The following is a 55961-nucleotide window of genomic DNA, read 5'->3' on the forward strand; positions in this document are numbered from 1 at the left end:
CCGTGTCCATGCCCACCACCGTCGCTGACGGTCCGTTCGGCAACGTCACATCCCTGTTCCCGGACGGCTGGGAGCAGGCCATGGAGCCGCCCCCGGCTGCCGGAGAGGCGTGGGACGCCCCGGTGGACCTTGGGGAGTCCCGCACCCGGCCGCTCTTCCCGGTCGACACACTCCCCGGGTGGATCGGCGGCATGGTCGCCGCGGTCGCGGAGGAGACCCAGACCCCCGCCGACCTCGCTGGATGCCTGGCGCTCGCAGTCGTTGCGGCCGCCGCCGGCGGCAAGGCGACAGTCCGCATCCGGGGCCGGTGGACCGAGCCGGTGAACATCTACACCGTCGTCGCCCTCGACCCGGGCAACCGCAAGAGCGCCGTGTTCGACCTGATGACCAAGCCCCTGCTGACCGTGGAAGAGTCCCTGGTCGAGATCAGCAAGATCCGCATCACCGAGGCCGAGACCGCGCTCAAGCTGGCCAAGGCCACCGCCGACAAGGCCGCCCATCGAGCCACCAACGCCGAGCCCGACCAGCGCGAGGCCCTCACCCGCGAGGCCATCGCTCTCGCCCAGCAGGCCGCGGCCATCACTGTGCCCTGTGAGACCCAACTCATCGCCGACAACGCCACCCAGGAGTCCTTGGCCACGCTCCTCGCGGACCAGGGCGGCCGGATCGCCATCATGAGCCCCGAAGGCGGGATCTTCGACATCATCGCTGGCCTGTACTCCGGCAGCGCGAACATGGAGATTTTCCTCAAGGGCCACGCCGGAGACATGGTCCGCGTCAACCGCCAGGGACGCCCCTCCCAGCACGTCCAGCGCCCCGCCGTCACCATGGGCCTCGCCATCCAGCCCGAGGTCCTGGACGCCATCGCCAACGTCAAGGGCGCCGACGGACGCGGGCTGCTCGCCCGCTACCTCTACTCGGTCCCCGAGTCCCTGGTCGGCAGCCGCACCGTCGAACCCGAGCCGCTCCCCGACCACGTCGCCGACAACTACTCCGCCCGCCTCGCGGCCCTCGCCATGGCCCTTGTCGACCGCGACGAGCCCGCCGTCCTCACCCTCACCCCCGAGGCCAACGCGGTGATGCTCGCCTACCAGAAGGTCACCGAGGCCCGTCTCGGCAAGGGCGGCGCCCTGCGGTCGATCCTCAAGTGGGCCAGTAAGCGCGACGGAGCTGTCGCCCGCCTCGCCGGCCTGCTCCACCTCGCCGAACACCCCACCGACGGCTGGGACCGCCCGATCGAGGCCGGCACCCTCGCCGCCGCCACCCGGCTCGGCGACTACTTCACCGCCCACGCCCTGCACGTCTTCGACGCCATGGGCGCCGACCCCGGCCGCGACGCCGCCCGCACTCTCCTGGACCACCTGCGCGCCAACCCCATGCCCGCGTTCACCAAGCGGGACCTGTTCCGCGCCGTCCCCCGGGCCGACTTCCGCACCATCTCCGACCTCGGCCCCGCCCTGGACCTCCTGGAGGAACACGGCTGGCTCCGGCAGCAGACCCCGCCGCCCCGCTCCGCCCGGGGCGGCCGGCCGCCGTCCCCGCGCTACCACCTCCACCCCGCCCTCACGCGTTACCAGGGCTGAACCACCCGCATGAAGCCCCGGGGTGCTGACAGAACCCCGAAAACCACCACTGCACGCCACTGACCTGCGAGAACACCGCCGATCCCGGCTTTGACAAAACCTCCGAAAACTCTGACAGAACCTCCCCCGCTGGGGTTCTGTCACAGCCTCGCCCGCTGTGACAGAACCCCGCCCACCGAGGTTCTGTCGAGGTTTTTACCGGTTTTGTCAGAGCCGCGATCAAGAACAAACCGGCAGGTCAGAGGCACAGTCGCGAGGTTTAGAGAGTTCTGTCAGCCCCAGGCCCTCCCACCCGAGCACACCGCCGCAGGAGGACCCACCGATGACCACCGCCACGCCCGAGGCCCTGACCGTGCCCGAGGTCATGGCCGCGCTCCGCCTGAGCCGCAGCAAGGTCTACGACCTGATCCGCTCGAACACCCTGACCAGCTTCACCATCGGCCGCTGCCGCCGTGTGGCAGCCGACGACCTCACCACCTACATCCGCAACCAGACCAGGAGCAACGCCTGATGGCCAAGCGCGCCAACGGAGACGGCAGCATCACCTACCTGAAGAGCAAGGGCCTCTACCAGGGCCGGGTCTATGTGACCACGACCTCCGGCGTCCCCAAGCGGGTCGCCGTCTACGGCAAGACGCGAGAGGAGGTCCGCGAGAAGATGACCGCACTTCAGGCCCAGGACAACCAGGGGATCCCGACGCCGGACACCAACGTGAAGATGGCGGACTACCTGGCGTACTGGCTGGCCGCCGTCGTCAAGGTCAACCGCCGCCCCAAGACGTACCAGGGGTACGAGAGCGTGGTCCGGGTCCACCTGATCCCCGGCCTGGGAAACCGGAAGCTGAGGACCCTCCGAGCCACCGATGTGCGGACCTGGCTCGCCCGGGTAGCCACCACCTGCCAGTGCTGCGCGAACGGGTGGGACAAGGCCCGCAAGGAGCCGACGTGCTGCGCGGCGGGGGAGTGCTGCAACACTCGGCTCTCCCGTCGGATGGTGCAGTCGATCCACGCCGTCTTGCGGAACGCGATCGAGAACGCCGTCCGCGAGGAGCTGATCCTGCGGAACGTCGCCAAGCTGGTCCAGGTGCCGACGCCCGACTACGGCACCGGGAAGGGCCTCACGGTCCCGCAGGCGCGGCTCCTGCTGAAGGCAGCGAGCGCGGACCGGTTTCACGCGCTATACGTACTGGCGCTGGCTATGGGGATGCGGCGCGGTGAGCTGCTCGGGCTCCACTGGTCGGCGATCGACCTGGAGCGCGGGACGCTGATCGTGTCGAGCAACCTCCAGCGCGTGGACGGGGCCCTTCAGCTCGGGCCGACCAAGACGGCTTCCTCGCTCCGGACGCTGCCCCTCCCGCCGCTGGTAGCGGCGGCCCTCCGGGAGCACCAGGAGCGGCAGGCCCAGGAGCGCGCGACGGCCGGCGACCGGTGGAAGGACACCGGGCTCGTGTTCACCAGCCGGGTGGGCACCGCGATCGAGCCGGACAACCTGCGGCGGAGCTGGTACCCGCTCCGTGATCGGCTCGGCCTAACGCTCCGGTTCCACGACCTCCGGCACACGTGCGTGACGCTGCTGCTCGACCTCGGGGTGCCACCACACATCGTCCGGCAGATCGCCGGGCACAGCGACATCGGCGTGACGATGAAGGTCTACGCCCACGCCTCGCTGGACGAACAGCGGAAGGCGCTCGGATCGCTCAGCGAGCGGCTTGCCTGAGCCGTTGGCATACCGGTTGGCATACCGGGCATGAAAAAGCCCCCGATGAGTGATCTCATCGGGGGCTTTTTGCTGCTCAAACGCTGTGGCCAGGGCCGGGGTCGAACCGGCGACCTTCCGCTTTTCAGGCGGACGCTCGTACCAACTGAGCTACCTGGCCGTACTGCATCGTCTCTTGCGAGACGGGCGATCCCGACGGGACTTGAACCCGCGACCTCCACCTTGACAGGGTGGCGAGCTAACCAACTGCTCCACGGGACCTGGTGCGGAGAATCCGCTCAGGCCTTGCGGCACTGCACTGTACTACGGTAACGCGTGCCCCCAACGGGATTCGAACCCGTGCTACCGCCTTGAAAGGGCGGCGTCCTGGGCCACTAGACGATGAGGGCTTGCGGCCCCCCTCTGCTGTTATCCAGCGTTCGGGGACGTCGAGAAGCATATGGGATGCCGGGCGGGAACACCAAAACGGTTTCCGGCCGCGCTGTCGGGTGTCGCGATCCGGGTGTCAGGACCAGCCCAGCTCGTGGAGCTCGTGGTCGTCGAAGCCGAAGTGGTGGGCGACCTCGTGGATCACCGTCGTCCGGACCTCGTCGGTGATCTGCTCGTGCGTCTCGCAGTACCGCAGGGTCGGGCCCATGTAGATGATGATCCGGTCCGGCAGCACCCCGGCGTACCACTCGCCGCGCTCGGTGAGCGGGGTGCCCTCGTACAGGCCGAGGAGGTCGGGGGAGGCGGGATCCGGCTCGTCCTCGACGAAGATCGCGACGTTGTCCATCATCGCCGCGAGCTTCGGGGGGATCTGGTCGAGGGCATCGGCGACCAGCGTCTCGAACTCGTCCCGGGTCATCTCCACCGCCTCATTGTCGGGTGTGCGGTGACGGTGTGCCAGGTGATCCACGCGGGTGATTCACTGGAGTGTGCGCTCGGACCGGACAAACGGGGTCGCGGCGCCGCCGCGGACCGCCGCCGGCGGACGTCCGCCGGTGCTGCGCGGCCAGGGGCCGACCGTGGCCGTGGTGGCGCTCGGCGGCGCCCTCGGGGCGTCCGCCCGCTACGGCGCGGCCCTCGCCTGGCCGACCGGTCCCGACGCCTTCCCGTGGACGACGCTGCTCGTCAACACCCTCGGCTGCGCGGTGATCGGGGTCTTCCTGGTGCTGGTCACCGAGGTGTGGGCGCCGCACCCGCTGCTCCGGCCGTTCTTCGGCACGGGTGTGCTGGGCGGGTTCACGACCTTCTCGACGGCCACGGTCGAGGTCCAGCGCCTGGTCGACCACGGCGCGCCCGCCCGTGGCCTGGCCTACCTGGCCGCCACGGTGCTGGCCGCGCTGACCTCGGTCTGGATCGCGGCCGGCCTGACCCGGCGGCTGCTCGGCCGGCGCGTCGTCGGATGACCGCGGAGCGCGCCGCCCGCCCGGGCCGCCACGACCACCAGGACCACAGGAGGACGGGATGAGCCGACTCGGGGGAACGGCCCTGCGCCTGACCGTGCTGGTCGGCGAGAGCCGGATGCACCGCTCCCGCCCGCTGTACACCGAGGTGGTGCACCGCGCGCACGCCGCCGGCCTGGCCGGGGCGAGCGTCTTCCGCGGCATCGAGGGCTTCGGCGCCTCCTCGGTGATCCACACCGCCCGGCTGCTCTCGCTCGGCGAGGACCTGCCGGTGGCGGTCGTGGTGGTGGACACCGCCGAGCGGATCCGGGCCTTCCTGCCCCGCCTGGAGGACCTCTCCGGGCTCGGCCCGGTGCTGCTGGAGGAGTGCGAGGTCGTCCGGTTCGGCCCGGCGGCGGACGGCGGGACCCCGGACGGCGACGACACCCCGGACGGCACCGGGCGGGAGGCCGGGCGGTGACCTGGCTGCTGGTGATCGCCGGTGCGGTGGTCGGCGCGCCGCTGCGCTACCTGACCGACCGGGCGGTCCAGACGCGACACGACTCGGTGTTCCCCTGGGGCACCTTCACGGTGAACGTCTCCGGCTGCCTGGTGCTCGGGCTGCTGACCGGCGCGGCGTCGCTCGGCGCGGTCGGCCGCGACGTCCAACTCCTGATCGGCACGGGCTTCTGCGGGGCGCTGACGACGTACTCCACGTTCTCGTACGAGACGCTGCGGCTGGCGCAGAGCGGCGCCCGGTTCATGGCGCTGGCGAACGTCGCGGGCAGCCTGACGGCCGGCCTCGGCGCGGCGTACGCGGGGACGGCGCTGGCGCACGCGTTCTGGGGCTGACGTCCGGACCGTCCCGGAGCCGCGGGGGCCCGCGGAGGTGCTGCGCGGCCCGAACGGGCGCACGGCCGTGTCCGGCGGGCCCCGCCGCGCGTTGGGCACCGGAGGGCGGTGGGCCCGGGTGGGCGGCGCGAGAGGTGGCTCGGGAGATGGCTGGGGTGACGGCCGCGGTGCGGCCGGGCGGGTCGAGGCGTCGGCGTGCGGTGGCGGGTGCCGCGCTGGCGGCACTGGCGGGGCTGGGGCTCAGCGGGTGCATGGCGGTCGGAGCGGGATCGGCCGAACTGCAGGGCAGCGACCGGAACTCCGGGCGGGGTGACCTGCCGGGCGACTCCGGCGCGCCCGGGTCCCGGGCGGCGGACGGCAGGCACGCCGCGCACGGCGGAGTGGTGCCGGCGGCGGTCGCGCGGCCGGGGGCGAAGCCCTCCGGTTCGGCGGCCGCGAGCAGCCGGCAGGGGCCCCCGGCCCCGGTCGAGCCGGCGCCCGCCCCCTCGGCGTCGCTGCCGGCCAACCGGAGCGTGGAGACCCCCGAGCCGCGGCCGACGGCCGGCCCCACCGGCAGCACCCCCTCGGCCACCCCCGTCCCGGAGCCGACCGGAAGCGGGCAGCCCACGCCCTCCGACCCCGGTCCGCTGCCCAGCCTGCCCGGTTCCTCGGGTTCCGGCGGGGGATCGGCCGACCATTAGCGGGCTGGCCAGCGCATTTGCCTCTGATCCCCAGGCTCCTCTATGGTGGTAGATCGTTCGTTTGATCCATTTGACTGGCGCCCTGATTCCCTTGAAACGGCGCCCTTGGCGCGTTCCGGCGATCCGTGGCTGACCGCATAGAGGCGGTTGTGAAACAGAACCCCGGACTTTGGCGCGTGCCACTTCCGGAAGGTTTTGCATGTCTCTCGTTGACGACGCCCGCTTCGCCATGCCCGCGAACGGTCTCGACGCCGCCGACACCACCGACACCGCCGAGCTGCTCGACTCGGTCGAGCCCGCCGAGGCGGACACCGACACCGACACCGACGCCGCGGTCTCCGAGCCCACCGTGACCTTCGGCGACCTGGGCCTGCCGGACGAGGTCGTCCGCGCCCTCGCCAAGCGGGACGTCACCACGCCGTTCCCGATCCAGGCCGCGACCATCCCGGACGCGCTGGCCGGCAAGGACGTGCTCGGCCGCGGCCGCACCGGCTCCGGCAAGACCCTGAGCTTCGGCCTGCCGCTGCTGACCCGCCTCGCCGGCGGCGAGCGCACCCGCGCCAAGCACCCCCGCGGCCTGATCCTGGTGCCGACCCGCGAGCTGGCCATGCAGGTCGCCGACGCCCTGGAGCCGTTCGGCTCGGTGCTCGGCCTGCGCCTCAAGGTGGTCTGCGGCGGCACCTCGATGTCCAACCAGATCTACGCCCTGGAGCGCGGCGTCGACGTCCTCGTCGCCACCCCGGGCCGCCTGCGCGACCTGATCAACCGCGGCTCGGCCGTGATGGACGATGTGCAGGTCGCCGTCCTCGACGAGGCCGACCAGATGGCCGACATGGGCTTCCTGCCCGAGGTCACCGAGATCCTCGACCTGGTGCCGGCCGGCGGCCAGCGACTGCTGTTCTCCGCCACGCTGGAGAACGAGATCGACACCCTGGTCAAGCGCTACCTGAACAACCCGGTCACCCACGAGGTCGACCCGTCCGCCGGCGCGGTCACCACCATGACCCACCACATCCTCGTGGTGAAGCCCAAGGACAAGGCGCCGATCACCAACGCGATCGCCGCCCGCAAGGGCCGCACCATCATCTTCGTCCGCACCCAGATGGGTGCCGACCGCGTCGCCGAGCAGCTGGTCGAGGCCGGCGTGAAGGCGGACGCGCTGCACGGCGGCATGACTCAGGGCGCCCGGACCCGCGTGCTCGGCGACTTCAAGGACGGCTACGTCAACGTGGTCGTCGCCACCGACGTCGCCGCCCGCGGCATCCACGTCGACGGCATCGACCTGGTGCTCAACGTCGACCCGGCCGGCGACCACAAGGACTACCTGCACCGCTCGGGCCGCACCGCCCGCGCCGGCCGCTCCGGCACCGTCGTCACCCTGGTGCTGCCGCACCAGCGCCGCACCGTCTTCCGCCTGATGGAGGACGCCGGCGTCGACGCCTCGCGCCACATCCTCGACCACGCCTTCGACGCCGAGGTCGCCAAGATCACCGGCGCCCGCTCGCTCGTCGAGGTGCAGGCCGAGTCGGCCGCCGGCATCGCCGGTGCCGCCGAGCGCGAGGTCGCCGACATGACCCGCCAGCTGGAGCGCGCGCAGCGCCGTGCCACCGAGCTCCGCGAGGAGGCCGACCGCCTCGCCACCCGTGCGGCGCGCGAGCGGGCCGCACTGGGCATCGAGGACGAGCCCGCGGCCGAGAGCGGCGAGGCCGCCGAGGGTGCGGAGGCCGTCGAGGCTCCCGCCGCCGAGGCCCCGGCCGCCCCGGTCGAGTCCGAGCGCGCGCCGTCGTACCGCGAGGCCCGCACCGAGCGCCCGGCGTTCTCCCGGGACCGCGACCGCGAGCGCCCCTCCTTCGGGCGTGACCGCGACCGTGACGACCGCGGTGGCCGTTCGTTCAACCGTGACGACCGTGGCGGCCGCTCCTTCGGCGACCGTGACCGTGGCGAGCGCGGCGGCTTCAACCGCGAGGACCGTGGCGGCTTCAACCGCGACGACCGCGGTGGCCGTTCGTTCAACCGTGACGACCGCGGTGGCCGCTCCTTCGGCGACCGTGACCGTGGCGACAGCAGCCGTCCGTTCGCCCGCCGCGACGACCACCGCTCCGGCGGCCGTCCGCAGGGCTTCGGCCGTGACGACCGCGGTGGCCGCTCCTTCGGCGACCGTGACCGTGGCGAGCGCGGCGGCTTCAACCGTGACGACCGCAAGCCGCGCTGGAAGAACTGACGCTCCGGCGTCCCCGGTACGGGCCCGCTCCACTTCGGTGGGGCGGGCCCGTCCGCGTTCCCGGGGCACCCAGGACGGGTGTTGTTCTCGAATTGAGAATAATCGGTGGCGGACGGCCCCGGACGGCGCGTAGCGTCGCCGTCATGAGTCGAATGCACCAGGTGGCGGTCGAGAACGAGGGGATCGCCGAGCGGGGGGCCTACCGGACGCGGAGCGGCGCGGTGGTGGAGATCGGGCCGGTGCTGGCCGCGGCCAGGGCGGGGACGGTCTCGTACGGGCCGGACGAGCCGCCCGGCCCCGGGGCGGGGCCCTTCACGGGGGCGGTCGAGGTCACCGCCGAGGGCAGCGTCCAGGCCGGCGAGCGGTTGGTGGCGGGCGGCGGCGAGCACGTCGCGGTGCTGAACTTCGCCTCGGCGCGCAATCCGGGCGGCGGCTACCTGCGCGGCGCCAAGGCGCAGGAGGAGGACCTCTGCCGCAGCGCGCTGCTCTACCGGTGCCTGCTGGAGGCCCCGGACTACTACGAGGCGCACCGGGCCTCCGCCGACCTGCGGTACAGCCACCGGGTGATCTGGTCGCCGCACGTGCCGGTGATCCGCGGGTCGGGCGGGCTGCTGGCGGAGCCCTACGCGCTGTCCTTCCTGACCTCGCCCGCACCGAACGCGGGCCAGCTGGCGCTGCGCTCCGGCGGCCGACCGGTGGACGTGGCCGGGGTGCTCGCCGAACGGGCCGTCCGGGTGCTCGCCGCGGCGGCCCGGCACGGCGTCCGCGAGCTGGTGCTCGGGGCCTGGGGCTGCGGGGTGTTCCGCAACGACCCGGCGGTGGTGGCGGACGCCTTCGCCGCGGCCCTGGAGAGCCACGGCGCGGCCTTCGACCGGGTGGTCTTCGCGGTCTGGGACCGTTCACCGGTGTCGGCGAACCGGGCGGCCTTCGAGGCCCGCTTCCCGGCGGTCTGAGCGACACCCCCGGGCGTCGCAGCCACACCGCGGCCTGACCGCAGCCGGATCGCGCGGGCCCCGGGCCGGTCAGCCGCTGCGGCGGGTGGCCAGCACCGAGGCGGCGGCGACCACGGCGGTCACGGCGAGGACGGAGGGCCAGGCGCCGATCTTCTTCGCCAGCGGGTGGGAGCCGCCGAACGCCGCCACGTACAGCCCGGTCAGCGCCGCCGCGGTGGCCGGGCCGGCCTGGCGGTTCCACTGGACGGCCGCGGTGGCCCCGGCGGCGGCGAGCACCGCCCCGCCGAGCTCCCGGCGCCCGCTCCACCGGGCGGTGCCGTACCCGCCGATCAGACCGGCCGCCGCCACCGCCGTGCTCGGGACACCCGCCATTGCCGCACTCCTCTCAGGGGACTCTCCTCCCGACCATAACCCGGCCCGCCGGGCCCTCCCGGACGGGGGGCGGCGGCCCGCGGTCCGACCCCGGTACGGCCGAAATCCCGCCCGCGGACGGCCGAGTTGATCCATACTCGCGCCCGTGACCACTGCCACCGGGACCACCGTCGTCGAGAACGAGGCCGAACTGCGGGTCGGCCCGCTGGAACTCTTCTTCGACCTCGTCTTCGTCTTCACCGTCACCCAGCTGACCGCCAGCCTGGTGCACCACCTGACCCCGGGCGGGCTGGTGCGGGTGCTGGTGATGCTGGCGGTCATCTGGTGGATGTACGACGCGTTCATCTGGCTCACCAACGCGCTGCCGCCGTCCACCCACCCGCGGCGGGCCTTCCTGCTGCTCGGCATGACGGGCTTCCTGGTGGTCTCGCTCGCGGTGCCGCACGCCTTCGACGGCAGCGGGGCCGCGTTCGGCTGGGCCTACCTGCTGGTGATCGCCGTGCACACCGGGATGTTCGCCTCGGCCGGGGTGGCCCGTGGGGCGGTGCTGCGGATGGGCGGCCTGAACCTGGTCATCGCGGCCCTGGTGGTGGTCGGCGGCTACCTGCAGGGCTCCGTCCAACTCGCCCTGTGGACGGCCTCGCTGGCGCTGCAGATCGCCAACCCGTACGTCGTCGACCTGCCGCAGTTCCACCTGCGGGCGGACCACTTCGTGGAGCGGCACGGGCTGGTGGTGATCGTGGCCTTCGGCGAGTCGGTGGTCGCCCTGGGTGCCGGCGCCGCGGGCCACGACGAGCTCACGGCCGGGCCGGTGGGCGCGGCGGTCTGTGCGCTGGCGGTCTGCATCGGCCTGTGGTGGGCCTATTTCGGCCATGACGACGACGAGCGGGCGGTCGCCGTGATGGCGGTGCTGGACGACGCCCGGCGCAACCGCCTGGCGATCCGCGTCCACAACCTCGGCCACTACGCGCTGCTGCTCGCGGTGATCCTCTTCGCGGCGGGCGCCGAGTCGGCCGTCGCGCACCCGACGGCGGCGCTGTCCCCCGCCCGGGCCGCCGTGCTGGCCGCCGGCCCGGCGCTCTTCCTGGTCGCCAACGCCGGGATCCGCCGCACCTTCGGGCTGCACCCGCTGCTGCCCCGGCTGGTGGCGGCCGCCCTGGTCGCGGCGACCGTCCCGCTCGGCACCGGGCGGTCGGCGCTCGCCCAACTCGGGGCGATCGCCGTCCTGATGGCCGCGGCCTTCGCCTGGGAGGAGCGGCACCGGATCGCCCGTGGCTGAGCCGGTGCCGCCCGGTGCCGTGCCCCGGCGGCTCAGCCCAACTTGGAGCGCAGTGCGGCCAGTTCCTCCGCGGTGACGCCGTGGGCGAGCAGGTAGCCCTCGACCGAGCCGTGCAGCTCGCGCATCCGGGCGAGCGCGGCGAGCAGGTTGTCCGCCTCCACCGGGTGGGAGAGCTGCTCCTCGCCGTTCTCGTCCAGGTAGGGCACCGGCCCCTTGTCGAGGCCGAGGTGCACGTTCGAGCGCAGGAAGTCCTCGACGATCTCCTCCTCGGACAGCCCGGCGAGGTGGTGGACGACGGCGACGGTCAGGCCGGTGCGGTCCTTGCCCACGGCGCAGTGGACGACCGCGGGCGTCCCGTCCGGAGCGGCCAGCCGGCGGACGGTGCCGGCGATCGCGGCTCCGCCGGTCTCGGCCATGAAGAGGTAGACCTCGAGCGACCCCGACGGCCACTCGATGCCCGTCTCCGACCGGTCCGGCAGCAGCGGCAGGTGGTGGTCGAAGTAGTCCAGGCCGTGCCGCTCGTCCGGCCAGCGGCTGCGCTCGGTCGCGGTCCGCAGGTCGACGACGACCCGGATGCCGAGCGCCTCCAGCGCCCGGGCGCCCTGCGGGGTCAGCAGGGCGAGGGTGCCGGAGCGGAACAGCACGCCGGGGCGGACGGTGCCCACCCCGGCGTCCCGGAAGTTCGGCACCTCCGGGACGGCAGCGTGCGGCCGGGACCGCTGGTAGTCGAGGCGGGCGGGGATGTCGGAGGCCGCCGCGGGCGTCGCACCGGTGGTGACGGCCGTGGTGGTGGCGGTAACAGCGGCGTCGGTGTCGACGGCGTCGTCGAACTCGCTCTCGGTCATGGGGCCAACGGTAGGCCGCCCGGCCCGCCGGGCGGGCCCGATCGCGAAACCCGTTCCGCCGTGCCGCTCACCGCCCGCCGGCGATGTCCAGGAAGGCCCCGGTGACGTACGAGGCGGCGGGCGAGAGCAGGTACAGGATGCTCTCGGCGACCTCCTCCGGCTGACCGCCGCGGCCCATCGGGAGCCCCGGCGCGACCCGGTCGACCCGGCCGGGTTCGCCGCCCAGCGCGTGGATGCCGGTGTGGATCAGGCCGGGACGCACCGCGTTGACCCGGATGCCCTCGCCGGCGACCTCCAGGGCCAGGCCGCGGGTCATCGAGTCGAGCGCACCCTTGGAGGCCGCGTAGTCCACGTACTCGTTGGGCGAGCCCAGCCGGGACGCGGCCGAGGACACGTTGACGATCGCCCCGCCGCGGCCGCCGTACCGGGTCGACATCCGGCGGACGGCCTCGCCCGCGCACAGGAACGGGCCGGTGATGTTCGCCGCCCAGATCCGGGCCAGCCGGTCCTCGTCCAGTTCGTCGAGGCGGCACTGCTTCTCCAGCGTGCCGGCGTTGTTCACCAGGCCGGTCGGCGTGCCGAGGCGCTCGTCGACCGTCTCGAACAGCCGCCGCGCCCCCTCGGCCCGGCTGACGTCCGCCCGGACGGCGATCGCGGTGCCGCCCGCGGCGCGGATGCCGTCCACCACGGCCTGCGCCGAGACGCTGTCGTTGAGGTAGTTGATGCAGACGCGGTGGCCGCGGGCCGCGGCCAGCCGGGCGGTGGCGGCCCCGATCCCGCGTCCGCCGCCGGTGACCACAAGGACGTCGTCGCTCATGGCACCGACCGTAGCCGAACCGGCCCTGTCCGAAGGGCGGAATTCCCGGCCGGCCCGCCCGCCCGCGCCGCAGGATGGCCGCATGACCACGCAGCGCAACGTCCCGGAGACGTCCGTCCCCGCCGCCGGAGACCCGGCCCACCTGGCCGCCGACGCGATCGTCGACCACGGCCACCCCTCGATCCGCGCCCTCGCCGGCCGCCTCCGCGGCGCGACAGCCGAGGAGACGGCACGCGCCCTGTACCTGTACGTCCGCGACGAGGTGGCGCACTCCTACGACGTGGACCGCTGGAGCGCGGCCGTCCGCGCCTCCGACGTGCTCGCCGCCGGGGACGCCGTCTGCCACGGCAAGTCCCACCTGCTGGTCGCGCTGCTGCGTGCCGAGGGCATCCCGGCCGGCCTGTGCTACCAGCGGCTGGAGGCGCTGCACGGGCTCGTCGCGTACCGGCTGCCCGGGCGGTCGGAGTGGGTGCGGATCGACCCGCGCGGCAACCGGCCGGGCATGGACGCACAGTTCGCCACCACCCCGGCCGAGGAGCGGATCGCCTACCCCGACGTGCCGCTGGAGCCCGGTGTGCACGCCGCGGTGCCGCCGGTGCTGGCGGCGGGCCTCGCCCGCGGCGTACCGGGTGTCGCCTCCTTCGACTACATCCCGACCGCGCTCTGAGTGGTCGACCCCGGGGGCGCCGGGGCACCTCCCGGCCGAAGGCTGCGGGCGGAACCGCGCGATTCGGACGGGAGCCACCGTACGGACCAGGGGTGAGCCGGATTTGTCAGGAGCGCCACCCCCGGACTGCGCAGTTCCCCGCGCCCCTGGCTCGACCACCCCGAGCGCCTAGGGAGTTGCCGCGCGGAGGGCGGCGATCCTGGGGGCGCGGCTCTTCGGCGAGTCCAGGCCGAAGCCGCGGGCGTCCCCCAGTTCGTCGCGGACGAAGGCCTCCGTGCGGTCGATCACCTCCTGCAGGGCCGGGTCCGGCGGCACGTACAGCCGGTGCACGATCTCGCGCGCCTCGGGGTCGTACTCCCACAGGCCGACGATCCGGCCGCGGTCGACCACGACGTGGGTCTGCGGGTCGGCCTCGGTGCCGAAGGTGCGTCCGGCCCGCCCGCCCGGCAGGGTCCGGTCGGCGTCGGCCGGGTCCAGCAGCCGGGGCAGGTCGCGGTGCAGCAGGTGGATGCCGTCGATCCCGGCGACCAGCGCGTAGGAGGGCTCGGCGGGCGGCTCGAAGGCCTCGAACTCCTCCGCCAGGGCGGCCGGCAGCAGCAGGTCGGTGCCGGGCAGGGTGACCAGGTCGAGCGGGGCCAGCGCGGCCTTGGCGGTCGCCGCCGTGAACCCGGTGAACCACCGCAGGTGCCGGACGGCCGCCGGCGCGGCCCACGCGAGGTACCGCTCGGCGAGCTCCGCGGCCGATCCGTGCACCGGCTGGTCCCACCGGACGTAGCCGTAACGCTGCTGGTCCAGGCGGCCGTTGACCGGAACCCGGCGGGCCTGGCCGCGGGACTGCAGCAGCCCGAGCGCCAGCGGCAGCGTGGTCGACACCCCGCGCCTGCGGCCCGCCTCGCCGAGCGACCGGACGGAGCCGCCCGCCGACTCGCGGATCGCCGCCGGCTCCAACGGCGCCTCCGGGGAGAGGACATGGCCGATCGTCAGGCACAGCTTCTCGATCTCGTCCCGGGTGACGCCCAGGTGCTTCACCGCGGACCCGATCTCGCTCTCCGGGACGCCCGCCCCGGCGGCCAGACCGAGCGCGTAGTCCGCCGCCGGCAGGACGTAGGTGCAGCCGCGGGCGGAGGGCAGCTCGTGCACCTCCAGCGCGGCCAGCGCCGCGTCCACCGCCTCCCGGTGCAGGCCGGCCCGGGCGAACAGGCCCAGGTACGGCGCCGCGCCGCCGACCGAACGGGCCCAGCCCGCCGCGGCGAGCACCTCGGCCGGGGAGGCGCCCGCGTGCGCCGGCTCCGGGCCGCCCGTCAGCCACTGCCGGTGCGCCCACCAGGCCCTGAGCTTCGCCGCCGGGACCACGCTGTCCATCAGCCCGTTCGCCATGGGCCCAGTATCGGCGGGCCGGAGCACGGGCGGCCGGAGCGACCTACCGACAATTCGGTCGCGCCCGGAGGCGGCGGCACGGCAGACTGCCCGTCCAGCCCCCACCGGCTCTGCCGGCCCCACCGACGGACGGAGACGCCCGTGCACGTCCTGCTCGCCGGCATCGTCGGCTCCACCGCCTACGGCCTCGCCCACGCCGGCTCGGACATCGACCGGCTCGGCCTGTTCGCCGCACCCACCGTCGAGTTCCACGGCCTGCAGCGGCCCGCCGAGTCGCACGTCACCACCGCGCCCGACCGCACCCTGCACGAGGCCGCGAAGTGGTGCCGGCTCGCCCTGAACGGCAACCCCACGGCCTCCGAACTCGCCTGGCTGCCCGAGGACATGTACGAGGTGCGCACCCCGCTGGGCGAGGAGCTGATCGGCATCCGCCGGTCCTTCCTCGGTGCGCACGCCGTCCGCCGCTCGTACCTCGGCTACGCCAGCCAGCAGTTCAGGAAGCTGACGACCCGGGACGCTGGCGACCCGGCCGCACGGGCCAGGGCCGCCAAGCACGCCCGGCACCTCGTGCGGCTGGTCGAACAGGGCCTCGCCCTGCACGAGACCGGCGAGGTCGTCGTGCGGCTCGCCGACCCCGAGCGGGTCCGCGCGCTCGGCGAGCGCTACGCCGAGCGTCCGGAGGAGGCGGCCGGGCTGCTCGCCTCGGCCGAGGAGCGCTTCGACCGGCCCGGTGTGCTGCCGGAGGCGCCCGACGAGGCGCCGGCCGAGGCCTGGCTGCGCCGGGTCCGGGCCGTCCACCTGGATCCGGCGGCCTGAAGGTCGTCCGCGCACCGGTTCGAGCCGCGGCGCGGCGCACAATCCCCTGGCGGCCCCCCGGGGATCACCGGGTAGGATCGGCCCCGGCGAGCGCTGTACCAGCACGGTCGTGCCCGCCGACGGGCCGCTAGCTCAATTGGCAGAGCTGCGGACTTTTAATCCGTAGGTTCAGGGTTCGAGCCCCTGGCGGCCCACCAGTCCGGCGGAGTCCGGCACCGGATCCCGGTGCCGGACTCCGGCGTTCCGGGGCGCTTCAGTCCTGGCCGCGGGCCCCGGCGAGGACCGGGCGGAGCAGGTCGAGGACGGCCGTCCAGCGGTAGCCGGCACGGCCCTCGTCGGTGCGGGCCCGGTGCGGGACGGCGTCGCCGAACAGCACGCCCATCGCCCGCAGCCGCTCCAGGCTCGCCCCGTAGGCGGGGTGGGCGGCCTGCGCCGCGTTGACGTACGGCTGGACGGCGGTCGGGGTGCCGAGGCCGTACGCCTCGCAGAGGATGCCGAGGGCCAGGGTGTCGGAGATGCCGGCGGCCCACTTGTTGACGGTGTTGAAGGTGGCCGGGGCGACCGCGATCGCGTCGGCCCAGGGCAGCGGCTGCGGGCTGCCCGGGGTGCGCCAGGCCGAGCGGACGGCGTGGCCGGTCCGCGCCTCGACGGCCTCCCGGTCGATGAAGCCGAGTGCGGTCGGGGTGGCGATGACGCCGACGCCCCAGCCCTCGTCCTGGGCTGCGCCGATCAGGGTGCCGACGTCGGCCGCGATGCCCGCGGCGCAGACGACGACGTAGAGGAACGGCCGGTGCTGCTCGGTCAACCTGGACTCCCCGGTGCGGTCGGCGGTGCGTGCGGCAGGTACGGGGACATCCTGCCCCGTCGGCCGCCCGCCGTCCCGGCCCGTGGCGGCGGACCGGAGCGGACGCCGCGTCAGGGCTTCAGCAGCAGCGGGAAGGGCGGCCGGTACATCTTCAGCCGGTAGGCCATCGAGACGTCGTCGATCAGGAACGGCACCTTGTTGGCGGCGTCGTCCACGGAGAAGAAGGAGATCACGGCCTTCTGCTCGGTGGAGGAGTAGAAGGCGCTCGGCAGCGTCACGGTGACCTGCTGGTAGCCGCCGCCGCTGTCCTTGTTGGTCCGGCCGGCCAGGGTGTACGGGGTGCCGTCCGGCGCGGTGGCCTCGACGGTGAGCTCGTGGTAGCCGAAGGTGGCCGGGGTCGGGGTGCCGATGTGCACCCAGAAGGTCAGCACCGGCACGCGCAGGGCCGGGATCGTCACCTGCTGGGTGATCCGGTCCATGCCGGGCCGGCCGTGGCCGCCGAGCTCGGCCTTCCAGGTGCCCGAGTGCGCGGGCAGTGCCGGGTCGTCGGTGATGACCCCGGTGCCGAACGGCAACGAGAACGTGTTCCACCCGCTGGCGCCGGCCTCGAAGTCGGGGTTGGCGACACCGGCCGGTGCGGCCTGCGCGGCCGGGGCGGCCAGCAGGCCGACGACGGCGGCTGCGGCGAGGACGGAAGTGGCGATGCGCGCCTTCCGGAACATGGCCTTCATGACTCTCCTGATCGGGGTGGCCGCCCGCACCTGCTGCCGGTGCCCGGGGCGGCGGAGTTCCGCTGCGGCCCGGGGCCGCACCAGGAACGTACCGTCCACCACTGACACCACCGGGGTGGAACCGGTTCCCGATCTGACGCACGGTCATGTCCCCGTCCGGGTGCGGGCACGGGTGCGGGGGCGAACGGCCGGGCGGTGGCCGGGGCGGGGCGGCCCCGGCCACCTGGCCCGGTCAGTAGCGCGGCTTGCGCGTGAGGGCGATGCCGCCGAGCAGGAAGGCCACGCCGAGGACGCCGGCGATGACGGCGTCGGTGGTCTGCGCGGGCTTGTGGCTGGCGTCCATGACCGCGGTGACCAGGCCGGCCACGGCGCTGATGTAGCAGAAGATCGTGATGAAGATCTTCAGGTTGGGGTTCATCCGATGCCTTTCGTCGAGCTGTGCGGGTGGTGGTGGTGCGGGGCCCTCAACGGGCGGCCCGCGGTCCGCGGTCCGCGGGTGCGGTCGCGGCGGCGGTGAGGCCGAGCAGCATCACCCAGGCGTCGGGGTCCGACCGGAAGCGGTTCCAGCGGTCCGCCGCGAGGGCGAGTTCGGCCAGGGAGAGGACGCCCCGGGCCACCAGCGGCTCCAGCCGCTGCGGGCCCAGCTGAGGGGCGAAGGCGTCCGTGGGGTGGTCGTCGTTGGTGGTGGCGAAGGGCCGCAGCACGACGTCCTCGAAACCGGCGGCGCGCAGCAGCCGGGGCAGCCGCCGGCCGATCGCGCGGTCGCCGCCCGCCGTCCGCTGGGCGGCGGCCATCTTGGCGTGCACACCGGCGAGTTCGGGGTAGGACGGGTCGGCGGCGCCCCAGCAGGCCGAGTCGACCTCGGTGCAGGCGACCCGGCCGCCGGGCCGGAGCACCCGCCGGACCTCGGCGAGCACCGCCGCCGGATCGGGCACGTGCTGGAGGACGTACCGGAGCAGCACGAAGTCCACGCTGCCGTCCTCCAGCGGCAGGTCGGCGCCGTCCGCGACGAGCAGGGTGACGCCCGGGCCGGCCGCCCGGGCCAGCAGCTCGCCGTCGATGTCGGCGGCGACCAGGGCGGTGTCGGCGGGCAGCGCGGCCCGCAGCCGGCGGGTGACCGCGCCGGGGCCGGCGCCGAGTTCGAGCACGGTGCCGCCGGGGGCGGCGATGCCGAGCTCGCGCAGCAGGTGCAGCTCCTCGGCGAAGGAGAGCGCGGCCTGGGCCTCCAGCCGGTCGAGTTCGGCGGCCAGGCCGCCGCCGGTGGTGCGGGCCGGGTCGTAGGAGCCGCCGACCGGGCGGTCCGGAGCGGTGGTGGGGGCAGGGGCGGTCATCGGGGCCTCGCGATCATCGTCATGCCGTTCTTCGGACGCAGCGTCACCAGGGCCTCCGGCTCGACCGCGAGGCCGTCGACGAGCTCCAGGCGGACCGACTGCAGCAGGGTGGCGAGCACCAGGACGGCCTCCAGCAGCGCGAAGTGCTGGCCGATGCAGATCCGGTCGCCGCCGCCGAAGGGCAGGTAGAGGTGGCTGGGGAAGGCGGCGCCGTCGAAGCGGTCCGGGCGGAACTCCTCGGGCGCCTCCCAGTGGTCGGGGTGCCGGTGCAGCACCCACTGGCTGACGCAGACGAGGGTGCCCGGCTCGACGCGGTAGCCGCCGATCACGTCGCGCCCGATCGCGCGCCGGGAGATCAGCCAGACCGGCGGGTAGAGCCGCATCGCCTCCTGGACGGCCCGCCGGCAGGCCGGCAGGTCCGGCAGGTCGGCGGCGGTCGGCGGACGCCCGCCGAGCACCCGGTCGATCTCCTCGCGGACCTTCGCCGCCTCCTCCGGGTGGCGGTCGAGGAGGTAGAGCGTCCAGCTGAGCGACTTGGCGGTGGTCTCGTGGCCGGCCATGACGATGGTCAGCACCTGGTCGCGGAGGTCCTCGTCGGAGACCAGGTGGTCGCCGGACATCATCGTGTCGAGCAGGTTCCCCGCGTCGCCGTCGGCGCCCCCGTCGCCGCCGTGGCCGGCGACCGGGCAGCCGGCCGCCCGCCGGGAGGCGATCAGGGTGCGGGTCACCGTGTTGAGGAACACCCGGGCCCGGCTGAAGGCGGCGTACCGCTGCGCGGTGTCGGCCGGGTCCGGGTCCGGGTCGGGCACGTAGTGGCCGATGCACCGGTTGACGGCGTCGACGGCGCGGCCGAAGCCCTCGCCGATGCCGTCGATGTCGGCGCCGAGGATCGCGTGCGTGAGGATGCCGAGGGTCAGCGCGGTGAGGTGGTCGTCCACGGCGATCGGGCTGCCAGCCTCGACCGCCGGGCGCCAGCGCTCCAGCAGCGCCGAGGTGGCCTCGGTGACGATGCCGTCGAAGCTCCGCACCGAGCTGGGCCGGAAGGCCGGCGCGGTGAGCCGGCGCTGGCGGGCCCAGTCGGCGCCGTTGCTGGTGAGCAGCCCGTTGCCGAGCAGCGGACGCAGCATGGCGTCGTCCGGGGTGTCCTGCTTGGTGTAGTTGGCGCCGTTGTCCTTGAGGACGTGCCGGGCGTACTCGGGCCGGTTCAGCAGGTAGACGGTGTCGCCGCCGGCCCGGTGGCGGGTGATGTCGCCGTAGGTGCGGGCCAGGTCGGTGATGAAGGCGAGCGGTGCCTCGCGCATCACCGCCATGTCGATCTCCTCCGGCGGCCCGGGCGGCAGCGGCAGCCCGGAGACGTCGGAGCCCGGGGTGCGCGGGCCCGGGTGCGTAGGCGCGGTTCGGACCACGTCCGTGTGTCCCTTCGGGTCGGCTGCGGCGGCGTACGCGGATGCGTAGGCCCGGCGCGATACGCAGAAGGAATTCGCCGAATACGTACGCATCCTGCCGCCGTACGTATTCGGATACGTATTCCGATGCGTATTCCCATACGCATTCCTGCCATCTCGCCGCCCGAAATCTACCGCACGCCCCCGACGTGCTCAATACTTACTCTCGGCACCGGAACTGACGTCTTGGCAGGCCTTTTCCCGGCATGTCATCGTTCATTTGTCGGCAGCGCAGCAAGGCGCCGCCGGCGAAGTCCGGAACCGAGAAAAGGAAAAGTCCTATGGCTTTGGACCAGCGGAAGCGGGCCGAGTTCGTCAACGGCTACACCCGTGCCCTGATCAGCGCCTGGTCGAGCGAGGAGTACGCGGCCCGTCTGCGGACGGACGCCCGTGCGGCGCTCGCCGAGGCCGGCCTGGAGCTCCCGGCCGACGCCGAGATCGTGATCGTCAACACCGCCGCCGAGGGCGAGCAGGAGGGCAACCTGGAGGTCCAGGTCGAGCTCTTCGAGATCGGCCTCGCGACCGGTCGTTACGAGTTCCACATCCCGGAGACCCCGCAGATCGACACCGCCGAGCTCAGCGAGGGCGACCTGTCGGACATCGCGGCCGGCGGCAACTCCTGCTGCTGCCCGTGCTGCTGCTGCACCTGATCCCACCGATCAACCTGATCACCACCTAGGAGCGATCCAAGTGGCTACCGCCGTCGGGGAGAACCCCGTCTCCGTCCGCGGCCTTCGCAAGAGTTACGGCGACTGGCACGCGGTACAGGGTCTGGATTTGGACATTCACGCAGGCGAGGTCTTCGCCCTGCTCGGGCCGAACGGCGCGGGCAAGACGACGACCGTCGAGATCCTGGAGGGTGTCCGGCAGCGAACCGGCGGTGACGTGCGGGTCCTCGGCCACGACCCGGCCGAGGACCGGCGCGAGTGGCGCGCCAGGATCGGGGTCGTCCCCCAGACCACCGGCGCGTACAACGACCTGACGGTGCGCGAGGTCGTGGAGCACTTCGCGGCGTTCTACCCGGCGCCGCTCCCGGTCGGCCAGGTCATCGACATGGTCGGACTGGGCAAGCACGAGAAGAAGCAGAGCACCGACCTCTCCGGAGGCCAGGCCCGCCGGCTCGACGTCGCCGTCGGCATCGTCGGCGACCCCGACCTGATCTTCCTCGACGAACCCACCACCGGGTTGGACCCGGTGGCCCGCCGGGAGGCCTGGGACCTGGTCCGCTGGTTCTCCGAGCGCGGCCGCACCACCGTGCTCACCACGCACTACCTCGACGAGGCCGAGGCGCTCGCCCAGCGCGCCGCGGTGATCGTCGCCGGACGGGTGGTCCAGTACGGGCCGCTCGCCGACTTCGGCGACCGCGCGAAGACTCCGACCACGGTCTCCTTCCGGACACCGCCGGAGCTCGCGCACCGCCTGCTGCCGCACCTGCCGCACGGCGCCGAGGCCGAGCCGGCCACCGCCGACGGCCTGCTGCGGATCCGCACCCACACCCCCACCGCACTGCTCTCGGTGCTGGTGCCGTGGGCCCGCGAGGCGGGCGTCGCCGAACTGCCCGAACTGCGGGTGCACCGCCCCACCCTGGAGGACGTCTACCTGGACCTCATCCGGCAGAACATCGGCGGCACCGACCGCGGTACCGACCCCGTCGACGGCGCCGAGGAGGGCACCCGATGACTCTCGCAGAGGCCTCCCCGAACTCCCCGGCGCAGGCCGCCCCGGCCGCCGGCGCGACCCCCGAGCCGCGCCGCACCGCGCCGATGCCGGGCGTCTGGCGGGCCGGCACGGCCCGCTCCCGGGTCGAACTGCGGGCGTTCTTCCGCAACAAGCAGTCCCTGGTCTTCACCCTGATGTTCCCGGTGATCCTGCTGGTCGTCTTCGGCTCGATCTTCTCCGGCAAGGTGGCCGGCACCGACACCGACCTCAAGCAGGTGTTCATGGCCGGCATCATCGCCGCCGGCGTGATGAGCACCTCCTTCTCGGGCCTCGCCATCAACGTCGCCATCGAGCGGGACACCGGCACCGTCCGCCGGCTCGCCATGACCCCGATGCCCAAGTCCGCGTACTTCGTCGGCAAGCTCGTCCGGGTCGTGGTCACCACCGTGCTGGAGACGGCGCTGCTGCTCGGCATCGCGCTCACCCTGTTCGGGCTGCCGCTGCCGAGCACCGCCGAGCGCTGGGCCACCCTCGGCTGGGACCTCGGCCTCGGCACGGTCGCCTGCGCGATGGCCGGCGCGGCCTACTCCGCGGCCATCCCCAACAGCCGCTCCGCGGCGGCCGTGGTCACCCCGGTCTTCATGGTGCTGCAGTTCATCTCCGGCGTGTTCTTCCCGTTCGGCCAGCTGCCGCACTGGATGCAGACCACCGCCGCGTTCTTCCCCGTCAAGTGGATGGCGCAGGGCTTCCGTTCGGTGTTCCTGCCGGACTCCTTCCAGGCCGTCGAACCCGCCGGGAACTGGGAGCTCGGGCACATCGCCCTCGTCCTCGCGCTGTGGACGCTGGGCGGCCTCGTCCTCACCGCCATGACCTTCCGCTGGCGCGGCCCCCGGGTCCGCTGACGGCACGCCGGCCGGGTGCCCACCGGTGCCCGGCCGGCCACCAGCGAGTACGCCCACCGACAGTCAGGAGTCGCCCCGATGACCACGGCGCCGGTGCGGCTGCCCGAGCACCTGATCCACCCGTTCGCCCCCGCCGGGCGGCCCGACCCGTACCCGGCGTACCGGTGGCTGCGGGCCAACGACCCGGTGCACCACGACACCTTCTCCGGGTTCTGGCTGGTCACCGGGCACGCCGACTGTGCGACCGTGCTCCGCGACCCCCGGCTGTCGGCCGCCCGCGGACAGCGGGAGCGCGCCCGCGAGGACGCCCTCCCGCCGTCCATGCTCACCACCGACCCGCCCGACCACCACCGGCTGCGGGCCCCCGGCGCGCTGCTGCTCGGCCCGGCGGCCGTCCGCTCCGTCGCCGACGGCCTCGTGGCCGACACCGACGCCCTGATCGACCGGCTCGCCGCGGCCCCCGGCCGGCCGGACGCCGTCGCCGACATCGGCCGCCCGCTCGCCACCGCCGTCTTCGCCCGGCTCTTCGGCCTGCCCCCGGGCGAACTCACCCGCTTCGAGACGCTCGCCCGGGCCGCCTCCGCCAACCTCGACCCGATGGCCCCGCCCGCGCGGGCCGCCCTCGGCCGCACCGCCGCCACCGCGCTCGGCCGCTACCTCGACGCCCACACCGTCCGGCTGACCGCCCAGGGCGCCGACGTGCCGCTCGCCGCGCTCGCCGCCGACACCCGGCTCGCCCGGCCCGAGATGCTCGGCATCCTCAACCTCGCGGTGGTCGGCGGCTGGCAGCCGCTCGCCGAGTTCGTCGGCAACGCCCTGCACTCGCTGCTGCCCGACCGGGCCGCCGTCCGCAGGCTCGCCGCCGCCGACGAGGACCTGGCCCGCCTCGCCGTGGACGAACTGCTCCGGTACGAGGCGCCGATCCCGTTCACCGCCCGGGTCGCCACCGAAACCGTGCCGCTGACCGGCGGCACCCTGCCCGCCGGAGCCCGGGTGCTCGCCGTCGTCTCCGCCGCCAACCGCGACCCGGACGTCTTCGAGGACCCCGACACCCTGCGGCTCGACCGCCACCCCAACCCGCACCTCGCCTTCGGCGGCGGTCCGCACTTCTGCCTCGCCGCCCAGCTGGTCCGCCAGGCCGGCGCGCTGCTGCTGCCCCGGCTGGTCCGCCGCTTCCCCGCACTGCGCGGGCCCGGCGGCCCCGCCCCCTGGGACCTCACGCTCGTACCGCGCCGGCTGCGTGCCTACCCCCTCGACCTCCGCCCCGCCGGGGAGGCCCGATGAGCACCGACGTCGTCGTGGTCGGCGCCGGCGCGGCCGGCCTCGCCGCCGCCCGCCGGCTGCACCGGGCCGGGCTCACCGTCACCGTCCACGAGGCCCGCGACCGGGTCGGCGGCCGCATCCGCACCCACCGCCCCGCCGACGGCGGCCCGCCGCTGGAACTCGGCGCCCAGGTGGTGCACGGCGACCGCAACCCCGTGCACGCCCTCGTCGGCACCGGCAACACCGCCGCCGTGCCGCGCCGGATCACCGCCCGGATCGTCGAGGACGGCACCGACCGCCCGATGGACGTCCTCGGCCGCGGCCGCCGCGCCCCCTGGCTGCTCGAAGCCGCCCTGCACGCCGACCCCGGCCCGGCGGGCCTGACCGTCGACGGCTGGCTCACCGCCCGCGGCAGCACCGGCGCCGAACGCCGCGCCGCCGAGGAGTGGTTCCGGCAGAACTGGGCCGCCGACCCCGCGCTCATCGGCACCCGTGGCATCGCCGCCGCCCACCGCGGCGAGCACGTCGGCGACGGCGAGTACGCCGTCCGCGGCGGCTTCGACCGGCTGCCCGGGCTGCTCGCCGAGGGCCTGGACGTCCGGCTCGGCGACCCCGTCCACGAACTCGCCTGCGCCGACGGCCGGGTGACCGCCCGCACCGCCGTCGGCCGCACCACCGCCGCGGCCGCCGTCGTCACCGTGCCCCCGGCCGTCCTCACCGCCGGCAGGCTCCGCCTCACCGGCCTGCCCGCCGACGGGCTCGCCGCCAAGACCGCTGCCGCCGCCCGGCTGCCGCTCGGCGACGGCTACTGCCTGGTCGCCGTGCTGGACCGGCCCGCACCCGCCACCGCGATCGTCCTCGACACCGACGGCACCGGCGGCTTCCTCCGCTGCGCCGAGGGCCGCCCCGAGGTGCTGTTCGTCGCCAAGGGCGCCGCCGCCGAGCGGCTGCGCACCGCCGCCGCCGAACCCGCCGCACTCACCGCGCTGCTCGCCACCGCCCTGCCCTGGACGGCCGGCGCCGCGGTGCTGGACACCGAGACGGCCGACTGGGGCCGCGACCCCCACGCCGGCGGCGCGTTCACCGCCCCCTCGGCCACCGCCGGCGACGCCGCCCGGCAGTGGGCCGAACCCCTCGCCGGGACGCTCTTCTTCGCCGGCGAGGCCACCGTCACCGGCCACCGGCTGCCCTGGGTCCAGGGCGCCCTGGCGAGCGGCGAACGGGCCGCCGACGAACTGATCGAGGCACTGGCGAAACGATGACCATGGAACAGACGACCGTGCACCACGGCTGGTACCTGCTGGCCTTCCGCTCCGAACTCACCGACGACATCACCCCGCTCGCCGTCGGCGGGCACCGCCTCATCGCGGTCAGGCAGGGCGAGGACGTCCGCGTCCTGGACGCCACCTGCCCGCACCGCGGCGCCCACCTGGGCTTCGGCGGCCGGCGCGAGGGCGACTGCGTGGTCTGCCCCTTCCACGGCAAGCGGATCGCCCTCGGCGACCCGACCAAGCACTGGTCGGTCGCCGAGCACACCGTCCTCGCCTGGGGCGACGCCCTCTTCGTCCGGCTCTCCGACGACCCCGACGGCGACCGCGGCTTCGAACGCGCCGTCAAGGGCTGGGCCGACACCTACCCGCTCGTCGGCGCGGTCGGCCTGCAGGTCGACGTCGACCCCGCGTACGTCGTCGAGAACGCCTTCGACCCCGACCACTTCAAGGCCGTGCACGGCGTGCCCGGCACCCGCGGCATGGCCGCCCGCCCCGGCGACAGCGGCGAACTCGTCATCGAGGGCGAGTTCCTGATGCAGACCTCGCCCTGGCAGGACGCCCGCCGGCTCGAAGAGATCCGCTGGCAGGCGATCCGCACCCGCACCGTCCGCTGGGACTACCGGCCGCGCTTCCACGCCCGGGCCTTCAGCCCCTCCGTGGTCGTCACCGAGTTCGGGCCGCCGGAAGAACTCCACGTCATCGTCACCGGCTCCGTCCCCGCCCCCGGCGGCGGCTGCACCGCCCGCGTCGCCATCGGCGTCCGGACCGACCAGCAGGCCGCCCTGCCCGCCCTCGTCGGCGGCAGCCGCAAGGCCCTCGAGGAGGACAAGGTCGTCTGGGAGAACCTCGACCCGCACGCCGTGCCCCGGTACGACGCCCGCGACGAACCCGTCCTCGCCTTCCGTGCCTTCTGCGCCGACTTCACCACCCGGACGGCCCCGGGCGGCGCCCGATGACCGGCCCGCACGGCCTCCACCTGCACACCGAGGGCAGCGGACCCGCCGTGCTCTGGCTGCACGGCTACACCATGGACTCCACCGTCTGGCAGCCGCTCTGGCGGCTGCTGCCCGGCCACACCCACATCGGCGTCGACCTGCCCGGACACGGCCGCTCCACGCCGCTCACCCCCGGGCTCACCCTGCCCGAGCTCGCCGCACAGCTCGCCGACGTCGCCCGGGAGACCGGCGCCCGACGGGTCGTCGCGCTCTCCTTCGGCTCCACCTCGGCCCTGCAACTCGCCCTCCAGGAGCCCGGCCTCGTCGAACGGCTGGTGCTCGCCGCACCGACCCTCGCCGGTACCCCCAACGAGGACTCCGCCCGACTGCGGTACCGCCAGCTGATGATGCTGCACCGGCTCACCGGCCCCGGCGAACAGCTCGCCGACCTGTGGATGCAGTCCCCGCCCGACATCTTCACCGGCACCCTGCGGCACCCAGCCCTCCGGGCCTCCCTGCGGGCCGTCGTCGCCCGCCACAGCTGGGCCGAACTCGGCAACCGGGCCATGGACGCCCTGACCGCCCACCGGCACACCCCGGACGACCTGCGGCGGATCACCGCCCGCACCCTCGTGGTCGTCGGAGACGAGGACATGCCGGCCTTCGTCCGCAACGGCGAACTCCTGCGGGACACCCTCGCGGACGCCCGGCTCCTCACCCTCCCCGAGACCGGCCACCTCCCCCTCCTCGAACGCCCCGACACCCTCGCCCCCACCCTCGCCGAGCACCTCGCCTGAGCGGAGAACCACGTAGGGGCGCGGGGACCTGCGCAGTCCGGGATCGGGCATCGTGACGAATTCGGGCCGAGCCCTGGTTCGTACGGTGAGCCCCATCCGGACCGCGCAGTTCCCCGCGCCCCTGGCGTTCTCGCCTACCTGGCCGGAGGCCTGTTGCAGAGGCGGGTTTCGACGCGGGCTCCCGGGCTGACGGGCAGCTTCGCCGCCCAGTGCAGCGCCTCCTCCTCGGAGGTGACGTCGACGATCCACAGGCCGCCGAGTTCCAGGATGCCCGGGGCGGCGCGGTCCTCGCCCTCGGCGGCGGTGGGGCGGGCGAGTTTGGCGCCGTACACGATGCGGACGCCGGCTTCGGCGAGTTCCCGGCCGAAGGCGCGGTTGGCGGTGAACCGCTCCTCGCGTTCGGCGGGTGTCATGGCGTCCCAGTCGGTCTCCTGGCCGAAGACCAGCAGTGCGTACTCCATCTCCGTCCTTCCCGGTTCACATCTGGCGGCTGGCGAGGCGGGCGAACAGGCCGTCCCGGTCGGCGAGCAGTTCCTCGTAGCGGCCCTGCTGGACGACCCGGCCCTGGTCCATGACGATGATGCGGTCGGCCTCGGCCACGGTGGAGAGCCGGTGGGCGATCACCACGCGGGTGGCGTTGAGCCGGCGGGTGGATTCGGTGACGAGGCGCTGGGTCGGGTTGTCGAGGGCGCTGGTGGCCTCGTCGAAGAAGACGATGCGGGGGCGGGAGACCAGGGCCCGGGCGATCATGAGGCGCTGCCGCTGGCCGCCGCTGAGGGTGCTGGTGCCTTCGGAGAGCACGGTGTTCATGCCCATCGGCATGGCCGCGATGTCCTTGTCGATGCCGGCCATCTCGGCGGCCGCCCAGGCGTCGTCGAGCGTGTGGTTGGTGGAGCCGACGATGTTGGCCTTGATGTCGCCGGCGAGCAGGGCACCGTGCTGCAGGACGACGCCGCACTGCCGGCGGACGGCGGAGACCTCGAGTTCGCCGAGGTCCTGTCCGTCGTAGAGGACGGTGCCGCTCTCCGGCTTCTCGAAGCCGAGGAGGAGCCGCAGCACCGTCGACTTGCCGCTGCCGGACGGGCCGACGAGGGCGACGAACTCGCCGGGCTCGATGCCGAGGGTGACGTCCTGCAGGGCGGCCGGGCCGTCCTGGCCGTAGCGGAAGGTGACGTGGCTGAGCCCGATCCGGCCGGACAGGTCGCCGGGGTCGGCCTTGGAGTCGTCGACCTCGGGCCTGGCCTCCAGGATCGGCCGCAGCCGTTCGAGCATCGGCACGACGCCCATGGCGGTGACGGCGGCGGAGGTGAACTGCAGGCTGGAGGCGATCAGCAGGTTGAAGGCGGTGAAGAAGGAGAGGAAGACCGGCACGGGCACGCTGCCGTCCAGGGGGCCGGCGATGACGCCGAAGACGACCACCGAACAGACCAGCGGGAAGCCGGCGTTGAAGGTGGTGACGGCGTTCTGCACCCGGCGCGAGTAGGCGGCCAGGCCGCGGCCGCGGCCGAACTCGCCGGCCCAGACGCCGAAGACCCGGTCCTCGGCAGCGGTGACCCGCAGCTTGGGCACCGCGGTGAGCAGCTGGAAGACCCGCGAGGACATCGCCTGCTCGTGCGCGTACAGCTTCCGCTGCCAGCTGACCTCCACCCGGCCGGCGACCAGGCCGAAGCCGACGCCCACCAGGACGAGGGCGGTCGCGAGGCCAGCCAGCCGCAGGTCGTAGAAGTAGACCAGGACGAGGTTGGCGAGGCCGGTGAACAGGCCGAGGGTGGCCGTGGTCATCATCCCGGAGAGGGTCTCCTGGGCGGCGCTCACGCCGAGGACGGTGGTGCCGAGTTCGCCGGTGGAGTACGAGGAGAAGAACGAGGCGGGCAGCGAGAGCAGCCGTGTCCAGACGCCGACCTGCATGGCCGCGGTGGAGCGGCTCTCGATCCGCAGCACGGCGATGTTCTGGACGACAGAGAGTGCGGCCACGGCCATCGCCGAGCCGATCACCACCACCGCGCCCTCGGTGATCAGGTTGCGCTGGGCGTGCGCCACGAAGGTGCCGAGCACCTCGCCGGTCATCACCGGGACGAGCAGGCCGACGACCGCGACCAGCGCCGCCATCAGCGAGAACATCCACAGGTCGCGGCGGTTGTTGCGGAGTCCGAAGCGGAGCAGTCCGCCGACGCTGCGCACGCTCGCCGGCAGCGGCCGGTACAGCACGGTGGCCTTGTTCTGCAGGTCGGCGGCGAGCTCGGGGGTGAGCGGGGTGACGGTGCCCTGGTCGGCGAGCACGTACCGGCCGCCGACCGGCAGCAGGGCGACGGCCCGGCCGGTCTTGCGGTAGCCGACCATCGGGCCGAGGTCCTGCCGCCACCAGCGGCCGTCCAGCCGGACGGAGCGGGTGCGCACCCCGGAGGCCAGGGCGATGGCCTGCAGGTCGTCGAGGTTGCGGTCCTGGCCGTTGCCGGCGACCGGCGGCCGCACGGTGAAGCCCTGCTGCGCGGCGACGAGCCGGGTGGCGGCGAGGGTCGGCGGGTCGCCGGCGGCGTCCGCGATCCGCAGCCGGGAGGAGGTGTCGCGGACGACCGTCTCGAAGCCGCGGGCGGAGTGCGCGAGGGTGCCGGCGTCGCGTTCCCTGCGGGCGGCGATCAGCTCGGTCTCGGCGGTGCGCCGGGTCTCGATCCGGCGGTCGACGGCGGCGAGCAGCCGGCCGCAGTGCACCACCAGCCGCTCCCACAGGACGCCCCGGTCGAGCAGTTCGCGAGGGGAGCGGGCCCGGACGGTGGCCGGGCCGGGTGCGACCAGCCAGTCCCGTTCGGTGAGGCAGACCCAGGCGCCCGGGCCGAGCGCGGCGGCGTCGTCGCAGGCCGTGTCGCCGGGCAGTTCGACGCCGCCCTCCTCGACGCACACCCACTGGACGCCGTCCACCGAGCGCAGCGCCTGCCCCTTCTTGAGGACGGTCGGACCGTCGGTGGCGAGCGGGGTGAAGTCGCGCGGCGGCAGGGTGTCCCGCAGCGCGCCGGCCAGGGCGGTGATGCCGCCGGCCAGTCCGGCGAGGAACTGGTCGACGGCCCGCTGCTGTTCGGCCTCGGGCAGCGCCCGGACGGCGGCGCCGGCCGCGGTGCCGCACTCCCGGCCGCGGCCGGACAGCCCCTCGACCCGGGCGGTGGGCAGGAGGGCGACCTCGGCGCCGAGCACCGGCCGGGCGGCGATGCCGTGGACGGAGCCCCCGGGCGCGCCGGGGAGCAGCGTGCCGGCCTCCACCCGGCACAGGAAGTGCCAGCGGCCGACGGGTCCGCGGTCGGTGAGCCGGACGGCGAACAGGTCGACGGCGCCGGCCTGGACGAGCAGCATCCGGCGCGGGTCGTCGAGCACCAGGAAGCGGTCGGCCCGCGGGTCGACCGGTTCGGCCGCGGTGGTGAAGAAGTCGGCGAAGGCGTGCGGGGCCGTGGTCGGCTCCGCGGGGGCCGGGGCGGTGGTCACAGCTCGTCCTCCTCCTCGCGCCGGGCGGACTCGATGAGCGCGGTGTAGTGCCCGCCGAGCGCCAACAGCTCGTCGTGGGTACCGCGTTCGACGATCTCCCCCCGGTCCAGCACGATGATCTCGTCGGCGTCGCGGACCGTGGAGAGCCGGTGCGCGATGGTCAGGCAGGCGCAGCCGCGCCGCCGCAGGTTGTCCATGATCACGCGCTCGGTCTCCGGGTCGAGCGCGCTGGTGGCCTCGTCCAGCACCAGCAGGGTCGGCCGGCCGGCGAGGGCGCGGGCGAGCTCCAGCCGCTGGCGCTGGCCGCCGCTGAAGTTGCGGCCGCCCTCCAGGACGGGGCTGTGCACACCGCCGGGCCTGGTCATCACGGTGTCGAAGACGGCGGCGTCGTGCAGGGCGGCGGTGACGGCGTCGTCGGGGACGTCGTCGTTCCACAGCGTCAGGTTGTCGCGGACGGTGCCCTCGAAGAGCGAGATGTCCTGGTCGACGTAGGCGAGCGAGGCGGCGAGCACGGTGCGGGAGATCTCCTCGCGGGGGCGGCCGTCAAGCAGGACGCGGCCCTCCCACGGGGTGTAGAGGCCGGTGAGCAGCCGTCCCAGGGTGGACTTGCCGCTGCCGGAGCCGCCGACCACCGCGATCCGGCGGCCGGGGACGACGGTCAGGTTCAGGTCCTTGATCACCGGCTCGGAGAGCGGGCTGTAGCCGAAGGTGACGTGCTCGAAGACGAGTTCGCCCTCCAGCTTGGCGCCGGGCGGCGGCTCGGCGGCGGCGAAGCAGGCCGCCACCGGGTAGCGCTCGACGTCGTACAGCCGCTTGATGTCGGCGGTGACGTCCTGCAGCCGGCCGCCCAGGTTGGTGAGTTGGGCGACCGGGCGGCTGAGCGCGGCGAGCAGGGTCTGGAAGGAGACCAGCAGGCCGACGCTCATCGCGCCGTCCACCACTCGCTGGCCGCCGACCAGCAGGATCAGGCCGCTGTTGAGGGCGGCCAGCATCGGCGGCACGACCGTCAGCACGGCGCTGGGGATGCCGAGCTTCTGCTTGGCGGTGTCCACCTTGGCGAGGAAGCCCGCCCAGCGGCTGAAGGCGTCCGGCTCGGCACCGGTGGCCTTGACCGTCTCGATCAGCGAGAGCGTGGTGAAGGTGGTGGCGGTCAGGTTGCCGCGGTCGGTGCGCAGGGCGGCGACCGCGTCGGTGCGCGAGCGGGCCACCGCCTGCAGCACCACCACGTTGAGCAGCGCCATGCCGACGCCGACCACGCCCAGCAGGACGTCGTAGCGGACGAGCACCGCGGCGTAGAACAGCACCAGGCCGAGGTTGATGACGGTCAGCGCGACGTCGCGGGAGAGGATCTCGGCGACCACGTCGTTGCCGGCCACCCGCTTGGCGACCTCGGCCGGCCGCCGCTGCAGGAAGAAGTCCACCGGCAGCCGCAGCAGGTGGCGGAAGAACCGGGCCGAGCTGACCATGCCCATCCGGATCTCCAGCCGCAGCAGGTAGTGCCGCTGGACGGAGGTGAGCACGAAGACGGCGAGCGCGGTGGTGGTCATGGCGGCCAGCAGCGGCAGGAGGTAGCCGCTGCCGCCGCCGGCCAGGACCCGGTCGATGAAGACCCGGGTGTACGCGGGCACCGCGATGCCGGGCACCACCAGCAGCAGGCTGGCCAGCAGCACCAGCGGCATCGCGCGGCCGGAGGGCAGCCGCCGCTCCAGCAGGGCGCGGCCGACGCCGCCGCGGCTGCCGCCGGTGACGAAGTCGGGACCCTTCTCGAAGGACAGCACGATCCCGGTGAACCCGGAGTCGAACTCCTCCCACTCCATCAGCCGCGGCCCGCTGGCCGGGTCGTTGACGGCGACGACGGTGCGCCCGTAGCGGGTGCGCACCCCCTCGACGACCATGAAGTGCTGGAAGGCCCAGAAGATGATGACCGGGCCGGTGAGGTCCTTCAGCCGGTCGGCCTCGGTCTGGTAGCCGCGGGCGGTGAGCCCGTAGGTGCGGGCGGCGGAGAGCAGCGTGGAGGCCCGGGCGCCGTCCCGGGAGACGCCGCAGACGCCGCGCAGGTCCTCCAGCGGCACGTGCCGCCCGTGGTACGCGAGGATCATCGCCAGGCTGGCGGCGCCGCACTCCACCGACTCCATCTGCAGCACGGTGGGCACGGCGTGCCGCCAGCGGCGCGGGGTGCGCCGCCGGTCGGCGCGGGGCGGGCGCCGCCCGGGCCGGCGCCGGCGGCGCCGCTCCTCGGGCGGTGCGGGGGCGGTCCCCGGGACGGTGGTCGTCATCGCGCGCCCCCTCAGCGGCCGAGGATCAGGTTGAACGGGGTCTGCCGGCCGACGTTGATCGTGGCGGTGACCGAGACCTGGGTGGTCAGCGGCGTCGGAGGGCCGCTCTGCGAGGTCCAGGCGAAGCCCGTCCGGGTGGCCGGGTCGGGCATCAGGTCGACCACGACCAGCCGCGGCGGCGAGCCGTCCAGGTAGCGCTGCGCCGCGAGGTCGCCGCCGACCAGGCCGGAGACGGCCTCCCGGGTGAGTGCGTACGGGCTGACCGAGCTGACCGTGCCGCGCAGCAGGCCGAAGGCGCCGGCCGGGGCGGTGGAGACGGACAGGTCGACGTCCATGCCGGGGGCGAGCGCGGTGGCCCTGGCGGCCGGCACGAAGACCATGGCGACCATCCGGTCCTGCGCGGTGTCGGTGCGCTCCACCGAGGCGATCGGCGCGCCGGGCGCGACCACCTGGCCGTCCGTCACGGACAGGCCGACGACGTGGCCGCCGAACGGGCTGGTCACCTCGCGGCTGTGCCCCTCGGCGTCCTCGATGCGCACCACCGTCTGGCCGAGCCGCAGCTGGTCGGCGGGCCGGGTCAGCACCGAGCGGACCATCCCGGCGACCGGGCTCTGGATCAGCGCGGTGCCGCTCGGGCGGGTGAGCAGGCCGGGGGCGTCCACGGTGATCGGGATCCGCCCGGCGAAGGTCCACAGCACCGCGGCGCTCATGGTGATCAGCACGACGAACAGCGCGACCCAGCCGCGCGGTGCCGCCAGCAGGGTCGGCGAGTCCAACTCGTCCGGCTCCCGCATCCGCTGCAGGGCCTTGAAACGGAACTTCACCGGCCCGCCCCCCTCGTGTCCGTCATCTCTTGGTCTCTCTCCTGGGCACGCCGACGTCGGTGCGGAGCGTGCCGGGCCTGCTGCCGAGGATCAGTTCGCCGACGGTGCCCTCGGTGAAGAAGTCGATGCCGCTCGCGGTCGCGAAGTCGCCGGCGTCGCCGCCGCCGAGGCCGCAGACGGCGAGGTCCATGGCGGTGCCGACCAGGTAGAGCGTCTGGTAGAGCGCGCCCACGTGCTTGAGGATCAGCGGGTAGGCGACCGTCTCGTACTTCCACATCACCCGGCCGAAGCGGGCGGTGACCAGCAGCACCACCTGCGGGTCCGCCTTCATCAGGGCGGCCTCGCGGGCGTTGGCGACGAGTGCCGCGGTGGCCGGGCACGGCTCGGCGACCAGCTCCAGCTCGTGCCGGTCGGTGGCGTAGTGCCACAGCCCGGGCCGCAGCCCCGCGCAGTTGGTCACCAGCGGGTAGACCTCCAGCTCGTGGACGGCCCCGCCGCTCGGGTAGGGCCGGTCGGCGAGCTCCTGACCGTCCCCGCCGGTGAAGGTCTGCCGGCGGCGCATCGCCCGGTAGAGCAGCTCGCCGAGCCGGTCCGCGGTCAGCGGCGCCCCGTCGTCGTGCTCGCGGACGGACCGCCGCTCCTCCAGCACCTCGGTGAACGGCCGGTCCGCCCGGGCCACCGCCGCCAGGTCCGGCACGGCCAGGGCGACCTTCTCGCCGGGGAACGGCGGCGGCGAGGCCGGCTCGGGCCCGAACCGGTCGCCGAAGCGGTAGGTGCCGCCGTAGCCGGCCGAGGCGGTCGGCCGCCGGGTCCGGGTGTGGAAGGCGAGGTCGGCGGCGGCCCACTGGGCGAACCGCTGCTCGTCCGCCTCCGGCTCCTGCCCCGGCGCGCCGTAGGCCAGCAGCCCGGCCGCGGCGAAGAGCCGCAGGGTCTGCCGGACGGCCTCCAGCGGCAGTTCCCCGGGCAGCCGGGCGAGCCCGGCCGGGGTCGTCCAGTCGGCGAGCGCGGCCAGCAGCCCGGCGGCCCGCGGTCCGAGCTCGACGGCGAGCGGGCTGCCCGGCGAGCGGACCAGCAGCGCGCCGCCCTCGGGCGCCGCAGAGGCGAACCGGGAGAGCTTGACCCGCCCGGTCGGGTCCGGGGTCGGCCCGGGCTCGCACGCGCCGCGGCCGATCGGCCGCAGCCGGGCCAGCGGCTGCTCGCCGTCCTCCGCGGCCAGGTGCACCGCGTGCTCCAGCAGGCCGGCCAGGCCGAGCCGGCGGCGGGTCAGCTGCCAGCGCATCAGGCCGGCGTCGCCGTCCCGGCCGGCCACCAGGGCGGCCAGCTCCTCCTCCGTCCGCTCGCCGGCGGCCAGCGCGGCCACCGCCTCGCGGGCCCCGGCCAGCAGGTCGGGCAGGTCGAGGGCGCCCACCGGGGCGGTGAGCCGCAGACCGCGGGCGCCGGCCGGGGCGGCCGCGGCGTCGCGGCGCAGCCGCAGCCGGCGCACCGCGCGGGTGCCGACAGCCTGCCCGGCCGGGTCGAGAACTGTGGTCATGGTGTGTGTCCCCCGCGGCCTAGAAGAAGACGTTCTTCGGGTTGAGCTGCTCCTCGGTGAGCGGGGCGGCGAGCGCGCCCTGCTGCACCGGCACGTCGTACAGCCGGCCCGGGGCGAGGCGGCGCCAGAAGTGCCGCATGCCGGGGGCGATCACCTTGACCACGCTGAGGTCGAGGTCGGGGCGGCTCTGGTCCAGCACGATGACCTCGATGCCGCGGGCGCGGGCCCGCTCCACGCAGTCCCGGACGTGGTCGGCGAGGTCGTCGCCGGCCGGCGGGACGAAGTCGCCGAGGGCGGTGGGCCGCAGGCCCTCGCCGGGCAGCAGCCACGGCTCGGCGGCGACCGTCGCCGTCCGGCACCACTCCAGGGTCTCCAGGTCGTCGGTGCGGTAGAGGGTGGCCCCGTTCTCGTCCCGGCGGTCGACGAACGGCAGGAACTGGTTGACCTCGGTGAGTGCGCGGATCGCGGCGATCCGGGCGTCCGGGTGGGCGCCGAAGCCGACCATGACGTCCTCGACCTCGTGCCGGCGCCGGGAGATCGCCGCGAAGGTCGGCACCCCCAGGTCGGAGGTGATGTCGAGGACCCACAGGTCGCGGTCGACGGAGTCGTAGAAGGCGCGCATCGTCGCCACGTACGGGTCGTTCAGCGAGTCCAGGTCGAACTCCGGCCGCGGCAGCCGGTTGTACCACCACAGGGCGACGGCGTCCCGCTCGACGACCTCGCAGAAGCCCTGCAGGATCGCCTCCTCCAGGGTGTTGCCGCTGGCGCAGCCGTTGGAGTCGCCGACGCAGTAGAAGTGCTCGGCGAGGTCCGGGTGGCCGTACCAGGCGTAGCCGGAGGGGATCAGCCGCTCGCTGTCGTGGGTGAGCGACCAGGCGCGCGACCAGTCGAGTTCGGCGTCGGCCGGGAAGGGGTCCGGCACCAGGTGCAGCCGGTGCGTCGGGACGGCGTTCCACTCGGCGCGGCCCGCGAACTGGGCCTCGGAGAAGAGCAGCAGGTCGTCCATGTGGACGGCCACCGCCGGGTCGAGGTCCCGGTAGGCGGCCCGGACGACCGGCTCCTCGCCGCGCCACACCGCCGAGTAGCGCTCGATGGCCTCGCAGACGGCGCTGACCTTGGCCTGGATCTCCGAGCGGCCCTTGCCGCCGCTCTGGCCGCGCATGTTGCGGCGCAGCAGGTCCATGTTGTCGTTCACCATGGCGAAGTTGTGGCCGGCGGTGAAGCTGTAGGTGATGCCGTTGCCGGTGTCCTCGTGCGCGCCCAGCCGGGTGATCGCGCCGAACTGCGGGCTGATGTGGTGCTTCAGCCGGTCGTAGGTGAACTCCGGGGCCTGGATCCGGTACCCGCCGTCCGTGGTGTGCCGGGCCGGGCTCGGCGACAGCACCACCTTGGGGCTGCGCTCGGCGATCAGGCCCGGGTCGCCGCAGCTCGGGCACTGCGGCTGCCGGACGAGGACGTGCTCGGCGGTCTGCAGGGTCGCCAGGTCGAGGCTGACCATCCGGCCGTCCAGCGCGGCGGAACCGCCGGTGGCGAGGATCCGGCCGGCCTCGGCGGCGAGCAGCTGGCCGAGCAGGGCCGGCCCGGCGGGGATCGCCGAGCGCACCGGGTGCAGCGGGGCGGACTCGCCGCGCTTGCCGGCCAGGTACCGCTGGACCTGTCGGTTGCCGCTGATCCGCTGGGCGATGCAGGTCCAGCAGCCGGTGCTGCCGGGACGCAGCAGCGGGCCGAGCCAGGGGCTGGTGCCGGTCGGGCGGGCCAGCAGCCAGGGCCGGCCGTCGGCGAGCCGGGCGGTGTTGATCCGGCCGAGCGCCGGGTCGAGGTAGTCGTCGGTGAGGGCGACGACCAGGGCGTCCGCGCCGGCGGCGACCGCCTCGTCCTCGCCGGCGGCCCGGGCGCGCAGGCCGGTCGCGGCGAGCGCGTCCACCACAGGAGCCGGGTCGGTGGCGCCGAACGCCACCACCAGCAGCTCGGTGGCCGCGGCGGCGGCGAGCACCGCGGCCGGGTCGACGCCCTGCGCGTCCCAGTGCGCCAGCACCTCCTCCGGCAGGTCGGGGCGGCCCTCGGCGAGGTGCCCGGCGGCCTCGTAGCGGCGCAGCGCGGTCAGCGCCTGGCCCAGCGGCACCGCGGCGCCGAGCTCCCCGAGGATCTCGGCGACGGTGCGCCGGCCGTCCAGCAGCGGCAGCAGCCGTACCGCGGCCGCGCCCGGAACGATGTAGTCCTGGCCGTCGCCGATCAGGAAGACCTTGCCGTCCACCACGTCGCTCAGAAAATGCGCCTTGAGCCGCGGACGCTCCATGTGCATCCCCCGTTTTCCCGTGAGTGCCGGCCGCCGCACATTGCCGGGGCGACCCTGCCGGTTCATTCGAACATGTCGTCAAAACGGCTGTACATACTGCAAATTCGTGTCCGGTACGGAATTACGCATCGCCGTCGATTGCGTATTGCTTTCCGGCAGTACGTAGCCGTGTACGTATGCCGCCGCCCGCGTTGACAGCCCCTCGGGCGCGGGGATACTGGTGTGCTTGCGGACCACCGGCCCGGCCCGGGCGGGGGGCCGCGGCGTACGGGGGGACGCATGTCGGCGGGGAGTCTGCTGCACCGGGAACGCGAACTGGCCGATCTGGCGCAGGCCGTGGCGCAGGCGGGGGCCGGCAGTCCGGCCGTGGTGCTGATCCGCGGCCCGCGCGGCATCGGCAAGACCGCGCTGCTGCGCGCGGCCCTCGCCCGGGTGCCCGGCGAGGCGGTCGTACTGCGGGCCCGCTGCCACGACAACGAGCGCGATTTCCCGTACGGCGTCGTCCGTCAGCTTTTTGACCCGTTCATGTCGGGATCGGGTGTCGTGCCGCAGCCGGAATTCGCCGCGGAATCCCCCGGCGGAATCCTCGCCGGAGCCCTTCCGGACACCGCGGACGCCGGTGCCGCCGACGGATCCGACGCATCCGGCGGCGGGGGGGCCGGAAACGGCCGGCGGCAGGTGCTCGACAGCCTTTTCCACGCCGCCAGGTCGCTCACCAGCCGCACCCCGGTCGTCATGGCCATCGACGACCTGCACCTCGCCGACGACGCCTCCCGGCAGTGGTTCTCCTACCTCGCCCGGCGCCTCGACGGCCTCCCCGTCGCCCTCCTCGCCACCACCGCCGACGAGGCGGCCGACCCGCTCACCGCCGAACTCGGCGTCCTCGGCCACGCCCGGACGGTCGCCCCCGGACCGCTCTGCGACAGCTGCACCGCCGAACGGCTCGCCGAGGAGTTCGCCGGCCCGGTCGACCCCGAGCTCGCCGCCGTCTGCCACGACCTGTCCCGCGGCAACCCGCTGGTGCTCGGCGAACTGACCGCCCGCCTGCTCGCCGACCGGACCTCCCCCGGCTCGCCCGACTTCGACGCCGTCCTGCGCACCGGCGCCGCCACCCTCGCCGACACCACCCTCAGCTGGCTTCGCGGCACCCACCCGCGGGCGATGGAACTGCTCACCGGCCTCGCCGTACTCGGCCCCGGCGCCGACCTGGCCACCGCCGCCCTGCTCATGGGCCAGGGCGACCTGCTCGCCGACGAGGCCCGCGAGGCCCTGCGCCGCACCGACCTGGTCGACCCGGGCCCGCCGGAGGGCTTCCGGCACGAGATCGTCCGCACCGCGGTGCTGGCCCGCACCGACCCGGTCGCCCTGGTCGCCCTCCACCAGCGGGCGGCCGCGCTGCTGGTACGGCTCGGTGCGCCCGCCGTCCGCACCGCCGAGCACCTGATGTCCTCCGGTGCCACCGGCCTGGACTGGGCGCTGCCGGTGCTCCGCACCGCCGCCCGGGAGGCCGCCGCGGCCGGCCACTGGGACGACGCCGCCCGCTACCTGCAGCGCGCCCTCGCCGAGGCCCGCGAGGAGGACCTCGTCCGCGCCCTCACCGGCCAGCTCGGCACCGTCGAACTCCACCGGGACGTCGCCGCCGGCGCCCGCTACGCAGCAGGCCTCGGCGCGGTCGCCCCGGCCGCCGAGCGCGCCGCCCTGCTCGCCCCCTTCGCCAACCCGCTGCTCGCCCTCGGACCGGCCGGCGCCGACATCCCGTTCGCGGAGACCGCGGCCGCCCTCGCCGCCACGGGCGAGCACGCACCCGAACTGCCCGTGCTCACCGCACAGGCCCTGCTCGCCGGCCGGCACGCCGCCCTGCGGCCCGCCGTCGAGGCCCTGCGCGCCGGCGGCAGCGAAGCGGACCGCACGGCACTCACTGCTGCACTGGCCGCGGCCACCGCCGCCGGCGGCCGCGCACCCCGGCGGGCCGTCCGGCTCGCCGCCCGCGCGGTGCGCGGCACCTCGCCCGCCGAGGCCGGGGTCGCCGTGCTCGGCGCCGCCATGGCCTTCGCCTGGAGCGGCCGCCTGGACGAGGCCGCCGCCTGGGCCGGCCGGGTGGTCCGCTCCGCCCAGCGCTGGAACCACCACGGCGAGGCCGCCCTCGCCCTGCTCGCCCGCTCCGACATCGCCCACCGGCAGGGCCACCTCGACGCGGCGCTCTCCGACGCCGAACGCGCCGAACAGCTCGCCGTCCGGGTCCGCGCCGACGAACTCGCCTGCGCCGCACGGGCCCTGAAGGTCCGCGCCCAACTGCGCCGGGGCGGCCGGGCCGACCCGGCCGCACTCACCGCGACCGCCCTGCCCGCCGACGCCCACCCGCTGGTCCGCGCCGTCGTGCTGGAGGCCCGCGGACTCGCCGCGGCCGCCCACGGCGACCACGCCGAGGCGCTGCGGCTCTTCCTCGAATGCGGACACCAGCTGGCCGCCCGCGGCATCGCCAACCCGGCCTGCGTGCCGTGGCGCAGCCACGCCGCCCAGGCCTACCAGGCGCTCGGCGAGCACGCCGCCGCCCGGACCATCGCCGCCGACCCGCTGCCTGGGGCGGACGCCCGGCCGCCGCGGCCCGCGGACGGCCGCGGCCCGGCCATCGGCACCCGCGACGCCGGACCGGTCCGGCTGACGCCGAGCGAGCGCCGGGTCACCGAGCTCGTCCTGCAGGGCCTCAGCAACCTGGAGGTCGCGGAGCGCCTCTGCCTCAGCAAGCGGACGGTCGACACCCACCTCGGCCGCATCTACCGCAAGCTCGCCATCAAGGGCCGCCCCGAACTCGCCGCCGCCGTCAAGGCCCTCTGACCCGGCCAGGCCAGGGGCTCGGGGACCTGCGCACTCACCGCCGTGGGCGGCCAAAGCCGGGGCGTGCCGCCCCTGGTGGTGCCGCCTGCCGTTCCCTATGCCTGGACCAGGCCGAACTCCGCGCCCCACGGGTCGCGGAGGAGCACCGCTTCGCCGGGCCGTCCGTCCGCCGGCCGCACGGGTTCGGCGCCGAGGCGTTCGGCCAGCCGGGCGGTGTCGGCGGGCTCGGCGGTGCCGAAGTGGGGCAGCCAGAGCGGGCGGCCGTGGTCGCCCTCGGTCAGCCGGGCGACCGGGGCGCCGTCGAGCTGCAGTTCCTCCTCGCCGGGTGTCGTCCGGTGGCCGAAGAGGTCGGCGTAGAAGGCGGCGGCCCGGGTGGCGTCCGGTACCCGCAGCTCGTGCCCGCACACGGCACCCGGCTCGTCCGCGATCACCACGCCCTCGGCCCGGTGGCCCTCCCAGAAGCCCACGGCGGCGCCGGTCGGGTCGACGGCGAGGAAGAGCCGGCCGTTGTCGCCGGCGGGCACGGGCGGCATGACGACCCGGCCGCCGGCCAGGCCGACCAGTGCGCAGGTGTGCTCGGCGTCCTTGGTGGCCAGGTAGGTGTTCCAGGCGGCGCGCGGCGGCATCCCGGCCGGTGCGGCGCCGAAGCCGCCGACGATCTCGCCGCGCAGTACGGCGAGCTGGTAGCCGGGGGTCTCGGGGACGTACTCCCAGCCGAAGAGCTCGGCGTAGAAGGACTGGCTCCCCGTCAGGTCCGGAGTGATGCAGTCAGTCCAGCACGGCGTGCCGGGGGAATAGCTGGTGCGTCGAGGCATGGTTCGTCCTTCTGGGTCAGTCCCTGATCGATCAGTCCGGCCGCCTCCTCGGCGCCGCTCACGCCCGGCAGTTCCAGGCGGTGGGCGGGCAGGTCGGCCGGGAGTCCGGCCGTTCCCGGGGGCCAGGCGGGTGCGGTGCCGCGCCACGGGGTCAGCCGGACCCCTTCGTCGGTGCCGCGGCAGAGCCGGACGAGGGTCGGCGGGGCGGGTCTGGCCCGCACCGGGACGACCGGTCCGAGGCATTCGGGCCGGACCAGCAGGATCTCGGCGCCGGTGGGCGAGGTGACGGTACGCCAGAGCCCGTCGGGCAGGCCGGCGCCGCGCAGCCAGCCGGCGGGTCTTCCGCGCACCTCCAGGGGTGTCAGGTAGGGCAGCACCTGGCCGGTGCGGCGGTCCACCACCAGCAGTCGGCCGGAGACGAACTCCCAGGAGCGGTGCGCGAGGGCGGCCGCCACGTTGGCCTGCTCGGCGTAGGGGCCGCCGAGCAGGGCGACGGTGGTGGCGCCCCGGGCGAGCACCACGGCCTGCACCAGGTGGAAGCGGTCCGCCAGCACCGCGAACGGCGGCAGCGGCGGCGGCACGTTGCCCCAGCCGCGGAAGGCCCGCCGGAGCAGGGGTGTGCCGTCGCCCCGCCGGACGAGGAATTCGCCGGTGCCGGCCGTACCGCCGAACTCGACCCGCAGGTGGTCGGGGGCGGGCGGCCGGCGGACGGTGTGCGGACCGAAGTGGAAGGCGACCGCGTCCCGGTCGGCGCCGTCGACGACGACGTCGATGCCGAAGAAATTCAGCACGATCGGCTCGATAACCGTCACAGCATCTCCTGGCGGATCGTTGCGCACACCGACGGTCGGCCGGTCGGCACAGCGGGGCGACGGGGTGGTCTCACCCGTCCTGGCAGAGATTCCAGCGGCCGAGTTCGGCCGCGGCGCGCAGTGCGCGCCGGCAGAGGTCGGTGCCGGCCGCGTCGGCGGCGCAGGGGCTGGTGCCCGTGTAGAAGAGCACCACGTCGGTCCGGCCCGGACGGGGGAGGACGGTCAGGTGCTCCAGACCGCTGTGCTCCTCGGCGGCGGCCCGGAGCAGTGCGGCGAGCAGGGCGGCGTCGAGGACGCCGCCGGAGGCCGGCCCGACCAGGGTGGCGGTGGCCATGTGCACGTTCGTTCGGCCTCCGGCCGGTTGACGGTGGATCAGTCCCAGCGGATGTCGTCGTTGAGGACGATCCTCGGCAGCCGGGAGCCGTGCTCGATCGCCGGCAGCACCGTGTCGAAAGCGGCGCCGATCTCGGTGGAGACGGTGGCGGTGACCGCGGCGGTGCCGGCGGTCGGCGACGGACGGTGACCCGGGGCGGCCTGGGCGGAGCCGGCCAGCACACCGGCGGAGACGGCCAGCGCGAGCAGGGCCGACCCGGCGAACCTGGTACAGGAAAGCATGATTCCCCCATGCGAATTGCTGCTTCGGAAGCGGGAACACGGCCATTCACCGATCACGCTCCGTCATCCAACCGTGATGACGTTCCGCGCTTTACGGCCGGTCCTGGCGGAGAGGCCCGGCGGCCTCCCGACAACAAGAAGTCTGCGGGAGCCCGGAAGGTATCGGAAGGTGTTCAGGACGGCATGAAGATCTGCCTGGCAGGTTGGTGCCACATGAATGTGCGAACCGATCACGGACGATTCGGGCGGCCCCGACCATTCGGTTGTCCGGACTGTCCCGGCCCTGGCATGATCGACCGGCATCATGCCCGGCCGAGTGCCGGGACGGGGACATGGCGGCAGGTGGGGTTCGACGATGCAGGAGATCGACAGCGCGGCGCAAGCGGTCTACAGGATCATGCTGACGGACCATCGGATCGGGATCGACGGGCTGATGCGCAAGCTCGGACTGACGGAGGGCCAGGTGCGCGCGGCGCTGGACCACCTGGCGGCGCTGAGACTGCTGAGACCCTCCGACGAGGTGCCCGGCGAGGATCCGGGCGGGCTGCGGCCGGTCGATCCGCGGGTGGGCCTGCCCGCCCTCCTCCAGTACAACGAGTCGCTCCAGCAGGAGAACCAGCTCCGTTTCGAGGAGGGCCAGGCCGCCATCACCGCGCTGCTCGCCGAGTACCGCGACGAGTCGGCGAGCGAGGAGGACAACCGGATCGAGCGGCTGATCGGGATGACCACCGTCCAGGCCCGCCTGGAGGAGCTGACCTCCTCGATCTCCGCCGAGTGCCTGTCGTTCAGCCCCGGCGGCACCCAGTCCGCGACGTCGCTCCAGGCCAGTCGCCCCCTGAACAGCCAGGCGCTGGGCCGGGGCGTGGTCATGCGCACCATCTACCTGGACAGCGTCCGCAAGGACCGGGCCACCACCCGGCACGCCGAGTGGCTCACCGAACTCGGCGGCCAGGTGCGGACGGTGCCCGCCCTGCCGCTGCGGATGATCATCTTCGACCGGTCGGTGGCCCTGGTGCCGATCGACCCGGCCAACACCCGCAAGGGAGCCGTGCAGATCAGCTCCACCGGGGTGATCACCGCCCTGGTGTCGCTCTTCGAGCAGGTGTGGGCCGACGCCGCGCCCTTCGGCGCCCCCCGCGAGCGCGACGAACAGGGCCTGACCAGGCAGGAGCAGGAACTGCTGCGGCTGCTCGGCCGCGGCTACACCGACGAGGCGGCCGGCAAGCACCTCGGCCTGTCGCTGCGCACCGTCCGCCGGATGATGGCGGACCTGATGGACCGGCTCGGCGCCCGCAGCCGGTTCGAGGCCGGGCTCTACGCCGGCCGCCGCGGCTGGCTCTGACCCCCGCGCACAAATCCGCGGCAAAGGCGACCGGAACGGTCGTTGAAATCGCTCTCCCCCACCGGATACGCACATGCGTACAGGCATCGGTGCCGGTACGTAATACGGCAATTCAGCATGGACCGGCCACTCGGCCCGGTGTTCCAATGGCCGGGTCGTTCGCAGGCACCGGGGGAATCGCCTCGTCCTGGCAGCCAGAGGAAAGAGGGAACCGTGGCCGAGCATTTCCTGTCCGCCTATCTCACCCCGCCCGGCCCGGGCGCGGTCTTCTCGGTGCGCCACGACCAGAACGTCGCCCTCTGGCGCCGCGACGGCGACCGGGTCGACCTGGTCAGGGTGTGGGAGCTGGAGCGCGTGAGCGGCCAGAAGCACCACTTCTGGCCGCTGTACACCGAGGGCCGGGCCACCGCCTTCCTGGCCGCCCTGCTCGCCGAGGAGGGGCTCGTCCCGGCCGACGTCACCGCCTGCTGGGGCACCCCCGGCCTGCCCGGCGACCGCCCGGTGCCCAAGCCGGCCGGCGCCGAGGACTTCCCGGTGCACAGCCTCGCCCACCTGTTCAGCGGCATCCTGCGCGACACCCGGCTGTTCCGCGAGGAGCAGATCGTCGGCCTCGCCATCGACGCCCTGCCGGACTACGCGCAGGAGAACCGGCCCAACCGCTACTGGTACGCCGGTTGCGTGGTGAAGGCCGGCGCGATCACCTTCCTGCCGGTGGAGTCCCCCGGCCCGCTGTACACCGCCGCCGAGACGGTCTTCGGCCTGGAGCCGGGCTCGCTGATGGCGCTGGCCTCCGCCTCCGAGACCTCGATCGCCTTCGACGCGGAGGCCGGCGTCCGGGACGTCACGTTCTTCGGCGGCTCCGCCACCCAGCCGTGGAAGGCCGCGCACGACCTCGTCCGCGAGATCGTCGCCGAGGCCGAGCGGCAGCTCGGCGGGGCCGCGCCCGACCCCGCGCTGAGCGCCGAGGACAACCTGCGCAGCGCGGTGATGAAGGTCGTCCAGCGCTGCTGCGAGGCGGTCGCCATCCGCAACGTCGAGCGTCTGCTGGAGGCCGGCGGGATCCGGGCCGAGGACACCCACCTCGCCACCACCGGCGGCTACGCGCTCAACTGCCCGACCAACACCCTGCTGATGGACCGCTTCGGCTTCCGCAGCCTGATCACCCCGCCGTGCGCCAACGACTCCGGCCAGGGCATCGGCCTCGGCCTGCTCGGCCTGTACGGCGCCGGTCTGCTGGAGACCGCCGACCTCCGGATCGACACGGCCTACTTCGGCCGCGAGGTGCTCGACACCGAGGAGGCGCTCGCCGAGTTCGCCCCCTGGATCGACTCGGTCACCGACTTCGACCCCGAGCAGTTCGTCGCCGACGTCTCCGACGGCGTCGTCGCCTGGGTCGACGGCCGGGCCGAGCTCGGCCCGCGTGCGCTCGGCCACCGCAGCCTGCTCGGCGACCCGCGCTCCACCAAGGTCAAGGACCTCCTCAACGAGTACAAGCGCCGCCAGTGGTGGCGCCCGGTCGCCCCGATGGTGATGGCCGAGCACGCCGCCGACTGGTTCGCCTGCGACCGCGAGTCGCCGTACATGCTGGAGGCGGTGCAGGTCCGGCCCGAGGTCCGCCCGCTCGTCCCCGCGGTGGTGCACCTGGACGGCTCCGCCCGGCACCAGACCGTCACCGCCGCGTCCAACCCGCTGCTGCACCGCGCCCTGGACGCCTTCCGGGCCGCCACCGGCGTGCCGGTGCTCTGCAACACCTCGCTCAACGACAAGGGCGAGGCCGTCGTCGACCAGGCCGCCGAGGCACTCAACCTCTGCGTCCGCAAGGGCATCGCGGTGCTCTACCTGTGCGGCCGCCGGGTCGCCCTGCGCAGCGGGCCGGTGCCCGCCGCCGAGGCCCCGACGGAGCCCCGGCCGCGCGCCCTGCACCACTTCGCCGGCCAGGAGGACGACCGGGACGCGCTCTGGCAGGGCTGGCTGGACGCCGGCTACACCGTGGAGGGCATGTACCACCTGTCCCGCAGCCACGAGCTGCGCGCCGAGCGGGAGCTCTCCACCCCGGACCGGGTCAACATGCTCGCCGCGTACCGGGCCGCCGTCGACCCGTCCTTCTCCGGCCTCGCCGAGAACTTCCGGCGCACCCACGGCCCAGGCGGCTCCTTCGTCGACCCGTCCACGCTGACCGGCGCGTTCGGGGTGATCAACCCGCTGCGCCGCGGCCGCTGACCGGAGCTTCGACGCCGCGGCCCGCTCCGGTGGCGGGCCGCGGCGGCACCGGGAAGGGTGGTCCGGGGGAGTGCCCCGTGCGGCACGGGGCGAGCCCTTCCCCCAGGGAGGCACGATGCCCGAGGTCACCGCCCGCTACCGGCCCGGAACCCCCTGCTGGGTCGACCTGATGGCCGGCGACCAGCAGGCCGCCCTCGACTTCTACCGCGACCTGTTCGGCTGGCAGGGCGAGGTCGGCCCGGCCGAGTTCGGCGGCTACGCGATCTGTTCGCTGAACGGCCGTCCGGTGGCCGGCATCGCCCCGCAGACGGCCCCCGAGGGCGAGCCGCGGCCACCGGTCGTCTGGACGACCTACCTGGCCACCGACGACGCCGACGCCACCCGCGCCGCGGTCGACGCCGCCGGCGGCACCACGCTGATGCCGGCCGTGGACGTCGGTACCGTCGGCCGGATGCTCGTCGCCAGCGACCCGACCGGCGCCGTCTTCGGCGTCTGGCAGCCGCTGGACTTCATCGGCGCCGGGGTCGTCGACGAGCCCGGCGCGCTCACCTGGAACGACCTGCACACCAGTGACGCCGACGCCGCCTCCGCGTTCCTCGGCTCCGTCTTCGGGGCGGAGACCGCCGAGATGCCGGGCATGCCCGGCCACCGCGGCATCCGGATCGACGGCCGCACGGTCGGCGGGGTCACCGGCCTGCAGACCGACCCGCCCGGCACGCCCTCCCACTGGCGGGTCTGGTTCGCCGCCGACGACACCGACAGCTCGGTCGACGCCCTGGTCAAGGCCGGCGGCACCGTCCTCGCCCCGCCCGCCGACGGCCCGGCCGGCCGCTCCGCCCTGGTCGCCGACCCGCAGGGCGCCGCCTTCGCCGTCATCACGCCGGCCTGACCCGCCGCGGCCGCGACGGCCGCCCCCGGTCCAACACGCCGGACCGCGAATGGGCGGCATATCGGCGGCGGTAGCGGCAAGACTTGCAGCCATGCTGGGGCTTCCGGACGACATCCACGCCTTCCTCTTCGACCTGGACGGCGTGCTCACGCAGACCGCGACCGTGCACGCCGCCGCCTGGAAGGACATGTTCGACACCTTCCTGCGCGCCGAGGCGGACCGCACCGGCGCACCCTTCGTACCCTTCGACCCGGTCGCCGACTACGACGAGTACGTCGACGGCCGGCCGCGCCTCGACGGCACCCGGGGCTTCCTGGAGTCGCGCGGCATCCACCTGCCCGAGGGCGACGAACAGGACGCCCCCGGTACCCGCACCGTGCAGGGGCTCAGCCGGGCCAAGAACGACACCGTGCTGCGGATGATCCGCGAGCAGGGCGTCGAGCCCTACCCCGGCTCCGTCGCCTACCTGCGCCGGCTGCGCGACCTCGGCCTGCCGCGGGCCGTGGTCTCCTCCAGCGCCAACTGCCGGGACGTGCTGCGGGCCGCCCGCATCGACGACCTGGTCGACGTGGTGGTGGACGGCATCACCGCCCGCCGCGACCACCTCGCCGGCAAGCCCGCACCCGACACCTACCTGGCCGCCGCCCGGCAGCTCGGCACCTCGCCCGAGCACGCCGCCGTCTTCGAGGACGCGCTGGCCGGCGTCGCCTCCGGCCGCGCCGGCGGCTTCGGCACGGTGGTCGGCATCGACCGGGTCGGCCAGGCCGAGGAGCTCCGGGCGCACGGCGCCGACCTCGTCGTCCAGGACCTCGCCGAGCTCCTCCCGGACGCGCCCGGGGATGCGCGGTGAACGGCCAGGACACCTTCGCCATCGACCCCTGGGGCGTCGTCGAGCACGGACTCGACCTGGAGGGCCTGGCCCGCGCCGAGTCGGTCTTCGCGCTCTCCAACGGCCACATCGGGCTGCGCGCCAACCTCGACGAGGGCGAGCCGCACGGCCTGCCCGGCACCTACCTCAACGGTGTCTTCGAGCTGCGCCCGCTGCCCTACGCGGAGAGCGGCTACGGCTACCCCGAGTCCGGCCAGAGCGTCATCAACGTCACCAACGGCAAGATCATCCGGCTGCTGGTCGACGACGAGCCCTTCGACCTGCGCTACGGCGACCTGCACCAGCACCAGCGCAGCCTGGACTTCCGGGACGGCGTGCTGCGGCGCACCGCCGAGTGGACCTCGCCCGCCGGACGGACCGTCAAGGTCTCCTCCGCCCGGCTGGTCTCGCTCACCCAGCGCGCGGTCGCCGCCTTCGACTACACCGTCGAGGCGGTCGACGGACCCGTCCGGATCGTGCTGCAGTCCGAACTGGTCGCCAACGAGCAGCTCCCGGACGGCGAACGCGACCCGCGCGCCGCCGCCGTGCTGGAGGCGCCGCTCGTCGCCGAGGCGCACGAGGCGGTCGGGACCAAGGCCGTGCTGGTGCACCGCACCCGCTACAGCGGCCTGCGGGTCGCCGCCGGCATGGACCACCTGATCGAGGGCCCGGACCGCTTCGAGGCCACCGCCGAGGCGACCGAGCAGCAGGGCCGGATCAGCGTCACCACCGTGCTGCAGGCCGGCGAGCGGCTGCGGCTGGTCAAGTTCATCGCCTACGGCTGGTCGGCGACCCGCTCGCTGCCCGCCGTGCGCGACCAGGTGGAGGCCGCGCTGACGGCCGCCCGCTACACCGGGTGGGACGGCCTGGTCGCCGAGCAGAAGGGCTTCCTCGGGGACTTCTGGGGCGGCAGCGACATCGAGGTCGAGGGCGACGTCGAGCTCCAGCAGGCCGTCCGCTTCGCGCTGTTCCACGTGCTGCAGGCCGGTGCCCGCAGCGAGGAGCGGGCGATCCCCGCCAAGGGCCTCACCGGCCCCGGCTACGACGGCCACAGCTTCTGGGACACCGAGACCTTCGTCCTGCCGGTGCTCACCTACTGCCTGCCCGCCGCCGTCGACCAGGCGCTGCGCTGGCGGCACACCACGCTGCCGATGGCCCGCGAGCGGGCCGCCCAGCTCGGTCTGGCCGGGGCGGTCTTCCCGTGGCGGACGATCCGCGGCGAGGAGTGCTCCGGCTACTGGCCCGCCGGCACCGCGGCCTTCCACATCGGCGCGGACATCGCCGCGGCCGTCGTCCGCTACGTGCACGCCACCGGCGACACCGAGTTCGAGCGCACCTGGGGCCTGGAACTCCTGGTCGAGACCGCCCGGATGTGGCGTTCGCTCGGCCACCACGACCCGGCCGGCCGGTTCCGCATCGAGGGCGTCACCGGCCCCGACGAGTACAGCGCCGTCGCCGACAACAACGTCTTCACCAACCTGATGGCGCAGACCAACCTGCGCGCCGCCGCCGAGGCCGCCACCCGGCACCCGCTGGAGGCCGGCACCCTGGGCGTCGACACCGAGGAGGCCGCCGCCTGGCGGGACGCCGCCGCGGCGATGTTCATCCCCTACGACGAGAACCTCGGCGTGCACCCGCAGGCCGACGGCTTCACCGACCACCAGCTGTGGGACTTCGAGAACACCCCGGCCGAGAACTACCCGCTGCTGCTGCACTACCCGTACTTCGACCTCTACCGGAAGCAGGTCGTCAAGCAGGCCGACCTGGTGCTCGCCATGCAGGTCCGCGGCGACGCCTTCACCGACGAGCAGAAGGCCCGCAACTTCGCGTACTACGAGCGCCTCACCGTCCGGGACTCCTCGCTCTCCGCCTGCACCCAGGCGGTCATCGCGGCCGAGGTCGGCCAGCTCGACCTCGCGTACGACTACACCGCCGAGGCCGCCCTGATGGACCTGCACGACCTCGGCGGCAACACCCGCGACGGCCTGCACATGGCCTCCCTCGCCGGCGCCTGCATCGCTCTGGTGGCGGGCTTCGGCGGGCTGCGCGACCGCGGCGGCCGGCTCTCCTTCCGGCCCCGGCTGCCCTCCGGGCTGCGCAGGCTCTCGTTCGCGCTGCGGGTGCGGGACAACCTGCTGCGGGTCGAGATCACCCACGCCGCCACCACCTACACGCTCAAGCACGGCGAGAGCATCCAGGTGCAGCACGACGGCGAGGTGCTGGAGGTGAAGGCCGGTTCGCCGCTGCACCGGCCGACCACGGTCGCCGAGGTGCCGCCCGAGCGGTGCACCCAGCCGCCCGGCCGCGAGCCGGCCCGGCGGCACCCGCAGGCCGGTGTGCACACCCAGCCGATCGAGCACCTGCCCGCCGAGTGACGCCGGGCGGTCACCCGTTCGCCGTCGACCGGGTGCCCGCCGCGGGCCGCCGTCGCAGGGTGGTGGCGACCTGTGACCGGCGACCGAAGGACGGACCCCGTGGGCAGTGTGGCCGAACAGATGGTCGAGGTGCTCCGGCAGGCCGGGGTCGAGCGGGTCTACGGGGTCGTCGGCGACAGCCTGAACCCGGTGGTCGACGCCATCCGCCGCGCCGAGGGGATCTCCTGGGTGCACGTCCGCAACGAGGAGGCCGGCGCCTTCGCGGCCGCCGCCGAGGCCGAGCTCACCGGACGCCTCGCGGTCTGCGCCGGCTCCTGCGGCCCCGGCAACACCCACCTCGTCCAGGGCCTCTACGACGCCCAGCGCAGCGGTGTCCCCGTGCTCGCGCTGGCCTCGCACATCCCGTCCGGGCAGATCGGCACCGGCTTCTTCCAGGAGACCCACCCCGAGCGGGTGTTCACCGACTGCAGCGGCTTCTGCGAGACGGCGTCCACCCCCGCGCAGCTGCCGCGGCTGATGCGGGTGGCCGTGCAGCACGCCCTGGGGGCGCGCGGCGTCGCGGTGCTGGCCTTCCCCGGGGACGTCGCCGCGCTGCCCGCGGCCGGCCCCACCGGCAGCTCGTCCTTCCTGACCGAGCAGGCCGTCGCCGCACCGCCCTGGGGCCAGGTCCGGCGGCTCGCCGAGGCGCTGGAGTCCGCCGCCACCGTCACGCTCTTCTGCGGCGCCGGCTGCCGGGACGCCCACGAGGAGGTGATGAAGCTCGCCGCCACCCTGCTGGCACCGGTCGGGCACTCGCTGCGGGGCAAGGAGTTCATCCAGTTCGACAACCCCTACGACGTCGGCATGAGCGGCCTGCTCGGCTACGGCGCCTGCCACGAGGCGCTGCACGAGGCCGAGTTGGTGCTGATGCTGGGCACCGACTTCCCGTACGACTCCTTCCTGCCGACCCGGCGGGTGATCCAGGTCGACCACGACGCCACCCGGCTCGGCCGCCGCGCCCCGCTCGAACTCGCCGTGCACGGCGACGTGTCCGCGACCCTGCGGGCCGTCCTCCCGCTGCTCGCGCAGCGCTCCGACCGCCGCTTCCTCGACTCCGCGCTGGCCCGGCACGCCAAGGCCCTGGAGACCGTCGTCGGCGCCTACACCCGGGACATCGAGAAGCACACCCCGATCCACCCCGAGTACGTCGCCTCGGTGCTCGACGACGTCGCCGCCGACGACGCCGTCTTCACCGTCGACACCGGGATGTGCAACGTCTGGGCGGCCCGCTACCTCACCCCCAACGGCCGCCGCCGGGTGATCGGCTCCTTCCTGCACGGCTCCATGGCGAACGCCCTGCCGCACGCCATCGGCGCCCAACTGGCCTTCCCCGGGCGGCAGGTGATCTCGATGTCCGGCGACGGCGGGCTCGGCATGCTGCTCGGCGAACTGCTCACCGTCGTCAAGCACCGGCTGCCGGTCAAGACCGTCGTCTTCAACAACGGCGCACTCGGCATGATCAAGCTGGAGATGCTGGTCAGCGGCTACCCCGAGTGGGAGATCGACAACGGCGACGTCGACTACGCCGCCATCGCCCGCGCCGCCGGCATCCCCGCCAAGCGGGTCACCGATCCGGCCAGGGTCCGCGAGGTGCTCGCCGAGGCCCTCGAACGCCCCGGCCCGGCCCTGGTGGACGTGGTCACCGACCCCAACGCCCTCGCCGTCCCGCCGAAGATCACCGCCGCGCAGCTCCGCGGCTTCGCCCTGGCCGCCGGCCGCACCGTCCTGTCCGGCGGCGTCGGCCGGATGGTCGAGCTGGCCCGCAGCAACCTGCGGAACGTCCCCCGGCCCTGACGCTCAGTCCGCGGCCCCCGCCGCACGGGCGGCGCGGCCGGACAGCTCGCGCAGGTGCCCGAGGAGCTCCGGCGGTTCGTGGACCTCGAACTCGCAGCCCAGGGTGATCAGCCGGACGGCCAGCCACTCCAGCGGGTCGGCCCGGCTGTGCAGGCGGCAGCGCCCGTCGTCCAGCGGCTCCAGGTCCCCGGCGCCCGGGCCGAGGCGGCGGGCGGCCTCGGCGTGGGGCAGGTGCAGGGTGGCGACCGCGCGGTAGGCCCGCGCCGGGCCGGCCAGCCGGGCCGCGACGAAGGCCGCGGCGTCCCCGCCTGGGAGTTCGCGCGGGGTGCAGCGCAGTCCCGTCCGCTGCGGGGCGGCGATCCGGTCGACGCGGAAGAGCCGCCAGTCGTCCCGGTCGGTGTCGTGGGCGACGAGGTACCAGCGGCGGCCGGCCGAGACCAGCCGGTGCGGCTCGACGAGGCGGCGGGTCTCGGCGTCGTCCCGGGCCCGGTAGCCGAAGCGGACCTTCTCGCGGCCGGCGATCGCGGAGGCGAGGACGGCCAGGTCCTCGGGGTCGATCCGGGGACCGTCGCCGGGCAGCACGGGGACGGTCGCGGTGTCGAGCGCGGAGACCCGGTGCCGCAGCCGGGACGGCAGCACCTGGACGAGCTTGGCCAGGGCCCGGACGGACGCCTCCTCGATGCCGTCCACGGCGTGCCCGGCGGCCGTCCGCAGGCCGACCGCGATGGCCACCGCCTCCTCGTCGTCGAGCAGCAGCGGTGGCATCGCGGTGCCCGCGACCAGCCGGTAGCCGCCGTCCGGGCCGCGGGTGGCCTCGACCGGGTAGCCGAGGTCGCGCAGCCGCTCGATGTCGCGCCGGACGGTGCGCGGGCTGACGCCCAGCCGGTCGGCGAGCTCGCCGCCGGGCCATTCGCGCGGGGTCTGCAGCAGCGACAGCAGGGACAGCAGCCGGGCGGGTGTGTCGGTCATGGTCCCGAGTCTCGCGCACATTGCGGTCAGGATCCGGCCTAATCGCGGCCTAGCGTCGGAGGTGTTCCCCCAGAGACCTCCCACACGCTTCCGAGGAGCACCATGACCCCCGAACATCCCGACCGCAGGCGCTGGTTCGCGCTCGCCGTGGTGATGACGGCCAGCCTGATGGACCTGGTCGACGTCACCATCGTCAACATCGCGATGCCGAGTATCCGGGAGGAGACCGGCGCCTCGTTCAGCGCCCTGCAGTGGATCAGCGCGGGCTACGCGCTGGCCTTCGCGGTCGGCCTGATCACCGGCGGCCGGCTCGGCGACATCTACGGCCGCAAGCGGCTCTTCCTGCTGGGCATCGCCGGATTCACCGCCGCCTCCGCGCTCTGCGGTTTCGCGACCGGCCCGGACATGCTGGTCGCCGCGCGGGTGCTGCAGGGTGCGGCGGGCGCGCTGATGGTGCCCCAGGTGCTGGCGATCGTCCACGCCGGCTTCCCGGCGGAGGAGCGCGGCAAGGTGTTCGGACTGTTCGGGGCGATGGTCGGCCTGGGCGCGGTGACCGGTCCGCTGCTGGGCGCGCTGCTCACCGAATGGGACGTGGCCGGCCTCGGCTGGCGGCCGATCTTCCTGGTCAACCTGCCCGTCGGAGTGGCCGGCCTGCTGCTCGGCCGGGTCTTCATCGACGAGTCGAAGGCGCCGCAGGCGCTCCGGCTGGACCTCGTCGGCATGGCGCTGGCCAGCGCCGGCCTGCTGATGGTGCTCTACCCGCTGACCCAGGGCCGCGAGCTCGGCTGGCCGCTGTGGGGCTACGCGGTGATGGCCGGCGGCCTCGCCGTACTGGCGCTGTTCGTCCGGTACGAGCGGGCCAAGTCCCGCCGGGACGGCTCCCCGCTGGTGGAGCTCTCGCTGTTCCGGGTGCGCAGCTTCTCCGCCGGCATCGGCGTGCAGCTCGGCCACGGCACCGCCTGCGGCGTGTTCTTCCTGGTCTGGACGCTCTACATGCAGCTCGGCCTCGGCTGGAGCCCGATGCGGGCCGGACTGACCGGCCTGCCGTTCTCGCTCGCGGTCTCCACCGCCGCCGGACTCTCGGTGCAGAAGCTGGTGCCGCGGTTCGGCCGCGGGGTGCTGCGGGCGGGCGCGCTGGTGATGGCGGCGGGCACCCTCCTGTACCTCGCCCTCGCCGAGTGGCTGGGCACCGGCATCACGCCCTGGCAGATGGCGGGGCCGCTCGTGGTGATGGGCGCCGGCATGGGCCTGATCGTCGCGCCGCTGACGGACGCGGTGCTCTCCGAGGTGCCGCGGGAGCACGCCGGCTCCGCCTCCGGCCTGGTCAACACGGTCAACCAGCTGGGCGTGGCGCTCGGCCTCGGCCTGACCTCGGTGGCGTTCTTCGGCGTGGTCGACGGCGCGGCGCCGGCCGAACTCGCCGACGGGCGCGCGTTCACGGCCGCGTTCACCGCCTCGCTGTGGTGGGTCGCCGGCGGCCTGCTGCTGGTGTTCCTGCTGATGGGGGCGCTGCCGAAGCGCCGCCCGCAGACCGCCGGGCACGACACCGGCGCGGCGCAGGACGGGGCCGTCCACCCGGAGGGGGAGCCGGCGCTGATCGGCTGAGACGCAGCGGTTTGCCTCCGGGGCAAAATTCTTGCCCGGCAGGCACGGCGGGTGTGGACTGGTCGCATGACGGACGACCAGGAGGTCGCGGGCCTCGGCGCGCGACTGCGCGAGCACCGGACGGCCGGGCGGATGACCCTGGAGGGCGCGGCCGCCCGGGTCGGCCTCTCCCCAGCCTATCTGTCGCGGTTGGAGACCGGGCGGCGGCAGCCCTCGCTGCCCGTGCTGCTCGGTCTCGCCCGCGCCTACGGCACCAGCGTCTCCGGGCTGCTCGGCGAGCAGCCCGGAGAGCCCGACCCGGTGGTCCGCGGCGGGGTCATCGGGCCCGGCCGGGCCGGCGGCTGGGGCTACCGGCGGGCCGGCGCGCCCGGCCGCGCGATGCAGGCGCTGCGCGTCCAGGTCCCACCGGGCGTGCAGGACGCCGTTGTCCGGGTGCACCCCGGCGAGGAGTGGCTCTACGTGCTGCGCGGACGGCTGCGGCTCACCCTCGGCGAGAGCGTCCACCACCTCGACGAGGGCGACTCGGCGCACTTCGACTCGCTCACCCCGCACTGCATCGCCGCCGACACGCCCGACGGAGTCGAGCTGCTCTTCCTGCACACCCTGCTGCAGAGCCCCGGCGGCGACCTGTGCCTCGGCGACGCACCCCGGATCTGACCGGCGTTCGACCGGCCCGACACCCCAGGAGGACGGACATGAGCAAGCCCACCACCACCGACGCCGGGCGGCGCACCGACCGCCGGGTGCTGATCCGCGCCGCGATCTACATGGTCGCCACGCACGTCTTCGCCGGATTCGTGATCCTGCTCTTCGAGATCGGCTCCCGGAAGAACGGCTGACGGGGGATCAGTCCCCGGGCGCCGCCAGCCGGACGAGGGTGCAGAGCGCGTCCAGGGCCGGTTCGAAGGCCCGGTCCGACGGAGTCCCGTAGCCGATCACCAGGGCCGGCGGGCGCTCCGGCTCCGGGCCCGCGGACGGGGTCCGGCACCAGCCCAGGGTGTTCAGCGACAGGCCCAGCCAGGCGGCCTGCCGGCGCAGCTCCTCCTCGTCCAGCGAGCCGGGCGGCAGCTCCAACACCGCGTGCAGCCCGGCCGCGATGCCGGTGACCCGGACCTCCGGCGCCCGCTCCGCCAGCACCGCCACCAGCCGGTCGCGCCGCCGCCGGTACTGCAGCCGGCTGCGCCGCACGTGCCGGTCGTAGGCGCCGGAGGCGATCAGCTCGGCCAGGGTCAGCTGGTCCATCACCCCGGACTGGCCGTCCGCCAGCTCCTTGCGACGGGCCACCGGGCCGACCAGCGCGGCCGGCAGCGCCAGCCAGCCGATCCGCAGGCCCGGCGCCAGGCTCTTGCTCACGGTGCCCGCGTGGACGACCCGTTCCGGGTCCAGCGCCTGCATCGCACCGACCGGCTGGCGGTCGTAGCGGAACTCCCCGTCGTAGTCGTCCTCCACCACCAGCCCGCCGGTCCGCTGCGCCCAGGCGACGGCGGCGGCCCGCCGCGCGGCCCGCAGCGGCACCCCGGTGGGGAACTGGTGCGCCGGGGTGAGCACCGCCGCCCCGGCGCCGGTGCCGGCCAACAGGTCGGTGCGGGCGCCGCCGGCGTCCAGCGGCAGCGCCGCGGTGGCCAGGTCCTTGGCGGACAGCACCTCCAGCTGCGGCGGCAGTCCGTACTCCTCGACCGCGACGGTGCCGACGCCCTGCTC

General features: G+C 74.5%; 50 protein-coding genes and 4 tRNA genes (1 of these 54 running past the window's edge). 29 read left to right on the plus strand and 25 right to left on the minus strand.

Annotation, left to right across the window (positions count from 1 at the left end):
• The first annotated feature begins 8 nt into the window (after window positions 1-8).
• The 3 genes from IE98_RS0121575 to IE98_RS0121585 all read left to right on the plus strand — a co-directional run bounded on the left by IE98_RS0121575 (window position 9) and on the right by IE98_RS0121585 (window position 3299).
• Window positions 9-1583, plus strand: coding sequence for a YfjI family protein (locus tag IE98_RS0121575; RefSeq protein ID WP_078661197.1), 1575 nt, complete (start codon window positions 9-11; stop codon window positions 1581-1583).
• 322 nt (window positions 1584-1905) lie between these two features.
• Window positions 1906-2094: a helix-turn-helix domain-containing protein gene (locus IE98_RS0121580; protein ID WP_030271306.1), complete on the plus strand. Its 189-nt coding sequence runs from the start codon at window positions 1906-1908 to the stop codon at window positions 2092-2094.
• A complete protein-coding gene (locus IE98_RS0121585; protein WP_030271309.1) occupies window positions 2094-3299 on the plus strand; it encodes a site-specific integrase in 1206 nt (401 codons plus the stop codon). The genes IE98_RS0121580 and IE98_RS0121585 overlap by 1 nt, the downstream gene beginning before the upstream one ends.
• An 86-nt stretch (window positions 3300-3385) precedes the next feature.
• Here the strand turns inward: IE98_RS0121585 and IE98_RS0121590 are convergent.
• The 4 genes from IE98_RS0121590 to IE98_RS0121605 form a co-directional block, all read right to left on the minus strand.
• Window positions 3386-3459, minus strand: a tRNA-Phe gene (locus IE98_RS0121590).
• A 27-nt stretch (window positions 3460-3486) separates the two neighbouring features.
• Window positions 3487-3560, minus strand: a tRNA-Asp gene (locus IE98_RS0121595).
• 55 nt (window positions 3561-3615) lie between these two features.
• Window positions 3616-3688: transfer RNA gene (locus tag IE98_RS0121600), tRNA-Glu, on the minus strand.
• A 116-nt stretch (window positions 3689-3804) separates the two neighbouring features.
• Complete coding sequence (locus IE98_RS0121605; protein ID WP_030271311.1) at window positions 3805-4146, minus strand: metallopeptidase family protein; 342 nt, start codon at window positions 4144-4146, stop codon at window positions 3805-3807.
• Between the two features lie 136 nt (window positions 4147-4282).
• On the opposite strand from IE98_RS0121605, the gene IE98_RS0121610 reads away from it, so the two are divergent.
• From IE98_RS0121610 to IE98_RS0121635, 5 genes are all read left to right on the plus strand, one after another.
• A complete protein-coding gene (locus IE98_RS0121610) occupies window positions 4283-4690 on the plus strand; it encodes a fluoride efflux transporter FluC (protein ID WP_052390781.1) in 408 nt (135 codons plus the stop codon).
• A gap of 58 nt (window positions 4691-4748) precedes the next feature.
• On the plus strand, window positions 4749-5147 hold the full coding sequence (locus IE98_RS0121615) for a DUF190 domain-containing protein (RefSeq protein WP_030271314.1): 399 nt from the start codon (window positions 4749-4751) through the stop codon (window positions 5145-5147).
• Entirely contained in the window at window positions 5144-5518 is a 375-nt protein-coding gene (gene crcB, locus IE98_RS0121620; protein WP_030271316.1) for a fluoride efflux transporter CrcB, read from the plus strand. The genes IE98_RS0121615 and crcB overlap by 4 nt, the downstream gene beginning before the upstream one ends.
• Before the next feature lie 879 nt (window positions 5519-6397).
• Window positions 6398-8419 (plus strand): DEAD/DEAH box helicase, encoded by a 2022-nt coding sequence (locus tag IE98_RS0121630; RefSeq protein WP_030271320.1) that lies wholly within the window; start codon window positions 6398-6400, stop codon window positions 8417-8419.
• 143 nt (window positions 8420-8562) lie between these two features.
• The gene (locus IE98_RS0121635) at window positions 8563-9372 is read left to right on the plus strand and encodes a TIGR02452 family protein (protein WP_030271322.1); all 810 of its coding nucleotides are present in this window, start codon (window positions 8563-8565) and stop codon (window positions 9370-9372) included.
• 69 nt (window positions 9373-9441) lie between these two features.
• On the opposite strand, the gene IE98_RS0121640 is transcribed toward IE98_RS0121635, so the two are convergent.
• The gene (locus tag IE98_RS0121640) at window positions 9442-9744 is read right to left on the minus strand and encodes a hypothetical protein (RefSeq protein ID WP_030271324.1); all 303 of its coding nucleotides are present in this window, start codon (window positions 9742-9744) and stop codon (window positions 9442-9444) included.
• A 145-nt stretch (window positions 9745-9889) separates the two neighbouring features.
• On the opposite strand from IE98_RS0121640, the gene IE98_RS0121645 reads away from it, so the two are divergent.
• Complete coding sequence (locus IE98_RS0121645; RefSeq protein WP_052390782.1) at window positions 9890-11023, plus strand: low temperature requirement protein A; 1134 nt, start codon at window positions 9890-9892, stop codon at window positions 11021-11023.
• A gap of 32 nt (window positions 11024-11055) precedes the next feature.
• Here the strand turns inward: IE98_RS0121645 and IE98_RS0121650 are convergent, their stop codons facing one another.
• Complete coding sequence (locus tag IE98_RS0121650; RefSeq protein WP_052390783.1) at window positions 11056-11868, minus strand: tyrosine-protein phosphatase; 813 nt, start codon at window positions 11866-11868, stop codon at window positions 11056-11058.
• 67 nt (window positions 11869-11935) lie between these two features.
• Window positions 11936-12685, minus strand: a complete 750-nt coding sequence (locus IE98_RS0121655) for an SDR family oxidoreductase (protein ID WP_030271331.1) — start codon at window positions 12683-12685, stop codon at window positions 11936-11938.
• 82 nt (window positions 12686-12767) lie between these two features.
• Here IE98_RS0121655 and IE98_RS0121660 point away from each other — a divergent pair, with 82 nt between their 5' ends.
• On the plus strand, window positions 12768-13352 hold the full coding sequence (locus tag IE98_RS0121660) for a transglutaminase-like domain-containing protein (protein ID WP_052390784.1): 585 nt from the start codon (window positions 12768-12770) through the stop codon (window positions 13350-13352).
• Window positions 13353-13520: 168 nt separating this feature from the next.
• Here IE98_RS0121660 and IE98_RS0121665 read toward each other — a convergent pair whose 3' ends face one another.
• Window positions 13521-14729: a DNA glycosylase AlkZ-like family protein gene (locus IE98_RS0121665; protein ID WP_199922941.1), complete on the minus strand. Its 1209-nt coding sequence runs from the start codon at window positions 14727-14729 to the stop codon at window positions 13521-13523.
• A 141-nt stretch (window positions 14730-14870) separates the two neighbouring features.
• On the opposite strand from IE98_RS0121665, the gene IE98_RS0121670 reads away from it, so the two are divergent.
• Window positions 14871-15545: a DNA polymerase beta superfamily protein gene (locus IE98_RS0121670; protein ID WP_030271337.1), complete on the plus strand. Its 675-nt coding sequence runs from the start codon at window positions 14871-14873 to the stop codon at window positions 15543-15545.
• Window positions 15546-15666: 121 nt separating this feature from the next.
• Window positions 15667-15742, plus strand: a tRNA-Lys gene (locus IE98_RS0121675).
• 56 nt (window positions 15743-15798) lie between these two features.
• Here the strand turns inward: IE98_RS0121675 and IE98_RS50995 are convergent.
• The 5 genes from IE98_RS50995 to IE98_RS0121700 form a co-directional block, all read right to left on the minus strand.
• Window positions 15799-16350 carry a flavoprotein gene (locus IE98_RS50995; protein ID WP_030271338.1) on the minus strand — a complete coding sequence of 184 codons (552 nt, stop codon included), beginning with the start codon at window positions 16348-16350 and terminating at the stop codon, window positions 15799-15801.
• Between the two features lie 110 nt (window positions 16351-16460).
• A complete protein-coding gene (locus tag IE98_RS51000; RefSeq protein WP_234443621.1) occupies window positions 16461-17180 on the minus strand; it encodes a hypothetical protein in 720 nt (239 codons plus the stop codon).
• Window positions 17181-17313: 133 nt separating this feature from the next.
• Entirely contained in the window at window positions 17314-17499 is a 186-nt protein-coding gene (locus IE98_RS0121690; RefSeq protein WP_030271341.1) for a hypothetical protein, read from the minus strand.
• Window positions 17500-17545: 46 nt separating this feature from the next.
• Complete coding sequence (locus IE98_RS0121695; RefSeq protein ID WP_030271343.1) at window positions 17546-18412, minus strand: methyltransferase domain-containing protein; 867 nt, start codon at window positions 18410-18412, stop codon at window positions 17546-17548.
• The gene (locus tag IE98_RS0121700) at window positions 18409-19818 is read right to left on the minus strand and encodes a cytochrome P450 (RefSeq protein ID WP_052390785.1); all 1410 of its coding nucleotides are present in this window, start codon (window positions 19816-19818) and stop codon (window positions 18409-18411) included. The genes IE98_RS0121695 and IE98_RS0121700 overlap by 4 nt, the downstream gene beginning before the upstream one ends.
• A gap of 320 nt (window positions 19819-20138) precedes the next feature.
• Here IE98_RS0121700 and IE98_RS0121705 point away from each other — a divergent pair, with 320 nt between their 5' ends.
• The 7 genes from IE98_RS0121705 (at window position 20139) to IE98_RS0121735 (ending at window position 26684) form a co-directional block, all read left to right on the plus strand.
• Window positions 20139-20507, plus strand: coding sequence for a hypothetical protein (locus IE98_RS0121705; RefSeq protein WP_234443622.1), 369 nt, complete (start codon window positions 20139-20141; stop codon window positions 20505-20507).
• 127 nt (window positions 20508-20634) lie between these two features.
• Window positions 20635-21537, plus strand: coding sequence for an ABC transporter ATP-binding protein (locus IE98_RS0121710; RefSeq protein WP_234443623.1), 903 nt, complete (start codon window positions 20635-20637; stop codon window positions 21535-21537).
• Window positions 21534-22418, plus strand: a complete 885-nt coding sequence (locus IE98_RS0121715) for an ABC transporter permease (protein ID WP_106976655.1) — start codon at window positions 21534-21536, stop codon at window positions 22416-22418. The genes IE98_RS0121710 and IE98_RS0121715 overlap by 4 nt, the downstream gene beginning before the upstream one ends.
• A 78-nt stretch (window positions 22419-22496) precedes the next feature.
• Window positions 22497-23702, plus strand: coding sequence for a cytochrome P450 (locus IE98_RS0121720; protein ID WP_030271352.1), 1206 nt, complete (start codon window positions 22497-22499; stop codon window positions 23700-23702).
• Entirely contained in the window at window positions 23699-24943 is a 1245-nt protein-coding gene (locus tag IE98_RS0121725; RefSeq protein WP_030271355.1) for a flavin monoamine oxidase family protein, read from the plus strand. Before IE98_RS0121720 ends, IE98_RS0121725 begins: the two co-directional genes overlap by 4 nt.
• Window positions 24944-24945: 2 nt before the next feature.
• On the plus strand, window positions 24946-25908 hold the full coding sequence (locus IE98_RS0121730) for a Rieske 2Fe-2S domain-containing protein (RefSeq protein ID WP_030271357.1): 963 nt from the start codon (window positions 24946-24948) through the stop codon (window positions 25906-25908).
• Entirely contained in the window at window positions 25905-26684 is a 780-nt protein-coding gene (locus IE98_RS0121735; protein WP_030271359.1) for an alpha/beta fold hydrolase, read from the plus strand. The genes IE98_RS0121730 and IE98_RS0121735 overlap by 4 nt, the downstream gene beginning before the upstream one ends.
• Window positions 26685-26818: 134 nt before the next feature.
• Here IE98_RS0121735 and IE98_RS0121740 read toward each other — a convergent pair whose 3' ends face one another.
• From IE98_RS0121740 to IE98_RS0121765, 6 genes are read right to left on the minus strand one after another with little or no spacing between them, the layout of a single operon-like run.
• Complete coding sequence (locus IE98_RS0121740; RefSeq protein ID WP_030271361.1) at window positions 26819-27145, minus strand: YciI family protein; 327 nt, start codon at window positions 27143-27145, stop codon at window positions 26819-26821.
• A 16-nt stretch (window positions 27146-27161) separates the two neighbouring features.
• Window positions 27162-30155 (minus strand): NHLP bacteriocin export ABC transporter permease/ATPase subunit, encoded by a 2994-nt coding sequence (locus IE98_RS42835; RefSeq protein WP_052390787.1) that lies wholly within the window; start codon window positions 30153-30155, stop codon window positions 27162-27164.
• The gene (locus tag IE98_RS0121750) at window positions 30152-32431 is read right to left on the minus strand and encodes an NHLP family bacteriocin export ABC transporter peptidase/permease/ATPase subunit (RefSeq protein WP_030271364.1); all 2280 of its coding nucleotides are present in this window, start codon (window positions 32429-32431) and stop codon (window positions 30152-30154) included. Before IE98_RS0121750 ends, IE98_RS42835 begins: the two co-directional genes overlap by 4 nt.
• Before the next feature lie 11 nt (window positions 32432-32442).
• Window positions 32443-33255 (minus strand): HlyD family efflux transporter periplasmic adaptor subunit, encoded by an 813-nt coding sequence (locus IE98_RS0121755; RefSeq protein ID WP_030271366.1) that lies wholly within the window; start codon window positions 33253-33255, stop codon window positions 32443-32445.
• 22 nt (window positions 33256-33277) lie between these two features.
• Window positions 33278-34786, minus strand: a complete 1509-nt coding sequence (locus tag IE98_RS0121760) for a SagB family peptide dehydrogenase (protein WP_052390788.1) — start codon at window positions 34784-34786, stop codon at window positions 33278-33280.
• Between the two features lie 19 nt (window positions 34787-34805).
• Window positions 34806-37082 carry a TOMM precursor leader peptide-binding protein gene (locus IE98_RS0121765; protein ID WP_030271369.1) on the minus strand — a complete coding sequence of 759 codons (2277 nt, stop codon included), beginning with the start codon at window positions 37080-37082 and terminating at the stop codon, window positions 34806-34808.
• Between the two features lie 279 nt (window positions 37083-37361).
• Here IE98_RS0121765 and IE98_RS42840 point away from each other — a divergent pair, with 279 nt between their 5' ends.
• On the plus strand, window positions 37362-39917 hold the full coding sequence (locus IE98_RS42840; RefSeq protein ID WP_043174739.1) for an ATP-binding protein: 2556 nt from the start codon (window positions 37362-37364) through the stop codon (window positions 39915-39917).
• A 95-nt stretch (window positions 39918-40012) separates the two neighbouring features.
• Here IE98_RS42840 and IE98_RS44885 read toward each other — a convergent pair whose 3' ends face one another.
• The 4 genes from IE98_RS44885 to IE98_RS0121790 all read right to left on the minus strand — a co-directional run bounded on the left by IE98_RS44885 (window position 40013) and on the right by IE98_RS0121790 (window position 42159).
• Window positions 40013-40732, minus strand: coding sequence for a VOC family protein (locus IE98_RS44885; RefSeq protein WP_052390790.1), 720 nt, complete (start codon window positions 40730-40732; stop codon window positions 40013-40015).
• Entirely contained in the window at window positions 40666-41544 is an 879-nt protein-coding gene (locus IE98_RS0121780) for a hypothetical protein (RefSeq protein WP_030271372.1), read from the minus strand. The genes IE98_RS44885 and IE98_RS0121780 overlap by 67 nt, the downstream gene beginning before the upstream one ends.
• 70 nt (window positions 41545-41614) lie before the next feature.
• Window positions 41615-41878, minus strand: a complete 264-nt coding sequence (locus tag IE98_RS0121785; RefSeq protein ID WP_030271374.1) for a hypothetical protein — start codon at window positions 41876-41878, stop codon at window positions 41615-41617.
• 38 nt (window positions 41879-41916) lie between these two features.
• Window positions 41917-42159 carry a hypothetical protein gene (locus IE98_RS0121790; RefSeq protein WP_030271376.1) on the minus strand — a complete coding sequence of 81 codons (243 nt, stop codon included), beginning with the start codon at window positions 42157-42159 and terminating at the stop codon, window positions 41917-41919.
• 355 nt (window positions 42160-42514) lie between these two features.
• On the opposite strand from IE98_RS0121790, the gene IE98_RS0121795 reads away from it, so the two are divergent.
• The 6 genes from IE98_RS0121795 (at window position 42515) to IE98_RS0121820 (ending at window position 51686) form a co-directional block, all read left to right on the plus strand.
• On the plus strand, window positions 42515-43501 hold the full coding sequence (locus IE98_RS0121795) for a helix-turn-helix transcriptional regulator (protein WP_030271378.1): 987 nt from the start codon (window positions 42515-42517) through the stop codon (window positions 43499-43501).
• A gap of 213 nt (window positions 43502-43714) precedes the next feature.
• Window positions 43715-45721: a carbamoyltransferase C-terminal domain-containing protein gene (locus tag IE98_RS0121800; RefSeq protein WP_052390791.1), complete on the plus strand. Its 2007-nt coding sequence runs from the start codon at window positions 43715-43717 to the stop codon at window positions 45719-45721.
• A gap of 115 nt (window positions 45722-45836) precedes the next feature.
• The gene (locus tag IE98_RS0121805; RefSeq protein WP_030271382.1) at window positions 45837-46610 is read left to right on the plus strand and encodes a VOC family protein; all 774 of its coding nucleotides are present in this window, start codon (window positions 45837-45839) and stop codon (window positions 46608-46610) included.
• 91 nt (window positions 46611-46701) lie between these two features.
• A complete protein-coding gene (locus IE98_RS0121810) occupies window positions 46702-47460 on the plus strand; it encodes an HAD family hydrolase (protein WP_030271384.1) in 759 nt (252 codons plus the stop codon).
• A complete protein-coding gene (locus tag IE98_RS0121815) occupies window positions 47457-49853 on the plus strand; it encodes a glycoside hydrolase family 65 protein (protein WP_030271387.1) in 2397 nt (798 codons plus the stop codon). The genes IE98_RS0121810 and IE98_RS0121815 overlap by 4 nt, the downstream gene beginning before the upstream one ends.
• A 99-nt stretch (window positions 49854-49952) precedes the next feature.
• Window positions 49953-51686: a pyruvate dehydrogenase gene (locus tag IE98_RS0121820; RefSeq protein WP_267882359.1), complete on the plus strand. Its 1734-nt coding sequence runs from the start codon at window positions 49953-49955 to the stop codon at window positions 51684-51686.
• A 3-nt stretch (window positions 51687-51689) separates the two neighbouring features.
• Here the strand turns inward: IE98_RS0121820 and IE98_RS0121825 are convergent, their stop codons facing one another.
• Window positions 51690-52655 (minus strand): helix-turn-helix transcriptional regulator, encoded by a 966-nt coding sequence (locus IE98_RS0121825; protein WP_030271392.1) that lies wholly within the window; start codon window positions 52653-52655, stop codon window positions 51690-51692.
• 102 nt (window positions 52656-52757) lie between these two features.
• Between IE98_RS0121825 and IE98_RS0121830 the strand changes: the two genes are divergently transcribed.
• The 3 genes from IE98_RS0121830 to IE98_RS49310 all read left to right on the plus strand — a co-directional run bounded on the left by IE98_RS0121830 (window position 52758) and on the right by IE98_RS49310 (window position 55099).
• On the plus strand, window positions 52758-54260 hold the full coding sequence (locus IE98_RS0121830) for an MFS transporter (protein WP_030271393.1): 1503 nt from the start codon (window positions 52758-52760) through the stop codon (window positions 54258-54260).
• 66 nt (window positions 54261-54326) lie between these two features.
• The gene (locus tag IE98_RS0121835; RefSeq protein WP_030271395.1) at window positions 54327-54917 is read left to right on the plus strand and encodes a helix-turn-helix domain-containing protein; all 591 of its coding nucleotides are present in this window, start codon (window positions 54327-54329) and stop codon (window positions 54915-54917) included.
• A 38-nt stretch (window positions 54918-54955) separates the two neighbouring features.
• A complete protein-coding gene (locus IE98_RS49310; RefSeq protein WP_159401010.1) occupies window positions 54956-55099 on the plus strand; it encodes a DUF6126 family protein in 144 nt (47 codons plus the stop codon).
• 7 nt (window positions 55100-55106) lie between these two features.
• Here IE98_RS49310 and IE98_RS0121845 read toward each other — a convergent pair whose 3' ends face one another.
• Window positions 55107-55961, minus strand: partial view of a PLP-dependent aminotransferase family protein gene (locus tag IE98_RS0121845; RefSeq protein ID WP_030271397.1) — the 3' portion only. 582 nt of this gene lie beyond the right edge of the window; 855 of the gene's 1437 nt are visible here — the last part of the coding sequence; the start codon falls outside the window, past its right edge; its stop codon occupies window positions 55107-55109.

This window comes from Streptomyces sp. NRRL B-24484 (assembly GCF_000717715.1).
Taxonomy (GTDB): domain Bacteria; phylum Actinomycetota; class Actinomycetes; order Streptomycetales; family Streptomycetaceae; genus Kitasatospora.

Bases quoted from the DNA above. Each gene is read 5' to 3' on its own strand.
- IE98_RS0121575 (WP_078661197.1), top strand. From the start codon at position 9: ATGCCCACCACCGTCGCTGACGGTCCGTTCGGCAACGTCACATCCCTG.
- IE98_RS0121580 (WP_030271306.1), top strand. From the start codon at position 1,906: ATGACCACCGCCACGCCCGAGGCCCTGACCGTGCCCGAGGTCATGGCC.
- IE98_RS0121585 (WP_030271309.1), top strand. From the start codon at position 2,094: ATGGCCAAGCGCGCCAACGGAGACGGCAGCATCACCTACCTGAAGAGC.
- IE98_RS0121605 (WP_030271311.1), bottom strand. From the start codon at position 4,146: ATGACCCGGGACGAGTTCGAGACGCTGGTCGCCGATGCCCTCGACCAG.
- IE98_RS0121615 (WP_030271314.1), top strand. From the start codon at position 4,749: ATGAGCCGACTCGGGGGAACGGCCCTGCGCCTGACCGTGCTGGTCGGC.
- IE98_RS0121630 (WP_030271320.1), top strand. From the start codon at position 6,398: ATGTCTCTCGTTGACGACGCCCGCTTCGCCATGCCCGCGAACGGTCTC.
- IE98_RS0121635 (WP_030271322.1), top strand. From the start codon at position 8,563: ATGAGTCGAATGCACCAGGTGGCGGTCGAGAACGAGGGGATCGCCGAG.
- IE98_RS0121640 (WP_030271324.1), bottom strand. From the start codon at position 9,744: ATGGCGGGTGTCCCGAGCACGGCGGTGGCGGCGGCCGGTCTGATCGGC.
- IE98_RS0121650 (WP_052390783.1), bottom strand. From the start codon at position 11,868: ATGACCGAGAGCGAGTTCGACGACGCCGTCGACACCGACGCCGCTGTT.
- IE98_RS0121655 (WP_030271331.1), bottom strand. From the start codon at position 12,685: ATGAGCGACGACGTCCTTGTGGTCACCGGCGGCGGACGCGGGATCGGG.
- IE98_RS0121660 (WP_052390784.1), top strand. From the start codon at position 12,768: ATGACCACGCAGCGCAACGTCCCGGAGACGTCCGTCCCCGCCGCCGGA.
- IE98_RS0121665 (WP_199922941.1), bottom strand. From the start codon at position 14,729: ATGGCGAACGGGCTGATGGACAGCGTGGTCCCGGCGGCGAAGCTCAGG.
- IE98_RS0121690 (WP_030271341.1), bottom strand. From the start codon at position 17,499: ATGAACCCCAACCTGAAGATCTTCATCACGATCTTCTGCTACATCAGC.
- IE98_RS0121695 (WP_030271343.1), bottom strand. From the start codon at position 18,412: ATGACCGCCCCTGCCCCCACCACCGCTCCGGACCGCCCGGTCGGCGGC.
- IE98_RS0121705 (WP_234443622.1), top strand. From the start codon at position 20,139: ATGGCTTTGGACCAGCGGAAGCGGGCCGAGTTCGTCAACGGCTACACC.
- IE98_RS0121715 (WP_106976655.1), top strand. From the start codon at position 21,534: ATGACTCTCGCAGAGGCCTCCCCGAACTCCCCGGCGCAGGCCGCCCCG.
- IE98_RS0121720 (WP_030271352.1), top strand. From the start codon at position 22,497: ATGACCACGGCGCCGGTGCGGCTGCCCGAGCACCTGATCCACCCGTTC.
- IE98_RS0121725 (WP_030271355.1), top strand. From the start codon at position 23,699: ATGAGCACCGACGTCGTCGTGGTCGGCGCCGGCGCGGCCGGCCTCGCC.
- IE98_RS0121730 (WP_030271357.1), top strand. From the start codon at position 24,946: ATGGAACAGACGACCGTGCACCACGGCTGGTACCTGCTGGCCTTCCGC.
- IE98_RS0121735 (WP_030271359.1), top strand. From the start codon at position 25,905: ATGACCGGCCCGCACGGCCTCCACCTGCACACCGAGGGCAGCGGACCC.
- IE98_RS0121740 (WP_030271361.1), bottom strand. From the start codon at position 27,145: ATGGAGTACGCACTGCTGGTCTTCGGCCAGGAGACCGACTGGGACGCC.
- IE98_RS0121750 (WP_030271364.1), bottom strand. From the start codon at position 32,431: ATGACGACCACCGTCCCGGGGACCGCCCCCGCACCGCCCGAGGAGCGG.
- IE98_RS0121760 (WP_052390788.1), bottom strand. From the start codon at position 34,786: ATGACCACAGTTCTCGACCCGGCCGGGCAGGCTGTCGGCACCCGCGCG.
- IE98_RS0121765 (WP_030271369.1), bottom strand. From the start codon at position 37,082: ATGGAGCGTCCGCGGCTCAAGGCGCATTTTCTGAGCGACGTGGTGGAC.
- IE98_RS42840 (WP_043174739.1), top strand. From the start codon at position 37,362: ATGTCGGCGGGGAGTCTGCTGCACCGGGAACGCGAACTGGCCGATCTG.
- IE98_RS44885 (WP_052390790.1), bottom strand. From the start codon at position 40,732: ATGCCTCGACGCACCAGCTATTCCCCCGGCACGCCGTGCTGGACTGAC.
- IE98_RS0121785 (WP_030271374.1), bottom strand. From the start codon at position 41,878: ATGGCCACCGCCACCCTGGTCGGGCCGGCCTCCGGCGGCGTCCTCGAC.
- IE98_RS0121790 (WP_030271376.1), bottom strand. From the start codon at position 42,159: ATGCTTTCCTGTACCAGGTTCGCCGGGTCGGCCCTGCTCGCGCTGGCC.
- IE98_RS0121795 (WP_030271378.1), top strand. From the start codon at position 42,515: ATGCAGGAGATCGACAGCGCGGCGCAAGCGGTCTACAGGATCATGCTG.
- IE98_RS0121805 (WP_030271382.1), top strand. From the start codon at position 45,837: ATGCCCGAGGTCACCGCCCGCTACCGGCCCGGAACCCCCTGCTGGGTC.
- IE98_RS0121810 (WP_030271384.1), top strand. From the start codon at position 46,702: ATGCTGGGGCTTCCGGACGACATCCACGCCTTCCTCTTCGACCTGGAC.
- IE98_RS0121825 (WP_030271392.1), bottom strand. From the start codon at position 52,655: ATGACCGACACACCCGCCCGGCTGCTGTCCCTGCTGTCGCTGCTGCAG.
- IE98_RS0121830 (WP_030271393.1), top strand. From the start codon at position 52,758: ATGACCCCCGAACATCCCGACCGCAGGCGCTGGTTCGCGCTCGCCGTG.
- IE98_RS0121835 (WP_030271395.1), top strand. From the start codon at position 54,327: ATGACGGACGACCAGGAGGTCGCGGGCCTCGGCGCGCGACTGCGCGAG.
- IE98_RS49310 (WP_159401010.1), top strand. From the start codon at position 54,956: ATGAGCAAGCCCACCACCACCGACGCCGGGCGGCGCACCGACCGCCGG.